Genomic DNA, 57671 nt, shown 5'->3' on the forward strand with positions numbered 1-57671 from the left:
CGAAGGACGTGTTAAGCTGCGATAAGCTTCGGGGAGGTGCACAAGACCCTTAATCCGAAGATTTCCGAATGGGGCAACCCACTAGATTGAAGATCTAGTATTCTATTTAAATAGAAGGCAAACCTGCTGAACTGAAACATCTAAGTAAGCAGAGGAAGAGAAAACAAAAGTGATTCCGTAAGTAGTGGCGAGCGAACGCGGATTAGCCCAAACCAGTGTTGTTGCGGCAAGACTGGGGTTGTAGGACTTCGATATCGATGATATAAATGAACGAGAACTGTCTGGGAAGGCGGGCCGTAGAAGGTGAGAGCCCTGTATTGGTAAGTTTATGTTATTGTAGGAGTATCCTGAGTAGGGGGGGACTGGAGAAATCCCCTTTGAATCTGCCGGCACCATCCGGTAAGGCTAAATACTACCAAGAGACCGATAGTGAACGAGTACTGTGAAGGAAAGGTGAAAAGTACCCTGAGTAAGGGGGTGAAAAGACCCTGAAACCATACGCTTACAAGCGGTCGGAGCCCTTTCGTGGGGTGACGGCGTGCCTTTTGCATAATGAGCCTACGAGTTACTTTCACTGGCGAGGTTAATCACATAGATGTGAGCAGCCGGAGCGAAAGCGAGTCTGAATAGGGCGCTTAGTCAGTGGGAGTAGACGCGAAACTTTGTGATCTACCCATGAGCAGGTTGAAGCTCCGGTAAAACGGAGTGGAGGACCGAACCAGTTTACGTTGAAAAGTATTTGGATGACTTGTGGGTAGGGGTGAAAGGCCAATCAAACTGAGAAATAGCTCGTACTCCCCGAAATGTTTTTAGGAACAGCCTCGGGGTCAAGTTTTAAGCAGGTAAAGCTACCGATAGGACTAGGGGGAGTCAAATCCTACCAAATCCTGACGAACTCTGAATGGCTTAAAATATACCCGGGAGTGAGGGTTGGGGTGCTAAGGTCCCAATCCGAGAGGGAAAGAACCCAGACCAACAGCTAAGGTCCCAAAATCTTTACTAAGTTGAACTAAGGAAGTCTGATTGCAGTGACAGCCAGGATGTTAGCTTGGAAGCAGCTATTCATTTAAAGAGTGCGTAACAGCTCACTGGTCGAGCGAGGCGGGCATCGATAATAAACGGGCATCAAGTAAAGTACCGAAGCTTTGGATTATATTTATATACTGGTAGGGGAGCATTCTGATTGCGGCGAAGGTTGAGCGACAAGCTTGGCTGGAGCGATCAGAAAAGCAAATGTAGGCATGAGTAACGATAATGAGGGCGAGAAACCCTCACGCCGAAAGACTAAGGTTTCCTCAGCTATGCTAATCAACTGAGGGTTAGTCGGGGGCTAAGGGTCTAGCGAGAGCGACAACCTAATGCACAACAGGTTAATATTCCTGTACTTACTTATTGGGCAAATAGATGACGGAGAGAATGGGTTACCAGATACTGACGGAATAGTGTCTTTGAGAGGCGGCAGCAATGCCAAAACGAGTGTAGCGAGTGATCTTCCAAGAAAAGTCTAGGCGTGTATAACTAATAAGTAACCCGTACCGTAAACCGACACAGGTGGTCGAGAAGAATATTCTAAGGCGCTCGAGTGAATCACGGCTAAGGAACTCGGCAAATTAACCCTGTAACTTCGGGATAAAGGGAGCCTCGAGTAATCGAGGCCGCAGAGAAATGGCCCAGGCGACTGTTTAACAAAAACACATGGCTTTGCAAAATCGAAAGATGACGTATAAGGCCTGACACCTGCCCGGTGCTGGAAGGTTAAGGGGGGATGTTAGCTGCAAGGCGAAGCATTGAACTGAAGCCCCAGTAAACGGCGGCCGTAACTATAACGGTCCTAAGGTAGCGAAATTCCTTGTCGGGTAAGTTCCGACCTGCACGAATGGTGTAACGATCTGGGCACTGTCTCAGCCGTGAGCTCGGTGAAATTGTAGTAACGGTGAAGATGCCGTTTACCCGCAACGGGACGGAAAGACCCCATGAACCTTTACTATAGCTTAGCATTGAGTTTTGGTACTGGATGTGTAGGATAGGTGGGAGGCTGTGAGCCGGTGTCGCTAGGCATCGGGGAGCCAACGTTGAAATACCACCCTTCTTGTACTGGAATTCTAATCCCTGAATGGGAGACATTGCTTGGTGGGTAGTTTGACTGGGGTGGTCGCCTCCAAAAGAGTAACGGAGGCTTTCAAAGGTTCCCTCAGCACGCTTGGTAACCGTGCGTAGAGTGCAATAGCAAAAGGGAGCTTGACTGTGAGACCGACAAGTCGATCAGGTACGAAAGTAGGATATAGTGATCCGGTGGTTTAGTATGGAACAGCCATCGCTCAAAGGATAAAAGGTACTCTGGGGATAACAGGCTGATCTCCCCCAAGAGCTCACATCGACGGGGAGGTTTGGCACCTCGATGTCGGCTCGTCACATCCTGGGGCTGGAGAAGGTCCCAAGGGTTCGGCTGTTCGCCGATTAAAGTGGCACGCGAGCTGGGTTCAGAACGTCGTGAGACAGTTCGGTCCCTATCTGTTGTGGGCGTAGGAATATTGACAGGTTCTGACTTTAGTACGAGAGGACCGAGTTGGACTGACCGCTGGTATATCAGTTGTTCTGCCAAGGGCATAGCTGAGTAGCCACGTCGGGACCAGATAAGCGCTGAAAGCATCTAAGTGCGAAACTGACCTGAAGATGAGTATTCCATGAAGGGTCCGTGTAGACGACACGGTCGATAGGCTACAGATGTAAAGGCAGTAATGTCAAAGTCGAGTAGTACTAATTACCCGAAAGCTTACTTTTATAAAAAAATGCAACGACTGTTTATTTTATCTCACAATATGGAAAAAGGCTAAGCCTTGCAAGATTTATGGAGCCGATAGGACGGGTGTTCACCTCTTCCCATCTCGAACAGAGAAGTTAAGCCCCGCACCGCTGATGATACTGGGATCAAACCCGGGAAAGTAAGTAAGCTCCAAGTTATTATTATCAAGCCCGCTAGGTTCTAGTGGGCTTTTTTTATGTCAGACAGGAATGAAGAATGAAGAATGTAGAATGAAGAATGTAGAATAATAGTGATTAGTGGTTTGTGATTAGTGTTTAGATGTCGTGCTGTTCGATATGTTCCGCAGGGGCAGGTCAAATAGCCAGTTTAAATAAGAATAATTCAATTAAAGTATTTACCACCAATTATCATGAATATTTCCCTTGTAAAGCAATCTGTTGTCTAGATTTAATAATTTCTTACCTTTTAATCAATTCAAATCAAGGCTATTTTTATTTATTTAATACATTTGTTGTATGAAGTTTCTTCGGCTTTTTCTTATTTTTCTTATTTGGCCTGCTTCAGTCAAAGCAAATCAATATGCCTATTTCCTGAATAATGTAGACCATAAGGTGTATCGAGTTGATTTGATTAGAAAGGAAATTGCTCGGCTGGATTCTACTTCTAATTGGGTTTTTTATCATAGCTTAAAGTCGGATTCTACTTATCAAGCAGATATTATGAAAACAGGCGAATTGGCTGTTATTCAAAAGAAGAATACCAATCGTTTACATATATTTCAAGAATGTACGAATCAAGTTTATGTTGTTGATTTAACTGATTTTCAAATAAAACGACAAGATGATACCTATTACCGTGGTGATAATTGTAAGGCTTATCGTTTTTTTAGAGGGGATGTAATTTATTCAATTGGTGGGTATGGTTTTTGGAGAACCAATAATCATTTGATTTTTTTTGATAAACAAACCAAAGAATGGGAAGCGGTTAATTCCAATGGCCAATCGCCTAAAGGAATGTACCATGGCTTTGTATCATATCTTCCTGAAAAAGATGAGATTATTTCTTTTTCCAATTACTCAACCGATGTAAGTAAGGAATATGGTAGTTTGAATTTGGATCAAAGCATTTACCAATTTTCCTTTTTTACTAAAACCTGGAAGAAATTGGGAGAAATCACTCATCCAAAATTCAAGCAAATTTTGGATGAATTTAGTTACGAAGATCGCCAACATTTATTCTATACCGGTAAATATTTTGTTTTTGAACCATCTACCAACAAAAATGGTATACACCAATATTATTTTGTTAACCCAAGAACCCTTGAAATTTTTGAATACAATGATCTTGAACTTAAATATGCTCGAATAGCTTTAGGTGCTTCTCAGCCCCAAAACCCAAGTATGTTTACGAATGGACCTTGGTTGTTAACCGTTCTACAAAACGCTAATCCAAAGTCTAATGATAGTTTTATTTTATTGAATTTTGATGATATAGCTAAAAATGCAACTTTCATTGGTTTATTGACCGACTTACCTTGGTATCAAACGGATTGGTTTTATGGCATTGTCCTAGTAATACTAGCATTGGTCCTTATTTATGTATTAAAAAGATTGGTCCCTAAACGGAGCAATAAGGAAATAAATTTATCTATCATGCAAGAAGTGAAGTTGGATATGGACCCCACTTCTTTACGTCTTCTTCAATCTATTTTGGATAATCAAAGTCAAGGGGGTTTAGCCATAGAAGAGGTTAACCGTATTTTAGAAATTGAAAACTTGGCTTTCGATACGCAAAGGTATCGTCGAAGTGCTATGATTAATCAAGTCAACCAAACGCTTACTTTGTTAACTGGCGAGAGGAACAGTATTATTCGGGAGAATTCAGAAGAGGATAGAAGACAAAAGCGGTATAAGATAAATCCAAATTGCTTCGAACTCCTGCGCAAGAAGGTATCTTTTTAAGGTTGATTGCACAAATTGCATATTCCTTGAATCAATAAATTGCTCTCTTTTTTGGTAAAATTTGCTGGTAGTTTTATACTAGGAATATGAACTAATTCTAAACAGGTAGTTTGACCACATTGGTCACATTTGAAATGTACATGATCATGTTGATGTGCATGTCCTCCTTGATGACAAAGCTCCTTACAGAGCGCATATTTGATACCTCCAATATCATCTAATACCTTATGGATTAGGCCTTGGCTCAAGAAAGTCTTTAGCGTACGATACACAGTTACGCGATCAAATTGGCTGCTCAATTCTTGTTCAATATCTCCCTGACTTAATGCATAATCATGTGATTGCAATAAGCCTAAGACCTCAATTCTACAAGGTGTAGGACGTAAATCAAAATCAGATAAACTAAGTGCTTTATGCTCCATTTAATTAGACATGATCAGACTGCAATTTGACCATTTTTTGATAAATTCCATCCTTCAAGTTCATCAATTCCTCATGATTTCCTGTCTCCACAATTTGTCCCTCCTGCATCACAATGATTTTATCAGCCGAGCGTATGGTAGACAAGCGATGGGCAATGATTAAACTTGTACGGTTTTTCATTAATTCTTCCAAAGCAGATTGTACCCATTTTTCTGATTCTGAATCTAAAGCACTAGTAGCCTCATCCAAAAGAAGAAATTTAGGATTTTTCAAAATGGCTCGAGCAATGGCTATGCGTTGCCTTTGTCCTCCAGATAACTTAACTCCTCTTTCTCCAACCAAGGTATCCCATTTTTCAGGAAAGGATTCAATGAATTGTTTCGCAAAGGCTAATTCTGCCGCTTTTTCAATTTCTTCTTTACTAGCACCCGGCTTACCATAAGCGATGTTTTCTCGAATACTTCCCCCAAATAATAAAACCTCTTGCGGAACCAGGGCGACTAATTTTCGCCAATCACTTACATTAAAGCCTTGAATATCTTGTCCATTCAATAGAATATTACCTGAATTTGGTTCGTAAAAGCGCATGAACAATTGAGCCAAAGTTGATTTTCCCGTACCTGAGCTACCCACAATGGCTACTTTTTCACCTGGTTGAATGGTGAAATTGATTCCCTTTAAAATTGGGACATTCGGTCTACCAGGATAGGTAAAATGCAAATCATTAACCTCAATCTTTCCAAAAGGAATTTCTTCGATAGATTCTTTTTCTATATTTATTTCCGAATGGTCGTCCAGAATTTCTAAGATCCTTTCTGATGCTCCAATGGTTTTTTGAAGCTGAGCATAAATATCCCCAAGGCCACCCACAGATCCGCCGATGAAGGCCGTATAAAAAATAAAAGTCAATAATTCCGCCAAGATTAAATCTCCAGATGAAACTAATTGGGCTCCATACCAAACAACTCCAACGATTCCTCCAAACAGGGCAAAAATGATAAAGCTAACAAATCCCCCACGGAAGGTTGCTGCTTTTAAAGCCTGATCTACTACCAAATTTAAGGATTGTGTGTAACGATTAACTTCCCATTTTTCATTTGTGAAAGATTTGACAGCTTGAATGGATTGGAAAGTTTCCTCTACAATGATGTTAGTGGAAGCTAATTCGTCTTGAGATTTTTTTGAAACTTTACGTATATACCTTCCAAATACTAAGGCCGCAATGACTAAAACAGGAAATGTGGCCAACATGAATAAGGTTAGTTTCCAAGAGATGTAGGTAATCAAGGCGATACCCCCGACCAAGGTGAATATTTGCCTAAAAAACTCAGCTAAGGTTATTGATAGTACGTCTTGAAGCTGTGTGATATCAGAGGTAATTCGACTCATCATTTCCCCCACGCGGCGCTTTTCAAATTGAAAAATTGGGAGTGTGATGATTTTCGTGTAAAGATGTTGCCTTACATCCCTCATGGCCTTTTCAGAAACTTGAGCAAAGGTATAAATTCTGAAAAAGGATAAAACCGCCTGAATGACTAGGATGGAAAAGAAGAAAATGGTGACTTGATTGATAGAAAATTGTGATTTCCCTTCCATCACTTTAGTCATCTCACCAATTAATAGTGGGAAACTTAAGGTAGTTAAGTTAGAAAAAAACAAAAAGAACATTCCTGTTATGAATGTCCATTTATAGGGTAAAATAAATTTATAAATGCGAAGTGCTTTGCGAATTCCTTCTTTATTGACTTTTCTGGCATCTTTAGGATCTGCTCCTGCTCCAAATTTCTCGTGTCTCTTTGCCATATGTTTATTCTTTCGCTTTGCCTCTATATCCTGAGGCTTGGAATAATTGATTGGCATCAGGTTTTGCCATTACTGTTGCCAAACTTTCTTGTGGATGATTTGTTTGATAAGCATCAATGATTTTCCAACCAAGCCAACGACCAATGGAACCTGGACATGCCGGACCAATTTCTACGGTTTTAGGTCTTTCCCCCAAATACTTGGCTTTGGTAAATTCATCTTGCTTGTACAACAAGGATTGATCGATAAAATGTTCCCAAATTTCTTGTTGGAACATGTCAGATTCTGTTAATTCTTTCTGGGTATATCCAAACAATAAACTATCAGCCAAGGCTGGAGCCATTTTTTTAGCAAAAGCATAACTTTTACCATACCAGATCATATCACTTAACATGGTGGCATTTTCAGCCATGTGCTTATTGAAATAGGCAGAATACAATAATAATATTTGCCCCACAAGTGCCCTGGGTTCCAGTCGCCTTAACTGATAATCATATACATTTTGAGGTAAGTACAAGCCTTTTTTACCCATGAAATAATCCAAGCCAATGATAATTAAGCTATCACTCACGACTAAATGCTCTGACTTGAAATTTCCAATAGCGCCAAATCCTGTAAATACGGTTCTGATTTTAGGGATTTTTGCTTGAGGAAATTCATTTTTTATTTCCTGAAAGGCAGACTGTAATTCCTTTTCCAGAACCTGAGCTCCAAAAAATGCCTCTTGTTGACTTTGATCATAAAACTTGCGCAAGGCAGGATTTTGGAAGAGGGAATAGAAGTTTTTAGCTATTTCCAAAGAACGATTTGTTCCAACGGAAAAGTAAGCTTGTAACACTTCAGGGTGTTTTTGAAGGATGCTGTCTATTTCTTGAGCATTCTCGCTATTCGCTATGGCTCGATCTAGTCGTTGAATATCCAAGCGGATAACTGTAGTCTTGGGCTTACTTTCTTTTCTTTCCTCCGTTTTGGTACAGGATCCAAAAAAAAGGGGAAGAAGTAATATGCCGAAAAGTCCTACATAGCAGCTGGTGATTTTCATTTAGCTTAAACGGGCTATTAATTCTTTCAATGATTTGATTTTATTTTCAGCGTCAGAAAGCTTCTGTCTTTCTCGTTCTACCAAATCAGCTTTTGCATGTTGAACGAATTTTTCATTGGCTAATTTTGCCTCTACTGATTTTTTGAAGCCTTCTAAGTAAATCAACTCTTTTTCTGATTCTTCTTTTAATACCGCAGGGTCTTCATCGTTGGCTAGAGGAACAAAAAACTGATCAGATTTGACCACAAATGTTTGTGCCTCTGCCATAGATTCCTGAATGAATGAAACCGATTCCAAATTAGCCAACTTAATCAAGATAGGATTAATGGCATCATAGGCGCTCGCTTGGTCTGATTTGATGCATAAACTAAGTGCCATTTTAGGCGAAATTTGCTTAGTATTTCTAATCTCTCGGATTTTAGTGACAATCTCAAACATGGCATCAAATTGAGCAATGATTGACGTTTGAACTGTTTTTGCTTGCGGAAATTCAGCTTTACAAATACTGGCTCCTTTTTTTCTATCCTCCATATTTTGCCATATTTCTTCTGTAATAAACGGCATATAAGGATGTAATAAACGCATCAATTGATCAAACAAGCCCAAGGCAGTATTTAATGTTTCTGAAGCGATAGGGCTTTGATAAGGAGGCTTAATTATCTCCAAATATTTAGCGCAATAATCATCCCACACTAAATTGTAAATGCTTAATAAAGCATCTGAAATACGGAATTTTTGAAAATGATCCTGTACATCCAAGATCGTTTGAGATAATTTGGACTCAAACCATTCGCTTGCTAAAACATGTTCAGGTAATGATTGACCTTCTTTTACTTCCAAGCCTTTTAATAAGCGGAAGGCATTCCAAATTTTATTAGAGAAATTTCTGCCTTGCTCACATAATTTATCATCAAACAATAAATCGTTTCCAGCAGGGGCAGAGAATAGTAAACCCGAGCGAACTCCATCTGCTCCAAATTTCTCAATCAATTCCAAAGGATCCGGAGAATTGCCCAAAGACTTAGACATTTTTCTGCCTTGTTTATCTCGAACAATACCCGTCAAATAAACATTTCTAAAAGGCAATTCGCCCCTCCATTCATATCCTGCCATGATCATTCGTGCAACCCAGAAGAATAAAATATCGGGTCCAGTTACTAAATCGTTGGTCGGGTAGTAATAGTTAATTTCTTCATTATCCGGATTTTCAATGCCGTCAAAAACAGAAATTGGCCATAGCCAAGAAGAGAACCAAGTATCCAATACATCGGGGTCTTGTGTTAAATCATCTTCCACCAAGGCAAATAATTGGTATTTATCTCGGGCAATGCGCAAAGCTTCTTTTTTATCCTTTGCCACAATCAAGGTGCCATCTTGAAGGTAAAAAGCAGGGATTTGTTGGCCCCACCATAATTGTCGAGATATACACCAATCATGTACATTTTCCATCCAAGAACGGTAGGTATTTTTGAATTTGGCTGGATGCAATTGGATATTGTCATTCATGACATTTTCCAAAGCAGGCTTGGCCATCTCCTCCATTTTTAAAAACCATTGTAAAGAAAGCTTCGGTTCGATCACCGCACCTGTACGTTCTGAAGTACCAATGGTAGATTTATATTCCTCAGTTTGAATCAAATACCCTTCCTCTGTTAATTGTTTTACTATACGTTTTCTGGCTTCAAAACGATCGTCGCCCACAAATAACACAGCTTTTTCATTCAAGGCACCATTGTCATCAATGATATCAATCACGGGTAATTTATGCTTAATCCCCAATTCATAATCATTCAAATCATGAGCAGGTGTAACTTTTAAGCAACCCGTTCCAAAGTCAGTACTAACATATTCATCAGGAATAATACTGATTTCACGATTAATTAAAGGAATGAAAACCTTTTTACCATGTAGGGATAAATAACGTTCATCGCTCGGATTTACACAGATAGCGGCATCTGCCATGATGGTTTCTGGACGGGTCGTAGCAATGGTCACGTGCCCAGAACCATCTACCAAGGGATATTGGATATGGTATAATTTAGCTTGAACATCCTTGTAAATAACTTCTTCGTCAGAAAGAGCTGTTTTTCCTTGCGGGTCCCAATTGACCATTCTAACGCCCCGGTAAATCAAACCTTTGTTATATAATCGAACAAAGGTATCAATTACCGCTTCATATAATTTAGGTTCCATGGTGAACCGAGTACGGTCCCAATCACAGGAAGCACCTAATTTTTTTAACTGATCTAAGATAATTCCACCATATTTATCCTTCCATTCAAAGGCATATTTTAGGAATTCTTCGCGACTAATATCCTTTTTCTCAATTCCTTTTTCTTTGAGCATGGCCACCACTTTGGCCTCTGTCGCAATGGAAGCATGGTCAGTACCTGGAACCCAGCAAGCCTCTTTCCCTTCCATCCTAGCCTTACGAATCAAAACATCTTGAATGGTATTATTCAACATATGGCCCATGTGCAAAACTCCCGTTACGTTGGGAGGGGGGATGACAATGGTATATGCCTCTTTATTTGGGTCAGGTTTGGAAGCGAATAATTTATTCTCTAACCAAAAGGCATACCATTTTTGCTCTATTTCTTGCGGGGCGTAATTTTTGTCAATCATAAAGGAAAGTTCTTGCCGTATTCTAGCTACGGTTTCATTATAGCCTACAAAGATAATTGATTTAGCTCAAAGAGGAAGGTGGAATTTTAAAACAATTCGATGTAATTTCGGTTGAAAATGAAAACAGAAATCATGGAAATATTACTTTGGCTAGGGACTTTTTTATTGATGGAGGGAATGGCCTGGTTTACCCATAAATACATCATGCACGGAATCATGTGGAATTGGCACCAATCGCACCATGTCCACCATAAAAATGTATTGGAAAAAAACGATTTGTTTTCGGTGGTATTTGGGACCTTATCCACCTTGACCATCATCATTGGTGCTGAAATAGAAGCTTTCAGGCCCTTATTGTGGATAGGTTTAGGAATTGCGACTTATGGTTTATGCTATTTTGTATTTCATGATATCATCGTACATCGACGAATCAAAGTCAAATTTAAGACCAAAAATACCTACCTAAAACGCTTGATTAAAGCCCATTATGTGCACCATGAGGTGCATGAAAAAGAGGGCGCAGAAGCTTTTGGTTTTTTGTACGCCCCCAAAAAATATGAGTAGGTTTATTTAACGAAACCTACTCCGACCGTTGAGTTAGAAAATTCATCTATTAAAATAAATGCTCCATTGGATGGATTTTGGGCATAAACATCGGCCATAATTGGCTGCGCGGTACGCAATTGTATGCCGCCAATTTCATTTAGTTTTAATGAATCTACATTTTGGCTAGACGTTTGTGCTACCACGTCCAATCTTTCTGTAATTTGTGAAATTTTGGCTTTGGTAAGATTTACCCCATGCTGTAAAAGGTAGGTTTTACCAGGACTCAAGGCTTGGTGGTCTAACCAACAAATATGGGCTGCAAAATCTTTCAACTGTGGAGCTTGGGCATCAGAAGCTAAAACCAAAGAATTTCCACGGGAAATATCGACGTCAGTAGTCAAGGTAATAACCACAGAATCTCCAGCGACCGCATGGTCTAATGGCTCTCCAAATTTTTCAATGGAAGCGATGGTACTTTCTTGACCGGTAGGTAATGCTCTAATGACATCACCTACTCGGAAAGTACCAGAGCTTATTTTGCCAGCATATCCGCGGTAATCATGATATTCTTCTGTTTTTGGGCGAATCACCCATTGAACAGGAAAACGAGCAGGAGCATGTGCCAGACTTTCGGCAAATTCAAATGCCTCTAATTCTCCTAACAAAGTATTTCCTTGATACCATGGCATTTTATCGGCTGCTTGAGTGATATTTTGACCAAATAAAGAGGATATTGGTAAAAAGCTTACGGCTTGTCCCTCAAAGGTAGTTTGAGCCACTAGGGAGGTGAGACTAGCTTTAATGGCCTCAAATTTGGCTTGGTCATATTGAACCAAATCCATTTTATTGACACAAATAATCACCTTTGGAATTCGTAATAAAGCAGCAATGGATAAGTGACGAGCCGTTTGTTCTACAAGACCTTGGCGAGCATCTACCAATATTAGTGATACTTTGGCATTAGAAGCCCCAGTAACCATGTTGCGTGTGTATTCTACGTGGCCAGGTGTATCCGCAATGATGTATTTACGAGTTGGCGTAGAGAAATAGATGTGGGCTACATCAATGGTAATACCTTGTTCTCTTTCCGCAATTAATCCATCTGTTAATAAAGAAAGGTCCAAAAAATCCAAACCTTTTCTTTTAGAAGCACTTTCTAAGGCTTCAATTTTATCTTTAGTAATTGAATTGGTTTCATACAATAAACGACCAATCAATGTGCTTTTTCCGTCATCTACAGAGCCTGCAGTAGCTATGCGTAAAATATCCATATTCCTTTCTCTCTCCTGTTAAAAATATCCCTGTTGCTTTCTTTTTTCCATGGCGGCTTCGGAGCGTTTATCGTCGATACGAGCACCGCGTTCTGAGATTTCGGCAGACAAAATCTCTTCGATGATGACATCTATTTCAACCGCATCTGATTCAACAGCCGCGGTGCAAGTCATATCTCCTACCGTTCTAAAACGAACAGTAGCTTCAAAAGGAATTTCATCGGCTTCTTTATTCAAGTATTCCGAGTCGGCCCAAAGCATACCATCCCGTTCAATGACCTGTCTTTGATGCGAGAAGTAAATACTTGGGATTTCCATTTTTTCTTCCTTAATGTAATTCCAAACATCCAATTCTGTCCAGTTGGAGATAGGAAAAACACGAACATTTTCACCTACGGCAATGCGTCCGTTAAGCATATCAAATAATTCGGGTCTTTGTCTTTTGGCATCCCACTGTCCGAAATCATCCCGAACGGAGAAAATGCGTTCTTTTGCCCTAGCTTTTTCTTCGTCTCTTCTCGCTCCTCCAATACAAGCATCAAATTTAAATTCTTCGATGGTATCCAATAAAGTGACCGTTTGAAGTACATTGCGAGAGGCATATTTACCTGTTTCTTCCTTAGCTTTTCCTTGATTAATGGAATCTTGTACATAACGGACTATGAGTTCAGCCCCCGTTTCTTTAGCTAGCCAATCTCTAAATTCTATGGTTTCGGGAAAGTTATGTCCCGTATCAATGTGTACTAAAGGGAAGGGTATTTTTCCTGGGAAAAAGGCCTTTTGGGCTAATCTAACTAGCGTGATAGAATCTTTACCTCCAGAAAATAGCAAAGCAGGGCGCTCAAATTGAGCAGCTACCTCTCTCATGATATAAATAGACTCATCCTCCAATTTTCTTGGAAACTGCCCTATTTTGTCTTTAATGGTTGAATTTGTCATAAAATGCGTCTTGTATTAGGCGTGTAAACCACATTCTTTTTGGGAGTTTTCCCACCACCACCTGCCGGCTCTAGGATGTTCACCTTCCGCTATGGCCCGCGTACAAGGCGCACAACCAATGGAGATAAATCCTTTTTTGTGTAAGGGATTTTGTGGTATTTTATGGTCTACTAAATATTGATTTAATTCATCGAATGTCCAATCAATCAATGGGTTAATTTTGAATAATTGTCTTTGCTCATCCCATTCCACAATCGGCATATTGGCCCTATTTTCAGATTGTTCTGCGCGTAAACCTGTTATCCAAACCTTCGCACCCTGCAAAGCTCGGGATAATGGTTCCAATTTACGAATAAAGCAGCATTCTTTTCTATTCTCTACTGAGCTGTAAAAGGAATTAAAGCCTTTTTCCTTAACTAGTTTTTCAACAGAGTGAGTATTTGGGAAAAATGTATCAATCGTAATTTGATATTTTCTCGTCGTCAAATCCATTAATTCATATGACTCCTGAAATTGCCTTCCCGTGTCTAAAGTGAATATTTGAATAGGAAGTGACTGACTAGCAATGGCATATAATATGGCTTGATCTTCTTGTCCAAAAGATGTAGAAAATACCATTTTCTCCTCAGCGAATAATTGAGACAATACCCGCAACCGTTCTTCTAGAGGTAGATTTAATAAGGTTTTTTCAATGCTTGAAATATCCATACTCTTAAAATTTTCACAAAAATACATAATGTCTATTGAATTACTATACTTGAATTTAAAAAGATTTATAAGACTTCATATTTGGGAAATAAATCTTTTGTAAATTCATAACGATAAACGACAAAGGATGCATCAAGGCTCAGAGATTTGGTGGAATGAGGGAATGGAGGAAGAAAAATCTCCTTTTTTGGACTTGAAAGCTATAAAAAATTTGGCTAAGCAGGGAGAAGGTCAGCGATTGGAATTTAAAATGAAGGTGAAATTTCCCGAGAAAATTGTCAAGGAAATGGTGGCCTTTGCTAATACAGACGGCGGGATTTTATTGGTAGGAGTAAGTGATGAAGGTCAGGTTCAAGGTGTCAAATTTGTTGACGAAGAGCAATTTCTGCTGGATCGTGCCATTGAAAAATATTGTTTTCCAGTCTTTACATATACCAATTACCGAGTAGAAATAGATGCCCATAGAGCTGTTTTGGTATACCATATTTTCCCTAGTATTGATAAACCGCACATGGTCCAATTATCAGACGAGCCTCAGCCAAAATGTTATGTTCGAATCAAGGACCGGACTGTTCAGGCAAGTAAAGAAATGAAACAAATTTTACGAAGGGAGCATGAGGAGGGAATTCAGTTTAGTTTTGGAGCATCTGAAAAATGGTTAATGGAGTATTTGCATGAAAATCAACAGATTACATTAGCTTTGTTTGCTGAGAAGCAATCTTTGCCTTTATGGCTTGCTTCTAGGAAATTGGTACTTTTAGTTCTGGCAAGAGTATTACGCATTTTGCCTGGAGAAGTATATGATATTTATACCTTACGATGAAAACTAACTATCGGATACTTATTGTTTTAAGTTTGCTTTTTTCTGCTTGTAGTAAACAGGCAGTGGAACCTGAGTTATCCCCCAATCCTTCGGGTTCCATCATCTCTTCTTTTGACTTAATTCAAGATCGTATTTTTACGCCAAGCTGTGCTACTGCGGGGTGCCATTTGGCGGCAACGGATGCTTCTTTTGCCCAGCATGGCTTAGTTTTGGCTAAATCCGCGGCCTATTCACAACTTGTAGGAGTGACAGCAAAAAACCCTAATGCCGTACTCAATAAGATTTTGAGAGTTACAAAATTTCAATCCACACAAAGTTTATTATACCATAAATTAAATTGGGATGCAGCACATCATTCCAGCATTGATTACGGTGTGCCTATGCCATTGGGCGGCAAGCCTTTGTCGGTTGGGCAGTTGAAATTTATTCAAAATTGGATAGAAGCAGGAGCTCCTGAAAAAGGGGAAGTGGCTGATGCCAAACTATTGGATGATACGACTCCTAGTTATGCTGTTAGTTCAGAATTTAGTCCTTTGAGTGAACCATCGGTAGAAGGCAAAGAAGGAATTCAATTGAAGGTTGAGAAGTTCTCCATAGCACCTAATTTTGAGCGGGAGCTTTTTGTTCGAAAACCATTAAATAATGCGGCGCCTGTTTATATTTCTCGAATCAAATTAAAATCCAGACCTAATAGTCACCACATGGTTTTATATGATTTCCAAAATAAACAAGTTTTACCCAATTTAAACGAGGTGAGAGATTTGCGAAACAGTGACAATAGCATTAATGTGTTTACCTTTTTGCAAATGCAAAATCATATTTTTTTAGGTGGAGGGACAGATCCGAATTCGGATTATTCCTTTCCTGAAGGAACAGCCTTGATGCTACCAGCCAATAGCTCCATTGATTTGAATCCACATTATTTTAACAAAACGAATGAAGTCATTTTTGGGGAAAATTATGTGAATTTGTACACGGTTAAGCCTGAACAGGTGAAAAAAGTGGTACAAATGATTGATTTCAATAATACCAACTTAACCATCGCCCCCAACCAAAAAACGGTTATTTCAAAAGATTTTACATTTGACAAGGCCGTGGCCATTGTCTCGCTGACCTCGCATACCCACCAGTGGGGAAAATTATTTCAGATTAAAATCAAAGGTGGAGCCCGAAATGGGGAGGTTATTTATGAAAGTACCGACTGGGCCCATCCTACAGTTATTAATTTCCCCAAGGTGATAGAGTTAAAGGCAGGAGAAGGATTAACTTCGGTGGTTACTTATGAAAATAATACCAACCGCACCATTCGATTTGGTTTAACCTCAGAAGATGAGATGAACATTATTTTTGGATATTACTACGCACTTTAAGACAGAGCCCTAGATACAATTTCACTCACATGCTTAAATTAAAATTTTATGGATCAGAAAATTATTAACCTGTTTGATGAGTACACCCACAAACCATTAAAACGGGAAGTGTTCTTAGCGAAATTGAGCAAATTAGCGGGGGGCACAGCTGCTGCTTTAGCTATTTTGCCGATGTTAGAAGGCAATTATGCCATGGCCAATCAAGTGTCGGTTCAAGATGCAGATTTATTGATGGAGGATATTTCTTATCCTGCTAAAAATTGCACCATGAAAGGTTATTTAGTCCAACCAAAACTTTCCAAGGGAAAACTGGGCGCCGTGTTAGTCATTCATGAAAATAGAGGATTAACTCCCCACATCAAGGATGTAACCCGTCGCATTGCCAAGGCAGGCTACATTGCTTTAGGTATAGATGCCTTATCTCCCTTTGGTGGAACGCCAGCCAATGAGGATGAAGGACGAGCCTTATTTGCCAAATTGGATGCAGTTCAAAATCTAGAAAACATAAAAAGTGGTTTAGATTATTTGAGAGGGTTGAAAAACAGTAATAAGAAAACAGGGGTAGTAGGATTTTGTTGGGGTGGAGGCATGGTGAACTCCATGGCCGTTATGGATCCTGAATTAAATGCGGCCGTGGCCTATTATGGTCGACAGGCTGAAGCAGCCGATGTTCCCAAGATAAAAGCTAAGTTAATGCTGCAATATGCTGGTTTAGATGAGCGAATTAATGCCGGCATTCCTGCTTTTGAGGAGGCATTAAAGGCCAATAAAAAGGATTATCAAATCTTTGTTTATGAGGGAGCTCAACATGCATTTAATAATGATTCTTCCCCAGCTCGGTATAATGCTGAAGTGGCCAAATTAGCTTGGTCAAGAACCATGGGTCTTTTTGACCAAACATTGAAATAATCATACAGAAGGGAAGCAGTGTGCTTCCCTTTTTTTATCCATAGTATTGGAAGAGGATTAGACACGAAAAATTAACTGAGTAATCTGATAAGCAATTTTTTTTTGTTCTGAATATGTGGCAATTAGGAGCTATAAATCAATTTTTTACATCAATTATAAGAAAATAAAAAATAGCTGTTTTTTATATGAAAATTGAAGGTATATTTGCTGCCGTTTCTTGAAATATTTCAAGAAACCAACCGATAATAGTACAATTTTTTGCAATTATTGCATTCTTACGATAAACACATTCGATTGGTAATACATTTACGCTCCCACACATTATAATGGAACAAAAACACAAAAATACTGTTACGGCAGCTGGTCTGCTGGTAGCTATGGGTATCATCTACGGAGATATTGGGACATCTCCTTTGTATGTTATGCAGGCCATCATAGGAAATGACCCTATCAATGAGCTGATGATATTGGGAGGATTGTCCTGTATTTTTTGGACATTGACCCTCCAAACTACCCTCAAGTATGTAATTTTAATCTTGCGTGCAGACAACAAAGGAGAAGGGGGTATTTTTGCCCTATTTGCTTTAGTTCGCCGTCATGCTAAATGGTTAACCTTACCAGCCATCATTGGTGGAGCCACTTTATTGGCCGATGGAATTATTACGCCCCCAATTTCGGTTTCTTCGGCTGTGGAAGGTTTAAAAATGTTGAAAACAAAAGAAGGACTACCCTATGTGACGGATACAGTTCCCATCGTAATCGTTATATTAACTGCTTTATTTATTTTCCAAATTTTAGGAACCAAGGTAGTAGGTAAGTTATTTGGCCCTATTATGTTGCTTTGGTTTAGTATGTTGGCCTTTACAGGTTTAATGTGGATTGAGAATGACTGGAGTATTTTGAGAGCCGTATCACCGCATTATGCATGGGAACTTTTGACAACTCATCAAGCCGGGACAGCTGGTTTTTGGACTTTAGGAGCCGTATTTTTATGTACTACAGGGGCGGAAGCACTGTATTCAGATTTAGGTCATTGCGGTCGTGAAAATATCCGAATCAGTTGGATTTTTGTTAAAATTGCTCTGTTATTGCAATATTTCGGACAAGGGGCTTGGTTATTGCATCATCAAGGAATGTTATTGGATGGCAGAAAACCTATTTTCGAATTACTGCCTAGAGAATTCTTATTCACAGGTATTTGTATCGCTACGGCTGCGGCTGTCATTGCTAGCCAGGCTTTGATTTCTGGTTCTTTTACTTTGATTTCGGAAGCTATTCGCTTGAATTTCTGGCCAAAAGTTCGCTTGATTTATCCTTCAGATCAAAAGGGACAATTATATGTGCCCTCCATCAATATCTTTTTATGGATGGGTTGTGTAGGTGTGGTACTTTGGTTCAAAGAATCATCTAACATGGAAGCAGCCTATGGTTTAGCGATTACCTTAACCATGTTAATGACGACCTCACTGATGGCTTATTACCTTCACATTAAGAAAGTCGACATGTGGTGGATACTCCTATTTTTAGTCGTTTATATTTCCTTAGAAGGAGCATTTCTAGTAGCCAACTTGCAGAAATTCTCGCATGGAGGTTATGTTTCCTTGTTTATAGCTGGTGTGATTTTATTGGTTATGTATGTGTGGTTCAGAGCTACACGTATTAAGAAAGACTTGACGGAATATGAAAAATTATCTGATTACGTAGAACCTTTGAAGGAACTTAGTCGAGATGAAACCATACCAAAATATGCCACACATTTGGTCTTTATGTCGAATGCAGGGCGAGTTTCTGACATTGAATCTAAGATTATCTATTCCATTTTTCAACGCAGACCCAAACGAGCTGATATTTACTGGTTTGTACACGTAGATACACTAGATGAACCTTATACTATGGATTATAAGGTAACGGTGATAGAACCAGATGATATCATTAAAGTGAATTTTAAATTGGGTTTTCGGGTGGAACAAAGAATCAATTTATACTTTAGAAAAGTAGTTGAGGAAATGGTGGCCCGTGGAGAGGTGGATATTACCTCTCGTTATAAATCCTTAAATGAGCAAAATGTGATTGGTGATTTCCGTTTTGTTGTATTGGAGAAATTCTTGTCCTTTGATAATGAATTACCTCTGATGGACAGATTGGTTATGAAGTTTTATTTCTTCTTAAAACAGTTCATGAATTCGGAAGATAAATGGTTTGGTTTAGATAGTGATGCGGTGAAATTAGAAAAAGTACCATTAATCATCAAACCTATTTCAAAGTGTAATTTGAGACGTATAGACTAATATGAGTACAATATTTAGCAAAATTATTTCAGGAGAAATTCCATGTCACAAAATAGCTGAGAATGAGCATTTTTTAGCATTTTTGGATGTAATGCCTTTGGTAGAAGGGCATGTCTTGGTGGTGCCTAAGCAAGAAATTGACTATATTTTTGATCTGTCACCAGATATGTTGGGTGACCTGATGAAATTTGCTCAAAGTGTCGCCCCAGCCATCAGAAAGGCTATTCCATGTAAGCGCATAGGTATTGCAGTTATTGGTTTGGAAGTGCCTCACGCGCACGTACATTTAGTACCTATGAACACAGCCAACGATTTGAATTTCACGCAAGCTAAGCTACAAGTTAGTCAGGATTCCTTGGCAAAAACGGCCGAACAGATTCGTTCGTTTTTGTAATTACTTGAGAAAGCCCTTCAATTTGTTCATCTCTAATTGAGGATTCGCTTTTTCGTATACAATGGCATATACTGCTTCAATGATCGGTAGGTGGATGTTATGTTGTCTTGATATATGGTAAATACTTCTCACAGCATAATATCCTTCTGCAATCATATTCATCTCAATCTGAGCAGATTTAACAGAATACCCTCTTCCAATCATATTTCCAAAGGTTCTATTTCTGGAAAACTGCGAATAGGCGGTCACCAATAAGTCGCCCAAATATCCAGAGCTATTTAAATCACGGTTTGTTTCAGGATATACCGCATCCAAGAAAAGTTTAATTTCTTGCATGGCATTACTAACCAAGACAGCTTGGAAGTTATCACCAAAACCTAATCCTCGCGTAATACCGCAGGCCATGGCTATGATATTTTTGATAACGGCGCAATACTCCACTCCGTATAAATCTTCAATAGCATGAGATTGTAAAAAACGACTATTTAGGAGGTTAGAAAAAGTCTGAGCTAAAGCCAAATTGGGAGATGCAATTGTCAGGTAAGATTGTTTTTCTAAAGCTACTTCTTCCGCATGACATGGTCCAGCGATCACACAGGTTTGCCCCAAAGGCAGGTTGAATTCGCGTTCTATCCAGTCAGTAACCAACATGTTTTCATCAGGTATCATACCTTTGATAGCTGAGACTACTTTTTTGCCTTCAAAATGCTTTTTATTTAGGTCCTTTAGCGTACTTGGAATAAAAGCTGCGGGAACTGCCAAAATGATGTATTCTACTCCATTCAAAGCATCAGACATTTTGTGGTATGTCTTTACTTTCCGCGGATTTATGGCTACATCGGTTAAATAACTAGGATTATGGTTGTATTTTCTGATAAAGTCTACGTCCGATTTTCTTCGAATCCACCACTTGATTTTAACCTGATTTTCGGATAAGATTTTGACTAGAGCTGTTGCCCAACTTCCCCCTCCCAATACCGTGATGTGGGTAGGGATTTTTTTCTTTAGTTCCTCGATTTGACTCATAGCACAAAATTAATTTAAAAAGATGGAATGAGTTTAGTTTAAAAGGAATATGTCAGTACTCCTCCAAAATTATAACCTAGGCTAGGATAATTCAGGTAGCGTTGGAAATTTCTGTTCAATAAATTATTCAAATTAACTCCTAGAGCTACTTTATCATTGAACTTGAAATTGATATGACAATTTAAATCAAAAATCTCGTCCATGGCTATGGCCTTTGAATCCTTTGGACTCCAAGCATATAATCCATTAATGTATTCGATGGTAGGAATAAGAGAAAGTTTGTTACCTAATAGGATGGTCCCATTCCAATTTATCTTCCAGGCAGGCCTATGAAATGCTTTCTCCAAATCTCCTAAGGATTCGTAGCTATCATAATTAAATCGGACCGCACTTTTGATGGATCGACTTATTTGTAGGTCAAAATTTCCTGAGAAGGTAGTGACCTGAACCTTTTTTAAGCCACCAACATAACTTAATACGAATTGGGTAGGATCTGATGCAGCATTAGTAATGATGGGTAAATCTGTATATTCTGAATAAGCAATCTTAAATTCAAAATCAATATCTCCTGCTTTATCTTTATCGGTACGGTTGGTACCTTTAATTCCAGCATAAAGGTTACCGACTTGAGATGAGTTTTTCAATAAAATAGTAGGAGAAACCCATGGATTTTGTTTCACAAAATTGGCATAAGTATTGAATTGCACATCTCCACCTAATCCCGCAAAAAAATGGATATAGTCTAGGCTAGAAAAGTCGATTAAAAATTGAGGGAAAAAGCTTGTCTTAGCTGGTTCAGGGCCGTCACTTGTTTCTTGTAAGAAATGGGCTCCTGCTGAAACAGTTACAAAGTAATTAGAATAGGTATAAAAAGGTCTAAGCCTAGAGAAACTCCTCGTCAGGGTCAGAGAAGGGGTTTTGTATTCTGAGAGTATCATTTCCCCACTTAAGTTGATGAATGAGTTGGACTTTAATTTTATCTTAGAATAGAAGGAGCCATTGCTAGTTAATTCGCTGACTTCACTCAGATTACTTATCCTTGAGACATCTAGGCTAGCATTAAAATCAAAGGTTGATCGGGGGATATTGGTGCCAAATTTTCCGAAAAAGTTATAGGTATCGTATACTAATCGCTGATCACGGAAACTTGGGATTTTTTGTCCGGGTTCAAATCCGTAGTAATTAGTCCCCAGTTGGGAATAAGCGGCATGGGTCTCCAATTCTAGTTTGCTATCTGCTCGAGAGCGACTCCAGACTTTGACATTGTTCAATTTTTTTCTTGAAAAGATATCAGCCACAGGCCCTTCCGCATAGGCATCATGGGATAAATAAAAGCCTAATCTTTGATCTGCTTTATTCAGATTTAAATTCAAATAGGTATATCCAAAATTTCCGGCACCTACCCTAATTATGTTGTTATTCAGAGAATCCAATCCATAAATCTCCCCGTCCCTCGGATTGATTTTAGACCATTTCAAAGGATGTTCCTCTTGGCTACTCCAGTTTAAGGGCACATCCACTGGCTTTTGGCTGCTTTTCTTATCCTGAAAAGTGGGTAATTTAATTTTCTCTTGGGAAAGTTTTAATTCTCCTAAATTGACTTCTCGATTAATACGAATGGTATCTGCCGTTTGGGGAACAAATGACAAGGCCATTTCGGTCTTTACCATAAAGCCAATGATAAGAAGAATATATCGGAAGTATGAATTTCTCGTGCTGGTTTTCATCTATTTTAATCGACTCTTGGCTAAATTTCTTACATCATTTTCTTTGGTCATATTTTTAGCTAATGCCATATAATATCCCATGGCTTTATCTTTTTGATCTATGGCCATTAAATTGTCAGCATATAATAATAGCCCTCTGAAATAGGTTTTTTTGGTCCGAATGTTTGTCGGAACCACTTTTCTAATCAAGGTTTTGTCTAATAGTTCATCCAATTCAGCGTGTTTCTTTTCTTGGTATAAGAGCTGAGCATATTTCAATTCAGCTTCAGCACCTATTACAATCTGTTGAACAATCGGGCTTAAATGGTTATTAACACTGATTCTTTGTAACCATTTTTTAACTAATTCAGGCTGTTGGGCTTCTTCTGAAATTTGTACATATTGTTGATAGAATTCATTTTTCTCATCCACTTCATACAAGTCATCCCAGGTGGACGTTAATTGATACAAGGAATCCAACTGCTTCGATTGTAAATAGATTTGAACTAAATTTTCATTGGCTAATTTCTGATAACGGCTAACTTTAGTATACGACTTGATAAACTGAAAAGAATGAATCGCCACATCTATTTGCTTATTTGTCAGGGCTAATTCCCCCGTTCTTTTCGCTGCATTAATAACCTCCGTTGTTTTAAATTTATCTTTTTTGCTGATAATTTGTTGATAAAATTCAATAGCCTTTGGATAATCATGTAAGCTATCTGAGCTAGCAGCTAGATTTTTTAAAAGGGTATTACTATTCTTCGAATTAGGATAGATTTTTTGAAATTCTAAAAGGGTAGTTCGGGCTATATCCCAGCGTTTACTTTGGTAAATCTCCATGCAATCTTCCCAAAACTTCTCCTCGCTTCCATATTCTTGGTAATGCTTTTTCACCCATTCTACCTCAAGATTTAATCTTTTGTAAATGTTTTTAAGCTTATTTACTACACTCACACGGATGGTGTCTCCGTGGCTACTACCCAATTGCTCCTCCTTATCCTGAATGGCTAATCGTCCAAAGTTCATGAGTTCTTCACCCTGGGATAGGATGGATAGCTTATCATATGTCTGCGACCTAAAATCCAGAGCTCTTTTATAGTTTAGGGCAGTAGGTGGATTTTTTCCTAAAATATCTGAGAAGCCCTTTATGGCTTGAATTAAATTTTCACGGCCTCCTTTTTGATATAAACTAATCCATTGATTCAAGGTAGCCGTTTCCTTATGGATGGAATTGGGGAACTCCTTCAAAAATTTCCCATATAAATCACTTACATCTTCGTATCTACGAAGCTTTTCTAGGATTTTGATTTTATCCCACAAATAATTTTCTTTTTCTGAAGTGCTCCCTTTGTTATAGGCGATTTCCAACAAGCCGATGGTTTGAGCAAGAATATTATTTTCTTGGTATTCAGATGCCTCTTTGGTCGAATTGTATTTCCATACTTCAATCACCTTTTTTCGGGTAGATGCATCTGCTAATGGGGAGTTAAACAATTCCTCTGCCAAAGCTAACTGTGTCGGTCTTTGTTGATTTAAATCAATCAAGGTATTTAACAAGGCTGATTTTAGTTGAAATTTTAGCGCTAAGCTATCCAAAGCCAATTCCCTTCCTGGATTTTTCGGTACAGGGATTTGATGAATGGAGGAATAAATATTAATAAGTTGGTTTAAATAGTATTGGTACACTTTTTCTTCCTCTTTATTTAGGGGAGACTTTTTCTTTTGAAGGTAAGCTTTGCCTAAAATACTATAGGTTTCACCTTGTAAAACCTTGGCTAAAAAGACCAATTGAGGGTTGAATGGAAATGCTTTTACTTCTTCGATTAAACCCAGGATTTGATCGACATGAGCGAGATTGTCTTGGCGATCAAAAAGTTCTATGGCTAGGGCATAGGCTCTCTCTTGATAGGCTTTTTTAAATTCTTCGGTAGCAAAAATATTAAAGGTGAAAAATTCCTTGACTTGGTAAATGCCAGTGCCTTCTTTGCTACATTCGCTGATGGCATGAACAATCATGGTATTTAGCGGTACCAGGTGCTTGCTTTGAGGATATTGACGAACAAATTCCTTTATTTTACCTAACAAGGCATCAAAAGACCCTTGGTTTTCCAAGCTTACCAATAAGTTGAAAGAGGCATCTTCTGACAAAGATTTATTCCAATTAACTTGAATGGCTTTTTCTAAGGAAGAAACTGCAGCAGTATAGTTTTTGAGATGAAATTGAGACATCCCTATTTGATAGTGAATTAATTGACTTAAAGAATCAGTCAAGTTTTCATTTCCAATAATTTTGTTGAGTAAATTTTCACTGGCTTGATACTGCCCAGATTTGAAGAATGAAAAGGCCTGTTTCAGCGGAATATCCTCGGTGTTACTTTGCAACACCGTTTTTTTGTTTTCATTAATCACTAAATATTTGGCATAAATTTCAGCCGACTTGCTAAATTTTCCTTGGTTAAAATAGATGTCCCCCAACAACCTAGCGATATCAGATTTCTCTACCTCTCTACGGTCATTTAATACAATTGGCTCCGCGTAAGCAATTAAATCAGCGTATTTTTCAGGTCCCATTTGGTAATAGGCCTGGGTAATCATGGTGGGAATTTGTCTTTTAATTCTGACCCAAACCGAATCAGAAAGGGGAATTTGAGCTAATTGAAAAGGAGCTTCGTCCGCCTTTTTTAGATCAAAAATGGCCGAAGAAAATTGTTTTTGATTTAACTTCAATAATCCCGAATAATAGGAGGCTGCGTAGGCCACAGATTCATTGTCATCATTACTCAATAATTCAAACAAGCTCAGCGCTTTGGTATTTAAGCCCACCTGTAAATAACAAATCGCTAATTGAAATCGTATTTCAGGATCTAAGATGGATACTCGTTGTTCTATGTATTGAATTGCATCTTGGTATTGACCTGCTTTATAGAGAAAGCTCCCAATTTCCTTAACCAAAATAGATGTTTTTAAACTTGAAGGATGGTTGGCAATAAAACGTTCCACTGCCACCTTGGCTCGCGTGGTGTTGATGTAAAAATCACATAATACGATAAAGAATTCTGCATCAACAATTTCATTGGAATTACGATCGAAATCTTTGGCATTTTTTTCCAAGAACAAAGAAAATTCCATTCTAGCCGCCGCGTAATTGGCGGCATTGTAATAATCTTTGGCTACTCTAAATTGCTCTGCTGGGCTTTTATTGATGTTGGAGTCTTGTGAAAAACCCGGTAGCGTCATCAGAAGACCTATTCCCAAAATGAAGAAGAATAGGTAAATAGATGTGTAAAAATGGGCTGATTTATTTGCCGTCATCATGTCAATTTTCAATAGGGAATCTTACTTTAATTCAAAATGTACTCTTTTTTTGAAGTCACTGCCGCACCGATTCCCACTTTTTTGGAGTTTTGTAATACAAAACGATGGTTCTTAAAATAATTTGTGAGAATTCCCTCCACATTACTTTCGCAATCACTGTTGGTCTGAATTTCTTTCACCGTTCCATCCGCTTTAATTTTGATTCTAAAGTCAACAGAGCAAGCGGTGGAGCCTACCGGAATCAGGCTTTGCAGACTTTTTCCGCTGGGCCACTCCCAAACCCCATTATTGAATGGGTAAGCTATGGCCGGAGGTTCTGCTTCTATCTCTGCTCCGTCTGCTTGCCCCTCCGTAACATCTCCTATGGCATCCACTCTTCCTGGATTACCTTTGATTTTATCTTGCTCTGGTGGCCTAACTACTGGCTCAGGGTCATCATCAGGTCTAATTTCTGGGGGTAAAAACTTAGTTGTGGTAACTTTTGGAATTTCTTTGGGCGGAGGTGGAGCTAACTCATCCTGTTTTTTTACTGGAGGGGGAGGAGCTAATCGCATTACTTCTGCCATCACCTCTTTGCCTACATCTGTTTTCTGGGACTGAGCATCCTCCCAGATATGGTAACAAAACATCAATACGATGACCAGGGTAAAAAGGAGGGATCCTTTTAGAGCTGATTTATTTAAAGTAGAAGGATAAATAGCCCTTAATTGAAATGCGCCGTATTCTTGATTTCTATTCTGAAATACGATTTCATCTAAAGTAGTATGTTCTTCTATATGGATTGACATAATTAATCTGGCTAACAAATTGTGCAAGGAGCTTATTTTTTCATTTTATGAAATAAAACGATTCATCCTTGACATATTTCCTTTGACACTTTTGTGGTATCATGTTCAGGAGAAATGATGAATTTCTCAGTTCTATGATAGGAACATTTACCCATTTGCCCCTCAGAGAAAAAGCACTCCATGGTAGTATTCCTGAATTAAATTTTCGTAGGCAGGAATATGCTAGGTAATGGTTAAATTGGTTTTTGTTAAGTTCAAAGTAAAATTACTTCAAAATACGGCTTTTTGCCCTTATTTGCAAGATGAATAGACCAATGGACCTAAATTTAGCACAGCCTAGGGTATTATGTCGGGTAAGTTCTTGGAATAAAAACATTCAAATTAGAGCCTAAATGAAATGATTGTAGGAATAATTTCAGAACTTTGAAATGGAATTATCAATTTATGCTAGTGAAATTTTTTGCCATCGTATTATTCATTTGTAGTGCTGCTTTTATTTCCTTAGGTCAAAGGGCTACGATAAAAGCCCCTCAGGAAAAATTGGGAGGTTATGTGATTTTTGAAAAAGATAACCATGGTTTGATTGCCACGACCAAGGATATCGGACAATTTGATTATCCTAATGCGCTCATCGCCTGTGAAAATCTCAACTTAAATGGTTTTGATGATTGGCGATTGCCCACGCAGGAGGAATTTGAATTAATTCATCAAAAGTTGAATCTTAAAAAAATGAAGTCCAATAATGTGTTCAAATCTGCATGGTACTGGACTTCCACAGAAATAGATAAAGAACATGCCGTGACTCATAATTTGAACACGGGTATGCAAACCAACTATTTTAAACGTCTAAGTATGCGAGTTTTAGCGGTCAGGACTTTTTAATTATACTCCAAACTGTCGTAAGTGATGGTCTAAATGCTTGTAAAGCATATTGTTCCACTCGGTTTCATTGAGTATTCCTAAACTAAGAGAAGGTCGTTGACACAGTTCTTTCGCACCCATTCTTTCAATCTCTAGGATGTAGGTCTTTAAACGGTTTTTTTCTATTTCGAAATCATGCTCATTCACCTTGAGGAATGATGGAGCTGTGCGGGCATTTTTTAGGTAAGGAGCCTCATTGGTTAAGAGGTTCTTTAGAAATAATTTCAAGAATAATTTAAGGTACCAAGGAACTTGCTCTGTGTTTTCCCCTTTGATTTGTTCATATGGAACGCATAAATGAGCCAACATTTGAGCCACGTTCATTTTTCCCCATAGGGCCTTGGAGTCAGGCTTTAATGCATCAATTCTGGCAAGTAATTGTTGGCTAGTTTCTGATTTATAAATAGATGGCAAGGGCATAATGCTTCTTTTAAGGTACTAATGTTAGCTCTTTGCCCGCAAATTTCCAATGCTTAACGTGGTAAAGTTCACTTTTGATGTCTTTTGTTTTGGAGAATATAACTTGCTCTAAATCAATGTCATCAGCCTCAATTGCCCGGTAGGCTTGATCGCATTCGATTTGTACATCCTGCAATTTGATTTGCCTGATGGGCATTTCGGGTAATCCGCGAATCAGAAGGCCTGTCTGAGCACCTTTTACACGTATGCGTTCTGCCCAAATGGATTTAAACTGAGGAGTTCCTTCATTGACTGGCATACTAGCAATGACGGGTTTTTCTTCCCCATTGCCAAAAGTGCTTAGTGGATCTTTACCTTGATAATACATGTCAAAGAGAATAGCTTCTCCAGCAATATTTTTCATCAGAATATCTCGAATGTACACATTTTCCACAATGCCACCCCTTCCTCTAGCTGTTTTGAAACGAAGTCCCACATCTGTACCTAAAAATTGACAGTTGGAAACATATAAATCATGAACTCCTCCAGACATTTCACTGCCTACCACCACGCCTCCGTGCCCGTGAAATACTTGGCACTGGTCAATCCAAATATGTGCACTAGGCCTAGCCCTTTTTCTCCCTTCTTCGTCTTTACCCGATTTGAGGCAAATACCATCATCACCTACATCAAAACTGCTATTTTTAACCAAGACATATTCACATGATTCAATATCTATCCCATCTCCATTTTGAGCAAACCATGGATTTTTAACTTTTATTTCGTTGACTGTTAGGTGCTTACAAAGTAATGGATGGATATTCCAAGCAGGGGAGTTTTGAAAGCTGACACCTTGCAATAAGATTTGTTCACATTCAATCAGGCTAATCATATTGGGTCTCAAAAACTCTTTGATTTCCTCTGACTTTTCGATGGTCCAACCCGCAGCTACCACACCTGCACGGTCCATTTTGGCGGCCTTTAAAGCTCGGGAAGTTGGGTACCAAGTATCTTTTGTGTCGTTTAAGACACCTCCTGATTTGACTAATTCAGCCCATTCACCAGCTGTTAATTTACCCTTTTTGACAGGTCGCCAGGCTTCACCAGCCCCATCGATTATTCCATGCCCAGTGATGGCAATATTCGTAGCATGAAAGGCTGAAATGGGAGATTGCGCACGAATGGCTTCTACTCCTTCCCAAGATGTTTTCACCAGTGGATAGTCTTTACTTTGGCGGCTAAATTGTAATAAGGCACCAGAAGCTAAGTGTAAATTGACATTTGATTTTAAAATAATCGGGCCACTAAGCCAAAATCCAGCTGGTAGATGAACCACTCCACCACCCTGCTCATGACAAACATCTATGGCTTGTTGAATAGCAGTGGTATTAAGTTGACTTGGAGAAGAAATAGCCCCATAGCGAACGATGGAAAAAGTATCTAATTTAAATGCTGTGCCCGCTACTAAGGGTATTTCATATTGGTATTTTTGGCTGAAGGCTGATTTTTTGAGAAAGCTTCTGAGCGCTTCATTGGAATCAAATATGGCTGAAGCTACTGCTTGTGCCATCCAAGAGGCTCCGTAAACTGAAAAGTGAGTGTCATCTGAGACTCCTTTCATGAATTTTTTGAAGATTCCGGCAGGATAATGCAGGTATATTTTTTTAGATAAGTCGGGGCCTAATTTTTCAATTTGTGCCCTACTGATTTTTTCTAAGTCGATCAGGAGGACTTTTTCTTGTTTAGCTACTTCTCTGACTACTTGCGGGTATTCGCCGTGCTGATCCACAAAGGCCCCTGTGGAATCAAATTTACGCCTTTGGATGGATGTTAATAAAACGGGAATCCCTCCTTTGGATCGAGTTTCTTTGACATACCGAGTGATATTTTCCCGGTAATCAGTTTGCGCCGCAGCATATCTACTGGTATCGGATATTTTGGCATCATTATGCCCAAATTGAATGAAAACATAATCACCTTTTTTGATTTGTTGAAAGACTTTAGCCCACCTTCCTTCTTTTCGGAAACTTTTGGTGCTCCGACCATTATAGGCATGGTTTTGTACTTCTACGGCCTCGTTAAATAAGTGAGCGAAAGGCATTCCCCAGCCAGTTTCTGGATAATCGGCAGGGACTTTATCTGCCATGGTAGAATCACCAATGAGAAAAACACGCAGAGGTTCAGCGGTTTGGAAACTAAATAAGGCAATACTAAGCAAAAGAAATGCTAGGCGAGTTTTCATGTATTCGGATTTCATTGACTTTAAAAGGGGAATGTCAATAAAATTTACCCGTTACCTAGCGATTTATCGCCACACTACTTAAAATAGATTGGATAATTTGAAGGGTGCTTATGCCATCTGCTTCTGCCACATAATTGAGGATGATGCGGTGATTCAATACATCTGGCGCCATTTCTTTGATGTCTTCTGGTAAAACATAGTCGCGTCCTTCTAGGTAAGCCATTACTTTTGCGGCTAGATTGAGGTGTATGCTGGCTCTGGGTGATGCGCCAAACTGAATGTAATTCGCCTCTTGAACTAATCCATATTCGGCAGGATTACGTGTGGCAAAGATTAATTCAATGATGTATTTTTCTAAGGTTTCACTGATGGTGATTTGGTTGATTTCCTTCCTGATTTTCTGAATATCTTCCAAATTCATGATGGTCTTTACCTCATATTCAAAGTCCATGTTGGACATTTTCCGCATTACCTCTAATTCTTGTTCTTTATCTAAATAATTCAAGAATACCTTAAGCATAAAGCGGTCCACTTGCGCTTCTGGAAGAGGAAAAGTTCCTTCTTGTTCAACAGGGTTTTGAGTGGCTAAAACTAAAAAGGGCTTATCTAATGGATAGGTAGTATCGCCAATCGTTACTTGTTTTTCAGCCATGGCTTCTAACAAGGCTGATTGCACTTTGGCAGGAGCACGGTTTATTTCGTCGGCTAAAATGATTTGAGCAAAAATGGGTCCTTTTTTTACTTCAAACTCATTTTTTAAGGGATTATAAATCATGGTTCCTACCAAATCAGCTGGTAATAGATCTGGCGTAAACTGGATGCGATGAAAATGGAGATCAAGGATTTTTGCTAGGGTGTTGATGGTTAATGTTTTGGCTAATCCAGGTACCCCTTCTAACAGCACGTGTCCACCGGTAAATAGACCCACTAAAAGTCGATTTATCAACCTTTCTTGCCCTACTACCACCTTACTCATCTCATGTAACAGGGCATTTATTTTTTCTCTAGAATCCATCGTATCAATCGTTTTTTATCCCTTTGGGGTTTACCATTTTTTAAAAATAACATAAACCGCCAGAAGTATTAGGCCAAAACCTAAGAAATGATTCCAGGCTAGTTTTTCAGACTTCACCACGAAAATAAGAAAAAGGGTGAAGACTATGAGGGAAATGGCCTCTTGAATAGTCTTTAATTCAAAAAAAGAGAATGGCCCTCCATTTTCCTTAAATCCTAGTCGATTGGCAGGTACTTGTATGGCATATTCAAAAAAAGCGAGTCCCCAGCTGAATAGTATGATGGTACAAATTCCTGCATGTTTCAGCCAGGAACTTTCTTTCCATTGCAAATGCCCATACCACGCCAAGGTCATAAAGACGTTGGATAGAACGAGCAATGCCACGGTAATGCCAGCTCTCATTTAATTTAATTTTTTATATCGGATTCGTTTAGGAATGATGTCATTGCCCAAACGTTTCTTTCTAGCTTCTTCGTACTCGGAATAATTGCCCTCAAACCAAGTAACTTGGGAATCACCTTCAAAGGCTAAAATATGCGTTGCAATTCGGTCAAGGAACCATCTATCGTGGGAAATGACAACTGCGCATCCTGCAAAATTTTCTAAACCTTCCTCGAGTGCTCGAAGCGTATTTACATCCAAATCGTTGGTAGGTTCATCCAGCAATAAAACGTTGGCTCCTTCTTTTAACATCATAGAAAGGTGCACTCTGTTTCGCTCTCCCCCCGAAAGGTTGCCAATTTTTTTCTCTTGATCAGCCCCATTGAAGTTGAATTTACTCACATAGGCGCGGGCATTGCTTTGCTTTCCACCTAACATGACCCAATCGTTTCCATCAGAGATCGTTTCAAATACTGATTTTTCTGCTTTTAATTGATGGTGCTCTTGGTCCACATAGGCCAGTTGAACAGTTTCCCCCACTTCAAAACTACCAGAGTCGGGTTGTACCTGACCAGTGATTAATTTAAACAGGGTGGTTTTACCCGCACCATTGGGGCCAATTATGCCGACAATTCCTGCAGGAGGCAAGGAAAAACTTAGATTTTCAAAAAGTAACTTATCACCATACGATTTGGAAACACCTTGTACCTCAATCACTTTATTTCCTAAACGTGGACCTGCGGGAATGTAGATCTCTAATTTGTCTTCTTTTTGTTTATTTTCTTCCGAAAGGAGCTTTTCATAGGCCCCAATACGTGCTTTTGATTTAGCTTGACGAGCCTTTGGGGCCATTCTTACCCATTCCAACTCACGCTGTAAAGTCTTCTGTCGACGAGACTCAGTTTTTTCTTCTTGAGCCAAACGGTTTTGCTTTTGCTCCAACCATGAGGAATAATTTCCTTTCCAAGGAATCCCTTCACCACGGTCAAGTTCTAGAATCCATCCTGCCACATTGTCTAAGAAATAACGGTCGTGGGTAACGGCAATCACCGTTCCTTTGTATTGGCGTAAATGTTCTTCTAACCACCAAACGGATTCAGCATCTAAGTGGTTGGTAGGCTCGTCCAACAATAGAACATCGGGTTCTTGTAATAATAATCGGCAAAGAGCAACACGTCTTTTTTCTCCTCCAGATAAAGTACTAATGAGCGAATCAGACGGAGGACAACGCAAAGCATCCATTGCTTTTTCTAAACGATTGTCCAGTTCCCAGGCATTGAAATGATCTAATTTTTCTTGTACTTCACCTTGTCGGGAAAGTAATTTGTCAAAATCAGCATCCGGATCACCAAAAGCTTCATTGATTTCATCAAATTCTCTCAAAAGGTTTTTGATTTCAGCTACCCCTTCTTCCACCACATCCAACACAGTTTTATTGGGATCAAGTTGGGGTTCTTGCTCCAGCAAACCCACGGTATAACCCGGAGAAAAAACAACTTCGCCCGTGTATGATTTATCGATTCCTGCAATGATGCGTAGCAAAGTTGATTTTCCGGAACCATTAAGACCCAGGACTCCAATTTTGGCTCCGTAAAAGAATGACAGGTAAATATTTTTTAAAATAGTTTTCTGTGGAGGGATGGTCTTAGAGACCCTTTCCATCGAAAATATGATTGTTTCGTTGCTCATGCGGCGTTTGGAATTTTAATAAGATGCAAATATCGTAAAAAGCCGGAAACTGTTTCCGGATTATTTTTTGTTTTAGTGATTTTTAAAAAGATTATTAATCCAAAATGTTTAGAGATTTATTAAAATTTAAATAATTTAGGGCTTTGTAAAAAAGATTATTTAAACCACACCTAATTTTTGAGCCAGGGCATTTGCTTGAAGCTCTCTTATATCAAAAAAGATGGAAGCAACCACCTCCAATGAATTTGGATTTTGTCGAGATGGCAAAGTCTATATCAAAGCATTTCTTAACTTTCCCGAGCGTGAGATTGGTTTTGTTCGTAATACGGAACAAGAAGCATTGCAGTATTTTGTCAACCGTTTTGAATTAGCCAAGAAAAAAGTCGCGGATTTATCCAACGAAGTCAAGGAAGTCCAAAACAAAGGTTCATTTTTGACAAAAGTAGTTCAAATGAAGGCTTATTTGTCTGAGTTTGATGGCCTAGGTGATTTTAAACCATTATTTGATGAGTTGGATAGAATTGAAGAGTTTTTACGCTCATTGATTCAACAAAATCAGGTTAAGAATTTAGAGATTAAACGCGCTCTAATAGAAGACGCAAAAAATGCTGCTCACGGGGAAGATGTTTTAGTGGCTACGGAGCAATTGGTAGAAATAAAATCCAAATGGGTTAAAACCGGGCCGGTAGATCGCCAATATCAAGACGAATTAACGAATTCTTTTCAAGCAATTTTAGAGGCATTTTTCTTACGAAGAAGGGTGTATTTTGAAGAGAAGAATCGAATCATAGATGAGAAAATAGCCAAATTACAAGGATTTATTGATGGGGTGCATCAATTGAGAAAAGCACCCGATATTGATGATTCTGTGGGTAAGGTAAAAGAATTACAAAAGGAGTGGAAAACCGTTTTAGGTTTACCTCCGAAAAAACAATCGATGCTTTGGAAGAATTTCAAAAAGGCAAACGATATGTTTTTTGAAAAATACAATCGAATTAAAGGTATTGAGGTTAAACCTCGTATTGACCCTCGGGTTCAAGAGCTAATGGCGATGACCCAGGAGCTAGAATCCAAATTGGGAGATCAGGTAAATATGCCTGCTACGGCAGATAAAGCGAAAGCTTATTTAGTGAAGTGGAAAGAAATTACAGCACAAATGAAATCCTTGGATCGTAGTTTGGCAGAACGTTTCAGAACCATTTGCGATAAGATTTTTGAGATGAACTATTTATTGAGGGTTATTTCTTACCGTCATCCTGCTTTAAACGATAAACCAAGAATTGAGCAATTGAAAATCATGATTAATCAAATGGATTACATGACAAAGAAAGAGCGCAGTGAATTGGAAAGCTTTATCGCCCAAGCTGAACAGGATCGCCAAATGGAAGAAAAACCGATACAAAGTAAGATTAATACGCAAAAGCGTAAAATCAGTATGAAGGAAATTCTTTTGACCGGTTTTAAAACAGAATTGGATCAATTACTCAACGCTTAATCCCATTTGATGGGCTAAACCTGAAAAATCTAGCCCATCAAATGTACCTGAGGACATCATTAACAGGTTACATTGGTTCCAAGTTTGCTGTGCTAGGTAAGCTTTCAAGGCGGCCGGATCTCTTAGAATAATCAAATTCGGGTGTTGAAAATAGGGTTGTACCTGATCATCTTCCATTCGCTCCATTTTTTTTATCTCCCGTGCATGCTCGCTTAAATAGATGACAGCAGCATCTGCTGCATCTAATGTCTTGGCATAATGAGGCAGAAAGGCAGGATTTAAACTGCTGAAAGTATGTAATTCAAGACAAGCAATCAGCTTTCTTTGGGGATATTGGCTTTTAAGTGCTTCTGTGGTAGCTTTTACCTTAGAAGGGGAATGAGCAAAATCTTTGTAAAATAAAGTGGAGTCGGACTTGCCAACCAGCTCCAGGCGTTTAGCAGCGCCTTTGAATGATTGAATTGCTAAATAAAAATCGCTGGTAGAAATACCTACTTGTTCACAAAGTAAACGAGCGCCATTCAGGTTTTTTAAACTGTGCTCACCAAAAATTTGAATTTCATATTCTTTCCCATCTAAACCTTTTAAAATGGTTAGTCCATTTTTAATATAAGATGGATGTGCTTCATAGCCTGTTTTTTCCGTGTGGTCTGGGCAAGAGTCCGTTAATTGTTCTAAGGTTCTATCTGTTTGATCGTAGAATAGACTGCCTGCTTTGGGCATGGATTTAATTAATTCTTCGAAAGAAGCTGTGTAGGATTCAAAAGTGGGATACACATTGATATGATCCCAAGCGATCCCAGAAATTAACGCAATATGAGCTTGGTACAATAAAAATTTAGCTCTTCTGTCGATGGGGGAGGCCAAATATTCATCTCCTTCAATGACAATTATCGGTGCGTCGGATAATGAGGCCATTAAGTCAAATCCCTCAATTTTGGCTCCAACTAGGTAATCAAATTTTTTATGGAGTGTCTTAAGAACATGTAATACCATGGAAGTAATGCTGGTTTTTCCATGACTTCCAGCTATGACAATGCGCTGTTTATTTTTACTATGTTCATACAAGAATGAAGGGTAAGATTCTATACGAATTCCTAATTCTTGAGCTTTGAGTAATTCGGGATTATCAGCACGGGCGTGCATGCCTACAATGACACAATCTAAATCGCTTTGTATTTTTTCTGGAAACCAACCAAAACTTTCAGGCAAAATGCCGTGTTTCTCTAGCAAGCTTTTCGATGGTTCGTAGATTTCATCATCTGAACCTGAAATTTTATAACCTTGAACCTGAAGTGCTAAGGCTAGATTATGCATCGCCGCACCACCTATAGCGATAAAATGAATTTTTGGCATGTAACATTGTATAGAATAGTTTGCAAAGTACATACTTTTATTGCAGTTTTGCACGTTTTTCCACAATTCGAGAGTACTCGTTTTTTAATTTGGTAAGTATCCATGAAAAATTACATCGATCTAATTGATCAAACCATTGAATTTCCTACTCGGGAATTCAATATCAATGAGAACAATGAGTTATTGTTTAATAATGTCCCTTTGATGGAGATCATTAAACAATATGGTACACCATTAAAATTATCCTATTTACCCAAGATTGGGGAGCATATCGATAATGCCAAATTATTGTTTAGAAATGCCATCAAGAAATACAATTACAAGGGAAATTACACCTATTGTTATTGTACTAAATCCTCCCATTTTTCCTTTGTATTGGATGAGGTCATTAAACAGCATGTTCATTTAGAAACGAGCAGTGCTTTTGATATACCCATAATTCGGGATATGTATGAGCGTGGGAAAATTTCTAAATCGACTTATATTTTATGCAATGGATATAAGCAGCCTTTGTATACTCAATACATTTCAGAGTTTATCAATGAAGGATTCAATTGTATTCCAATATTAGATAATTTAAAGGAAATTGATTTTTATGAGAAATCCGTTACGGCAGACAAAGTTAATTTGGCCATACGTATTGCTACTGATGAGGAACCGGATTTTGCCTTTTATACTTCTCGTTTAGGGGTACGTTATTCTGATGTGAATTCACTTTATTTAGATAAAATCAAGCCGAATCCACGTTTTAATTTGAAGATGTTACATTTCTTCATCAATACAGGTATTAAAGATAGTGCCTATTATTGGTCGGAGTTGAGTCGCTTTATTTACAAGTATTGTGAGATTAAAAAGATTTGCCCAGAATTGGATTCCATTGATTTAGGAGGAGGCCTGCCGATTCAAACTTCATTGCAATTTAATTACGATTACCAAGCCATGGTTGATGAGATAGTAGAATCTATCTCATGGATTTGTAATAAAAACAATGTGCCTGTTCCTAATATTTTTACGGAATTTGGTTCGTATTCAGTAGGAGAGAGTGGGGCCGTTTTGTATGAGATTATAGATCAAAAATTGCAAAATGATAAAGAGCTTTGGTATATGATTGACGGTTCTTTCATCACTCAGTTACCTGATTCATGGGGAATGAACCAAAAGTACATCATGTTACCGGTTAATAATTGGGGCTCTCCCTACCAAAAAGTGAATTTAGGAGGCTTGACATGTGATTCCATGGATTTTTATAATACGGAAGCGCATAGTTCTGATTTATATTTACCTATTTTTGAGGAAGCGACTGAGCGACAGTACGTTGGCTTTTTTCACACAGGAGCTTACCAAGAGTCCTTAGGAGGTTATGGAGGTATTCAACATTGTTTGATTCCTGCGCCTAAGCATGTGATTATTGATCGTTTAGAAGATGGAACGGTGACAACCCGTTTGTTTTCTGAGGAGCAAAATAGTAGTTCCATGTTGAATATTTTGGGTTATAACCAACCAAACACGCTTACCTCAGAGGAAGAATTAAATACGAAAATAGAGCTTGAGATAAAAGCAAAAACTAAATTAGCATCTGTTTAAAACTAATTATATGAAAAAAGTATTGGCCATCGTGTTGCTTGCCACTTTTGTATGTGCAGCTTGTTCACAAAATACCAATTGTCCAGCTTACGGTACTACCCGTGCTGATGCCCCGAAAGTGAAAAGAGGTTAATCCTCCCAGTTGAAACTTTTAGATACAGCTTTCTTCCATTGTTTTTTCATATGGGATCGTAGGCTGTCATCCATTTGGGAATTCCAGCGATGTTGGATGGCCCAATTTTTCTTCAGATCCTCCAAGTTTTCCCAATATCCAACGGCAAGACCGGCCGCATAGGCTGCACCTAAGGCTGTAGTTTCAATAATTTTAGGGCAAATGACTTCTTGTCCCAGGATATCAGATTGGAATTGCATCAATAATTCATTAACTACCATGCCGCCGTCTACCCGTAAGGAAGTAATCGGAATACCAGCATCTTTTTCCATGGCTTCTAATACTTCCCATGTTTGAAAAGCGGTGGCTTCTAAGGCCGCTCGAGCAATATGGCTTTTATTGACATAGCTGGTTAGGCCAACCAAAACGCCACGGGCATCTTGTTTCCAATATGGAGCATAAAGTCCAGAAAAAGCTGGCACAAAATAGCAGCCTCCATTGTCTTCCACCTCCCTAGCAAGATTTTCAATATCAGGGCTATTTTGTATTAGGCCTAAATTATCTCGTAACCATTGAACCAGTGAGCCAGCAATGGCAACGGAGCCTTCCAGTGCATAATGCACTGGTTCGTTACCCAATTGATAAGCTACCGTAGTTAATAAACCAAATTGTGAAGGAATGGCTTGTTGACCTGTGTTCATCAAAAGAAAACATCCTGTCCCATAGGTGTTTTTTCCTTGACCAGGATTAAAACAAGTTTGGCCAACCAAGGCAGCTTGTTGGTCACCTAAAATGCCAGCTAAAGGTACTCCATCTAAAACTCCTTTGGCGTTTCCATATACTTGGGAACTAGCTTTAATTTCAGGAAGCATAGCTTTGGGAATATGTAAAACTTCCAATATTTCATCATCCCATGCGCAAGTGGATAAGTCCATTAATTGGGTTCTACTAGCATTGGTCACATCGGTAATGTGAATTCCCCCTTCTACTCCACCCGTTAATTGCCAAGATATATAGGAATCCATGGTGCCAAACAGGGCATCTCCTTTTAGCGCATCCTCCCTTAAGCCAGGTACATGATTCAGTAACCAACGTAATTTTAGACCGCTGAAATAGGTGGCTAAGGGCAATCCTGTTTTAGCCCGGAAGCGATCCATTCCACCTTCTTGGGCAAGCTCTGCTAATTCAGATCCGACGCGGGTATCTTGCCAAACCAAGGCGTTATGGTAGGGTTTTCCTGTTTTTTTATTCCAAACGACCGTAGTCTCTCGTTGATTTGTAATTCCAACAGCGGCAATATCTCGGGCAGATAAACCGGCTTTACCCAGTGCTAGCCCAATGACCTCTTGTACATTTTGCCAAATTTCTTCGGCATTATGTTCTACCCAGCCTGCTTGCGGATAAATTTGCTCATGTTCCTTCTGGCCCATGGAGATGATTTCTCCACCTTTGTTGAAAATAATAAATCTAGAACTTGTTGTTCCTTGGTCAATGGATCCGATATACATGGGAAAAATTAGTTTAATGTCAGTAAATATGCGCCAATCAAAGCGCCCGCCGAAGGTCCTAATACAGGAATCCAAGCATATTCCCAATCGCTTTTTCCTTTATTGGGAATGGGTAAAATGAAATGCATGATACGAGGACCTAAATCTCTTGCAGGGTTGACAGCATAACCTGTGGTACCTCCTAAAGCTAAACCAACTGCCCAAACAAGTATGCCGACTAAAAAGGGTCCAAGTCCATGTTCAATCGTAGAAAATGTTCCCAAAGCCACAATGATTAATGCGGAGGCAAAAGCCTCAGAGATAAAGTTGAATGGCCATGTTTTGATGGCTGGATCTGTACAAAAAGTAGCTTTAATGGCTCCAGCCTCCTCTGTTACCTGGTAATGAGGGTGGTAATGAAGCCAGACCAATAGTTGCCCTAACATGGCTCCCAAGATTTGCCCACCTACGTAGGTAGTAAAGAGTGCCCAATCTCCCGTTTTGACACATCCGGCAATCGTAACTATGGGATTTAAATGAGCCCCCGGGCTACCAAAATAAGTTGAAACGAATATGCCAATAGTAACAGCAAATGCCCAAGCAGCCGCTATGGCTAGTAAGCCTGTTTGATGTCCTTTGGTGCCTTTTAATAAAACGTTAGCCACTACACCATTTCCCAAATAAATCAAGGTGGCAGTTCCGGCTAATTCTCCAATAAAAATAGAACTCATTGTTTAAGGTTTAAATACCTTCAAAAATATGAAATTTATCTATAATAAATAGGCTTTTTTCGTGAAGCTAGATTTTATTTCTCGAATTTAATTTTGACCCAAATGCTCATTTATTGCGGGCATAAAATTATCTTTGATTAACAATATAAATTTTCAAGTTTTATGCGTGAAGACTATTTGAAGGGAGATTCTGAGTCATTACCTCAGCAGGAAAAGGAAATTGATAAGGCATTACGGCCTTTGAGTTTCTTTGATTTCACGGGTCAAGGGAAGATCGTTGAGAACTTAAAAATATTTGTTGGCGCTGCCAAAGCAAGAGAGGAGGCGCTGGATCACGTATTATTGCATGGTCCTCCAGGTTTGGGTAAGACCACGCTCTCTCATATCATTGCGAATGAATTAGGCTCAACTTTGAAAATTTCTTCAGGACCTGTTTTAGACAAGCCATCTGATTTAGCGGGCTTGCTTACGAATTTACAGCCCTATGATGTTTTATTTATTGATGAGATTCATCGCCTGAACCCCATTGTGGAGGAGTATTTGTATTCCGCCATGGAGGATTATAAAATTGATATTATGTTGGATTCAGGCCCTAATGCACGCAGTATTCAGATTGGTTTGAATCCTTTTACCTTGATTGGGGCTACCACCCGAGCTGGTTTGCTTACTTCGCCTTTGCGCGCAAGGTTTGGAATAAATGCGAGATTGGAATATTATGATGCTCAATTATTGACCACCATTGTAAAACGCTCGGCAACCATTTTAAATATGCCCATTGATGAAAGCGGGGCATTTGAAATAGCTAGAAGAAGTAGGGGAACTCCGCGTATTGCCAATAATTTACTTAGACGTACGCGTGATTTTGCTCAAATCAAAGGGACAGGGAGCATTGATGTGGAGATTGCAAAATTCGCCTTAGAGGCTTTGGATGTGGATATGAATGGTTTAGATGAAATGGATAATCGCATTTTGCTAACGATCATTGAAAAATTTAAGGGAGGCCCTGTGGGTTTAACGACGATTGCTACGGCTTGTGGAGAAGAGGCTGAGACCATTGAAGAGGTATATGAGCCATTTTTAATTCAGGAAGGATTTTTGAAAAGAACGTCCCGAGGAAGGGAGGCTACCGAGAAAGCCTACCGCCACGTGGGGATTGCACCTAGATCCGAGACAGGATCTCTATTTTAAATTACATGATGTCAACAACAAACTTAATTGCAGTAATGACACTAATTTCAGTGTCTACTTTTGCCCAAATGAAATACCCCAAAACAAAAAAAATCGATCACATCGATAATTACCATGGAACCCAAGTTGCGGATCCATATCGCTGGCTTGAAGACGATAATAGTGAAGAAACAAAAGCTTGGGTGAAGGCTCAAAATGAGGTAAGTTTTGGTTATTTAAACCAAATTCCGTTAAGGGAGGAATTCAAAAATCGTATTGAGGCGCTTAGTAATTATGAAAAAATTTCAGCTCCATTTCGCAAGGGAGATTGGTTTTATTTTTATAAAAATTCAGGTTTACAGAATCAATCCGTTCTTTATCGTCAAAAAGGCCTTCAAGGAAAACCTGAGCAAGTTATTGACCCAAACAGCTTATCCAAAGACGGAACTACTCGTTTGACCGTATTTTCCTTGAATAAATCAGGAAAATATGCTTGCGTAGGTTTAAGCTTGAGTGGTAGTGACTGGCAAACCTTTTATGTACGTGATATGGAGACGGGCAAAAATCTGCCTGATGAATTGAGTTGGGTGAAAGTGAGTGGAGTAGCTTGGAAGGGAGATGGGTTTTATTATTCGCGGTATCCAGAACCTGGTAAAGGAAAGGAATTAAGTACAAAAAACGAGAACCACCAGGTATGGTTTCATAAGGTGGGGACGTCTCAATCTCAGGATCAATTGATATATGAAGATGCGAAAAATCCACAACGCTTCCACACGGTGAGTACCTCGGATGATGAGCGTTTTGCATTTTTAACGATTTCGGATCGAGGCAAAGGTTTGGATGGAAATGCGCTTTGGGTTTTAGATGCTTCAAAAAGGGAGACGAAATTTAAGCCAGTAGTGGCCGAGCCTGGAAAATACGATTTCAGTGTGGTGGATAATGATGGTGATATCTTGATTTTGGAAACCAATGAGGGAGCACCTAATAAGAAACTTGTGCGTGTTGATCCGACTAATCCAGCCAAGGGAAATTGGAGGACCATTGTGGCAGAAAAGCCAGAGCCGTTACAAGATGTGAATACTGTTGGTAAACGCTTGTTTTTGAATTATTCTAAAGATGTTAGCTCTCGTGTGTTGATTTATGATTACCAAGGGGCACCACGCGGTTCAGTTACCTTACCTGGTCTTGGAAATGCGGGAGGATTTGGTGGCGAAAAGGAGGATAAATTTACTTTTTATACCTATTCTTCTTTTAATTTTCCTCCAACGATTTACCGATATGATATCGCGGAAAATAAGTCTACCCTGTTCCGTAAACCAAGTCTATCTTTTGATCCGTCGGATTATTCCGTCGTTCAAAAATTCTATCCATCAAAAGATGGCACTCAAGTTCCGATGTTTATTGTGAGTAAAAAAGGAATTGAATTAACTGGTAAAAATCCAACCATTTTGTATGGTTATGGCGGATTTAATATTAGTTCCAGCCCTGCTTTCTCAGCGAGTTTAATCCCTTGGTTAGAAAAGGGAGGAATTTATGTGGTTGCTAATTTACGTGGTGGTAGTGAGTATGGGGAAACGTGGCACGAAGCAGGAATGAAATTGAAGAAACAAAATGTGTTTGATGATTTTATAGCTGGCGCGGAATTTTTAATTCGTGAGAAATACACTTCTCCTGCTTATTTGGCAGCATCTGGCCGTTCCAATGGGGGTTTATTAGTTGGTGCAGTTATTAACCAAAGACCAGATTTATTTGCAGCTGCTCTTCCGGGAGTAGGTGTTATGGATATGCTGCGCTTCCAGAAGTTCACCATTGGTTGGAACTGGGTAGCTGATTATGGTAGTAGTGATAATCCGGAAGAATTCAAGGCGCTTTATGCCTATTCTCCATTACATAATATCAAAGAGATGAATTATCCAGCAACCATGGTCTTTACTTCAGATCACGATGATCGGGTAGTGCCAGCTCATTCATTTAAGTATGCTGCAACTTTGCAAGAGAAAAATACCTCATCAAAACCGATGATTATTCGAATCGATACCAATAGTGGACATGGTTCATCAAATACGGCAAAATTGATCGAACTTACGGCGGATTCGTATGCCTTTGTGCTATACAATATGGGAAAATAACATGAACGCTGTCAAGGTTTTAAACCTTGACAGCGTTGGTAAAATTCAGACTTTTTAACTGTAATTTTAAACTGTTCCTTGATATTCTACTAATTAAATCAGTTTGTTGATTATCAGGAAAAATTATCAATATTTTAGTGAATTCAAGGAGGAATTAATGGCTAGATTTGCCTAACGCTGTCAAGGTTTAAAACCTTGACAGCGTTGAGAATTTGGATTATTTCTACTAGGCGAATTGAATATTAATCTATTTTTACTCGGATGACAGCTCCGTCATTTCCTTGAGTGACTTGAACGAAATAGACACCAGGATTAGCTTTTTTCAAATCAACTTGACCTAAATACCGGCCTTGGAAATCTTTTACAGTTTCTGATCCAACTTCTTTGCCATTTACGTCTCTTACATTAATGTTGACAGTACCTTTTTCTGGAGCTTGAAAGCGAATATTTATTTTCCCGTTAAATGGATGATTCGGGTTAGCGAATAGCCCCTTAATGGTACTAGATTCCTTTCCCCAAGCGATATTACCTCCACCCATTGGAAAACCCTCTTCTTGAAGCCTTCTTAAGCCTCGTAACTCAGGACCATTTTCATCAAAATCAAATTTGAAATTCTTTTCACCAGGTAATTTTTCAACATGTATTTCCATGTTGTCTGGCCCATGTCTAAAAATACGTACCTGCTTATCTTCTAGCTCATCCTTGAATTTCCTCATGCGTTTTTCAACTCGTGCCATAGCCCTTCTATCCAATGGTGTAATAGGTCCCATTCCATCCAAGTGCATTCTGTTTCCCCCTCCTTTTCGAATATTCATGGTGATGATTTTTGTTTTGCCATCTGATTTCCCCATTTCTTTGTTTAATGAGTCGTTCAAGTGCTTCATGCCAGCTTCAGCCAAGTCTGGATTAGAGAATGTCCTCTCTATGACTTTCTGTTTTCCATTTTCTTCTACAACAACCTTAATTGTAGACTCCGATTTTGGCGCGTCTTGTGCCAAGGCAAAGGTTCCCATCGTTCCTAAAAGGGCCGATAAAATGAATGTTTTCATACCAGTTTAATTTTTGTGATGGCACAAACTTAGATAAAGCATTCAAAACTTGACTGTTAAAGAATGTTAAGTGGCTGTTCAATAGGAAATTGGTACAATAAATCGTTTAATTTTGTTATTCAATGGTTTGAAAAGATATGTCCCAAAAGAAAATACGACTCATTATTGGCTTAATGACTTTGGCATTGATTGGCTTAATTTCCTTTCAGTCTTATTGGCTTGGTTTTATGTTGGAAACCAAAACAGAACAATTAGCGGCCGACATTCGTGATGGAATGGAAAAAGTGGTTCGTAAGTTGGAAAAACAAGAACTCTACGTTTTATCACAAAAACAAAGAGAATATGAAAATCAGCAAAAGGAGATAGCTGCACTTGAGAAGAAGCTAGCTTCTAAAGCCATTCCTCTACCACCACGTCCTCCGCAAGCTAAAGATCCTATGTTGGCGCAACATGATGCCATGGAATTGATTACAGAGGAAATCTCGCATGAATTTAAATTTAATCCAGGAGAACTTCAGGCTTTCAAAAAGTTCCAACAAAATGAAATGCCTAATGATATCCTGTATGTTAGAAAATCCTTTATGCTACCTAATGGGCAAATTGCTGAGGTGACAGAAGAATACCAAATTAATGCCGATTTAAAAGGGATCAATCGTCGCTTGCGAGAAGAGAAGCAACTCAATGACATGATGGGAGCAGTGAAACCTCGGGTTTTACAAGAGCTCAACAGAATTAAAGAATTAAATCGTTCGAAAGCTCGAGAAGCTAAACGTATAGCTGATTTGAATCGAATGCGACCTAAGTTTTTGGCACAATTACATAAAGAAGATCAACAAAAAACGCAGAAGATAAATGCACTTACCATTGACGCTGAAAAATTGAAAGAAGAGAAAGCGGAACTTCAAAAAGTGTTAAAAAAGACGGAGATGGCCAAGGAAGTATTTGCTGATTTCCTTTTCAAAGAAAGGCCTATAACCCAGCGTGTCTCGACCAAACATATCGACAGCTTAATTAAGCAAGAATTAGCAGAAAAGGGGATTTCTATGCCCTATGTGTTTGGGATTGGGCCTAAAGATTCCAGTAAATCGAAACAATGGGTCTATACCTCTGCTGGTTTAATGAAAACCCCAAGGGCTCAAACTGCCTCATTTATAACTCCTTTATTCCCCAATGACCTTAGACCGAGTGGTCAATATTTGCAAATTTATTTCCCTAATCAGGAGGCTTTAGTTTGGAAAGCGATGGGCTTTAGTTTTTTAGGCTCAGCTTTACTTTTACTCATCATGTTGGGCTGTTTTTACATAGCTGTTACTACCATTTTGAAACAAAAGAAATTAGCCGAAGTGAAAAATGATTTCATCAATAACATGACGCATGAATTCAAAACGCCCATTTCTACGATTTCCTTAGCGGCTCAATTAATTCAAGAGGAATCTACGGGTTTAAAAAGTGAATCTATTAGTCGTTATGTAGGTATTATCAAGGAAGAAAATATTCGTTTAGGTAGACAAGTAGAAAGAGTCTTACAAACGGCCCAAATGGAAAAAGAGACGATTGTTTTGAAGAAAAAGGAAATCAATTTACATACCTTAATTCAACAAGTGGCCGAGATAAATGGTCCATTGATTCAGTCTCAAGGAGGAAATTTGAATTTATTATTAGACGCCTCTCAGGCTCAGATAGAAGTAGATGAGGTTCATATTTCAAATGTGCTCTTTAATCTTTTAGACAATGCGATTAAATACAGCAAAGAGAAACCAGAGATCACGATAAGTACCAACTCTAGTCCAAGTTTCCTAAGCATCCGTATTTCTGACCAAGGTATTGGTATGGCTAAAGAGGTATTAGGTTCTGTATTTGAACCATTTTATCGGGTTCCTACAGGAAATATTCACAATGTTAAAGGCTTTGGCCTAGGATTGAGTTATGTGAAAAAAATTGTGGAAGCTCACGGCGGTACCGTTCAGGTTTCTAGTTTACCTCAAATTGGAAGTACTTTTGAAATAAGCTTACCATTTCATCCAACAACTTAATTTCATTTAATATGGAAAATAGTCGACCATCCATTTTATTAGCTGAAGATGATCCTAATCTAGGATTGTTATTGTCAGAATTCTTAAAAAAGAAGGGTTATGAAGTTCAATGGGCTCAAAATGGAGATGAAGCATTGGATAAGTTTGTCAAAGAGGCATTTGATATTTGTTTACTAGATGTCATGATGCCTAAAAAAGATGGGTTTTCTTTAGCTAAGGATATTAGGGCTACTCACTTGGATGTCCCTATAATTTTTCTTACTGCCAAATCCATGGAAGAAGATACCCTTCAAGGTTTTAAAGTGGGGGCAGATGATTATTTGACTAAACCATTTTCCATGGATGTATTGGTTGCTCGAATTGAAGCGGTTTTAAGAAGAACGCACTCTGGGAAGTCGGTGCCAAGTTTAGCCGAGGAGGTCAATCTTGGCGATTTTGTTTATTTTCCTCAAAAAATGAAAATAGTTTTGGGTCAAACTGAACAAAAGTTCACTCCCAAAGAAAATGACCTGATGAAATTGCTGTGTGAAAATTTGGGAAGGCCAGTCAGTAGAAGTTATGCCTTGAAATTGATTTGGGGAGATGATACTTATTTTAACGCTCGAAGCATGGATGTTTACATGACCAAACTTCGTAAAATGTTGAAAGAAGACCCTCGCGTACAGCTGATTAATCTGCACGGCGAAGGTTTTCGATTAAGTGTGGAAGGTCTTAGTTAATGTATTCAAAACCACAATAAGGAACTAAAACGGCAGGAATCTTTATGCCATTGGGACCTTGGTTATTTTCCAAAATAGCTGCTACTATGCGAGGGAGTGCCAAAGCAGAGCCATTTAAAGTATGGCATAAGATAGACTTACCATCTACTTTGGTACGTAATTTTAAGCGGTTTGCTTGAAAAGTTTCAAAATTAGAGACAGAACTAACCTCTAACCAACGTCCTTGAGCCGCAGACCATACTTCCATATCATAAGTCAAAGCCGAAGCAAAACCCATATCGCCACCACAAAGACATAATACTCGATATGGTAATTCCATTTTTTGTAATAAGCCTTGAACATGCTGAGACATTTCCTCCAAGGCCTGATAAGAAGTCTCCGGTTTATGAATTTGTACAATCTCAATTTTATCAAATTGATGTAAACGATTTAAACCACGCACATGGGCACCCCATGATCCAGCCTCACGGCGGAAACAAGGTGTATGACCGACATTTTTGATGGGTAGTTCTTTCTCATTCACAATCACATCGCGATACAAATTGGTAATAGGAACTTCTGCAGTTGGGATTAAATAAAGGCCCTCTTCTTTGGTCACATACATTTGACCCTCTTTATCGGGTAATTGACCTGTACCAAAACCGGAATCCTCATTTATCAAAATAGGAGGTTGAATTTCGTAATAGCCGGCTTTGATTGCCTCATCTAAAAAGAAATTAATCAAAGCTCGTTGTAAGCGCGCCCCTTTACCTTTATATACAGGAAAACCTGCTCCTGTGATTTTGTTTCCTAATTCAAAATCAATGATGTCATATTGCTTAATCAAATCCCAATGCGGCTGAGCTGCTTCCCCTAAAGAAGGGATGTTGCCCCAGCTGAAAACCACTTCATTATCCTCTGCTGTTTTTCCTTGCGGCACAGAATGATGGGGAAGGTTTGGTAAGGTGACAAGTAATTCATATACTTCTTGCTCGGCACTTTTGGCAGCCTCACCTAATTCTTTGATACTAGCCTTTAGCGCAGCCGTCTCTGCTTTTTTGGATTCAGCCAAATCAGCTTGTCCATTTTTCATTAAAGCGCCAATTTCCTTGGCGGCGGCATTGGATTTTTCTAAAGCTTGCTCTGCCTGTTGTAATAATGTTTTACGTTTGTCATCTAAGGAAATCAATTGCTCAACAACCTTTTCAGCTTCAAAAAAACGTTTTTTCTGTAAACCTTGAATGGTTACTTCAGTATTAGCACGGATAAAAGCTAGCGTTAGCATAGGATTGATTTTAGAAGAATAAACCTTCGTTTAAGGCATTTAAAGACTCATTTTTATGTTTGGCATCTACCAAAAGGGAGATATTGTGCTCAGAAGCTCCATAAGAAATCATCCTAATTGGAATGTTTTTCATGGCATTTAATACTTTGATTGCAATACCTTCTTTGTCTGCCCAGAAATTTCCTACAATACAAATAATCACTTGGTCTTTATCGGGATCTTCCAATTCGGCAAATTCCCTCAACTCACTCATGATGGAATCTAAATGGGTAGTTTGGTCTATGGTTACCGATACAGAAACCTCCGAAGTGGTAATCATATCCACAGGAGTTTTATATTTTTCAAACACTTCAAATACGCGTTTCAAGAAACCATAGGCATTCAACATCCGGGTTGAGTGAATGTAAATAGCGGTAATATTATCCTTGGCAGCAATGGCCTTAATTTCAACATCCGTAGATTTTTCAGAAATCAATGTACCATAGGCGCTTGGCTCCATCGTATTTTTTAAACGAACCGGTACTCCTTTTAATTTGGCAGGTGTAATGGTGCTTGGATGTAGAATTTTGGCCCCGAAATAGGCTAATTCTGCTGCTTCGGCAAAGGATAATTCTCTGATTGGGAAGGTGTTCTTCACGATACGCGGATCATTGTTATGCATTCCATCAATATCCGTCCAAATTTGAACCTCCTCCGCAGCAATGGCTCCTCCAATCAATGAAGCTGTATAATCCGACCCACCACGTTTCAAGTTATCCACTTCTCCTTGGGGATTACGGCAGATAAAACCTTGCGTAATATAAATTTGCTTATTAGGTTCTTTGGCCAAAATAGCTCCTAAATTCTCTTCAATTTTCTTTAAGATTGGCTCATTATCGGCATCAATCACCATAAAATCCAAAGCAGGAAGTAATAGGGAGTTCACCCCCTCTTCTTGTAAGTATGCCTCAAATATTTGTGTGGACAATAATTCACCTAAGGCGACCATTTCCTTTTCCTGCTTGGTGCCATAGGGTTTGGTTGCAATTAATTGATCAATAAAAGCAAACTCTTTTTCGACAATGACTTTCCCTTTGGCTAAGCCTTGCTCTGTTTGATATAATTCTGATAAAAAAACATCATAATGATCACGCAATGCTTTTGCCTTGCTTTGAGCTTCCGTAATTTGACCAGCTAATAAAGATTCTGATATAGATAATAAGGAATTAGTACTTCCTGAAAGTGCAGATAATACCACGATTTTGGCTTTTCCATCTTCCGTGATAAGTTGACGGATCGACTTCATTCTTTCTGGTTTTCCAACGGAGGTACCTCCAAATTTCCAAACTTGCATATGGTGTTGTATTATGGGTTTATATAGCTAGCATTTTAATGGCAGTTATGGCCGCTTCATCGCCTTTGTTTCCATGTTTTCCTCCTGCTCGATCCATCGCTTGTTCCTGGCTATTGGGTGTTAAAACCCCAAAAATCACAGGTTTATCATATTTTAAACTTACATCCGTAATTCCTTTGGCTACGGCATCGCAGATAAAATCAAAATGACGAGTCTCACCTTGAATGACACAACCTAAACAAATGACAGCATCAATTTCTGGTTTTTGAGCCAATTTTTGAGCCCCTAAACTTAATTCGAAACTGCCAGGTACTTGAACTCGATGGATGAATTCCTCTTGAGCCCCATGGGCTAATAAGGTGTCTACGCAGCCCTGGTACAATGCTTCCGTTACTTCCGTATTCCATTCCGACACGACCACGGCGAATTGCTTTTGTTGAATGTCAGGTAGACTTTCTGTAGAAAAATCACTTAAATTTTTATGTTGGGAAGACATCTTGAATGGGTTAAAACAATAAGGGATAAAAGCTGCTGCTCTTATCCCTTCCTGATATAAAAATTTATCTAATTATTCAGAGATAGAGCTTTCTAATTGAGCTTTATATTTCTTAGCAGGTACAGCTTCTGCCGACTCAGGGAATTTTTCCGTGATATCTGTATAAGCAGCTAAAGCCTCTTTTCCTTGTTTATTAGCTTCATAGGCCGTAGCTAATTTTAACAGATAAGTAGGAGTAAAGAATTTATTAGGCTTATAATCAGCTGCTTTTTTATAATAATCAATGGCTTCTGCATACGATTTCTTTTCTACATAAGCATCCCCGATTAAGGAATAGGCTCTGGCTTGTACCAATAAATCTCCACTGCTAAAGTTTTTCAACTTTTCAATGGATTGGTCAAATTTACCTTGTTTCAATAAGGCAATTCCTTGGTATAAATCCGCTAAATTTTGAGTATTTCCTCCAAATTCGTCAGAAATCTTGGCTAAATCTTTCGTGACTTTGGATAAAGAATCAGCTTCAAAGGCATAAACCGCTTTGAATAATTTCTTCTCACCTTCCTCATCTTGTGTCTGGGTGTACCACTTGTAACCTAAAGTTCCTACCACTAGGGCCACGATAATGGCACCTAATCCTAATACTGAGGTTTTATTTTTTTCAAAAAATCCAGTGACCTTGCTCAACTCTTGTTGTAATGCCTCTGGGCTTTCAATAATTTCAATCGTTTCTTTAGTTTCTTTCTTTGCCATATTACGTCCTTATTTCAGGAGTCTAATTGTATTGCCCTTTCATTCAAATGGGTATAGGCCCATGAAAGGTTTGCAAAATTATAAAATCTCTTTCATTTATATCAATATTAATGGAATCTTTTCGGTTTTATTTTCCTGAATCTTTAGTAAATTCGTCGGATTGCGGATTTTTCAAGCATAAATTTAGTACATGGCATTTTCCAGAATAGATCAATTTCAAAAAATTAAAGCCAATGAGTCTGAATATGATATTTGTATCATAGGGGGTGGAGCAACGGGTGCAGGGGTGGCCTTGGATGCCGTATTGCGGGGCTATAAAGTATTATTGATTGAAAAGGGTGATTTTGCTGGTCAAACTTCTTCCAAATCAACCAAATTGGTTCATGGGGGAGTCCGCTATTTAGAACAAGCTGTCCGCAATTTAGATTGGCAACAATTTAAAATGGTTTATAAGGCATTACATGAAAGAAAAGTGATGCTACAAAACGCCCCTCATTTGGCACATCCTCTTGCCTTATTGACTCCATGCTATTCTTGGTGGGATCGCATTTACTATGGAATTGGCATGTGGTTATATGATCGTATTTCTGGTGTGACCAATTTGAAAAATAGCCAGGGTCTTGGTAAGCAACAAATGGAGCAACTGGTGCCTAATCTTCAGGTGAAAGGGATGTCTGGAGGTATACTTTATTATGATGGCCAGCTCAATGACGCTCGTTATGCTTTGGCCATAGTTCAATCGGCTGAAAAAGAGGGTGCAGCTATATTAAATTATTGTGAACTAAGCCATTTTGGTTTAAGTCCTAAAAGTCTAAAAATTAAAAAGGTACATTTTAAAGATTTAATTTCGGGAGAGGAGCATGAGGTTTCTTGTAAAGTGGTAGTGAATGCCACGGGACCTTTTACCGATCATATTCGTCATTTGGCTAACCTTAAACTGAAACCAAGAATGAAGGTTTCTCGGGGAGCCCACATAGTTTTACCTAAAGCTTTTTGGTCGGGAGATACTGCATTATTGATTCCTAAAACAGATGATGGTCGGGTGGTATTCATTATTCCATGGAGGGATTATGTACTAGTTGGTACAACGGACGAACCCGATGACTTGCAAGAAGATCCTGCTATTCAGGCGCAAGAAGAGGAATATTTGCTCGATTATTTTAATCGTTTTGCCCTTAATAAGGCGACTAAGCAAGACATAAGTTCGGGCTTTGTTGGACAAAGACCTTTATTGCAAGTTGGTTTATCCGATGCCATGCAATCGGACACCAAATCATTGGTGCGAGATCATGAAGTAGAAGTGGATCAAAGAAGTAAATTGGTAAGTATTATGGGTGGTAAATGGACTACCTACCGAGTGATGGCCCAAGATACCATGGACGTTGTAGAGGAAGAAGTACTTCACCGCTCCAAGAAAGTCTGTAAGACCAAAGATTACGTATTATTCGGAGGTGAAAAAATGGATGAAGGGACTTGGCAACAACGAATCAATTCTTTGAAAATCAATGAAATGACTGCTACTCACCTTCGAGAGGTTTATGGATTTCATGCCATCAAGGTGCTGGAGTATTGTGAAAAAGAAAAAGAAGGATTGGAATTAATTCATAAAGATTTGCCCTATTTGCAAGGTGAGCTGAATTATTTGAAGAACTACGAAATGGCGGAATGTTGGGAGGATATTTTATATCGCCGTTGGGGGATTAGTTTGAGAGATCAAGCCAAGGGGCAATTGATAAAGGACATAAAAAAAGAGGCTTTCGCCTCCTTTCATTAATATTCGTCCTCATTGAAGAAGAAGTCATCTTTGGTAGGGTAGTCCGGCCAAATCTCTTCGATGCTCTCAAAAGGTTGTCCATCGTCTTCTAATTCTTGCAAGTTCTCTACTACTTCTAGGGGAGATCCTGTACGAATTGCGTAGTCAATTAATTCATCTTTTGAAGCAGGCCATGGTGCATCTTCTAAATAGGAGGCAAGTTCTAGTGTCCAGTACATATGTTTAATTTTAATTCTTAAAGATTCAAATTTTCCCTTATTCTCTTTTAGATTCTTAAGAATCAAAGATTTATCGGACTGCAAAAGTAAAATAAAAAAATATTTATGAAAGATTTATTTTTTAAATTTTGAATAAATAAAAATAAACTGGTTTTAATGCTTATAGAGCCCTATTTTTTATGTCAAAATCCCGTGCACTCTCAGTTGAAGTTTGTAGTTACTCCTTATTTTCTTGTTTGGCAGCCGATCGAGCAGGTGCCGATAGAGTTGAATTATGTGCCTCTCCTTGGGAAGGAGGAACGAGCCCATCTGCGGGTCTTGTTTCAGAGGCCTTATCGCAAACTGCTTTGGGAATTCATGTGATGGTGCGAGCTCGAGGAGGGGATTTCTGCTATGATTCCTATGAAAAAAAAACCATGTTAGCGGAGATTGAACAATACCTGACTTTAGGGGTACATGGCATGGTTATTGGTGCATTAACTCCTAAAGGGGATCTTGATATTGACTTTTTAAAAGAAATAAAATACATCGTAGGAGAATCTGCAGAACTAACTTGTCACCGAGCCATAGATGTATCCAGAGAGCCATTGGAAGTTATGGAGGCTTTAATTGCTTTGGGTTTTGACCGTATTTTGACCTCAGGCCAAAAAAACAAAGCCATGGAAGGAATTGAGGCCATCGTTACCATGGTGGAAGCGGCTCAAGGACGCATTCAAATTATGGCAGGAAGCGGAGTGAATCCACAAAATTGCCTACAATTGGTAGATGCTGGGGTAGATGCCATCCACCTAAGTGCCCGTACAACCCGAGAATCCGATATGATTTATCGAAGACCGGGTATTTCCATGGGTGGTGTGGCCGAAATTTCAGAATTTGAGGTAGCCTACTCCAGCGAAGAAATCATTCGAGAAGCCGTTCAAAAAATCAGAAATTGTTAATCCTCATATAAAGGAGAGTTTCAATCCACTCATCTTGTGGAATACGGCTTAAATCATACAGTGGAATTTGATTTCTCTGGTAGGTAGGGATGGCGAAATCACTTTCATCTGGTCCACCCTTTTTATAATGGTCAACCATCTTTTGGAATCGGACTTCTTCGCTTTCGGTGGGAGCCGAACTAGTAGTTCCAAACTCATCAAATTCTACAGTTGCCCCGGAGGTCAAAGAAGCAGGTTTATTGGCAGTTCCATAATGTCTGGTATCACTGAACAAGAAATCATCCAAGGCATTTTGCTCATGTTCAAATCCTGCTGCAATTACCGTTAAATATAGATCTTCACCTAAATCATCATCGGTTGAAAAACCAAATTTCACCATGTCGGCTTGATCATTGATGCGAGCATTGAGGTATTCAATGATGATATTTTGTTCACTCATGACTAAAGCATGCTCAGAACTTGTTGATACCGTAACCAAAATACGTTTAGCCCCTTTAATTTCTTGTGAATTTAATAAGGGAGATTCCAAAGCTTCAGCGATGGCCTGGAATGCACGATCTTCACCTTTTCCTAAAGCGGAGCTCATCATAGCTTGTCCCGCATTTTTCAATACTTTTTTCACATCCATGAAGTCCGTATTAATATCGCCGGGTTTTGCAATGACATCAACCACACTCTTAACGGCTTTGGCTAATACGTCATCTGCTTTTGCAAAGGCATCCTTCACAGCTAGTTTCTCATATATTTGAGCCAGCTTGTCGTTCATAACTACCAGAACGGTATCGCAATAGGTTTTTAATTCTTGAATTCCTGTTAGTGCATATTGAATTTTCTCTCGGCCTTCCCAAGCATAAGGTGCAGTTACGACAGCAACCGTCAATAAACCTCGCTTTCTTGCAATTTCAGCTACTACTGGGGCTGCACCAGTTCCTGTACCTCCTCCCATACCTGCAGTAATGAAAAGCATTTCTGTACCATTGGTTAATACCGCATTGATCTTCTCAATACTATCTAGGGCAGCTAATTTTCCAACCTCAGGATCAGTTCCTGCTCCTAAGCCTTGTTCACCCAATTTGATTTTGGTCTTAACTGGGTTGGAAGCTAATGCTTGAGAATCTGTATTGCAAATAATCAAATCCGCTCCTTTGATCTTCATGTTGTCCATGTGGCGAACCGCATTGGAGCCACCGCCACCAATACCAATAACTTTGATGATGGATTTGAAAGATGATTCAGGAACAATTTCCATTTTATGGTCGAAAAAGGAAGGGTTCTGGTTATTCATAAGGTTACTTTGCTTTTAGGGAATAATCTAATAATTGAAATAAAAATGGCTTGCTTAATCTTTACCCCAGCGCCACTCATTACCCAATTCTAAATCTCTTCTTAGGTTTTGTTTGATGAAGAAATCTCGCGTAGAGTAAAAGTCTAGCCTTTTGGCTGGTATAGTATTCGCATTTGCCAATCCGTACAACAACATCGCTGTATATTTTACGGTATTTTCTAATTCTTTTTTGTTGACCAAATCAAAGGAATCGCAATTTGCATGGTAACAATCCAATACTCGTTTTTCCAAACGTCCTATAGGCGCGCTGGCAGGGATACCTTCCATTAAAAAAGATTGATGGTCTGAATGTAGTCCAGCACTATTGCTAATCTCATTGCCAAATGCAGGGTCAATCGACTTGATTTTATTACCAATATCTTTCAACAAGCTAAGTAATTCATCCCTTCCACCTGCATTGAAACCAGAGACATTATTAGTCATGTCCAAATTGATCATGTAAACTATTTCATCGATTTCACCTGATTTTTTTGCACGTTCAATGTAGGCTTTTGAACCTAGCAAACCCTCTTCTTCCCCCATAAAGGCGACAAATTCAATGGTTCTTTTACTCTTTAGGCCCAAGGCTTTAAAGGTTCTAGCGATATCAATGACTGAAAAGGAACCAATTCCATTGTCAATAGCCCCCGTAGATAAATCCCAAGAATCTAAGTGGCCTCCAATAATGATTTTTTCCTTACGAAATTTTTTATTATCTCCTTTCAAAGTAGCTACTACATTCCGCGCTTTGATAGGTTTACTTACATTATGCATTTCAATTAAACTCAATAAACCAGGTTGCTCTTGCATCCATTTACGAATTTCCATACCGCTTTCCCAACTTACACAAACTGCCGGAATGGATATTAAATTTCCAGTAACGGAGGCGGTTCCTGTTAATAAAATTTGACCTTTAACGGTATTTACAAAAATGACCCCAATGGCCCCATATTGGATAGCCAAAGCTGTTTTTTCTGAACGATGAAGGTTTTTTTGTCCTGGCTTAGGGTCTACTAAACCAATATTCATGACTGCTACTTTGCCTTTGATTTGTTCTTTTTTTGCTTCAAAATCAAGGTCAAGTCCATTTCCCATATCCACCATAGCCCCTGTTATATTGGCTTCCACAGGAGTCATAGCCAATGAAACAACAGGGACCTCTCTGAAATCATCGGATTTGGGAGGGGCAATGGAAAGAGTTACTGTATCTCTAGCCCAGGCCTCCACTTGAAATCCTTGAAATTTGGTATCACGAAATCCGTATTTTTTAAAAAGATTAAAGGCGAATTCTTCAGCCTTTTTCCCTTTTTCACTTCCTGTAAGTCGATGCCCCACAGTTTTACATGCCGTGCCCAAAGAGGAATATGCCAAAGAGTTTTGATCTACTTCATCTTTGATTCGTTTAAAAACCGACTCTAAACTTTCCTCTCCACCCAATGATGGACTGAAACCAAATGAAGTAATTAAGAAAATAAAGACCAATATGGATAATATACTTCTCTTCATGGATTAGTTTAAATAGGATGAGAGTTTACGATTCAGAAATTTACTTTTTTTTGAGCAAAATAACAATTCAACTCCTTAGGTTTTTATGTATTTTGAGTGGATTTAAGGAAGTAAGCATTCCGTGCTTCCTGGCTTTTTTAACAGTTTACACCAAAACTCTTTTTCTTTCTCAGGAATGGCCTTACCTCCGTAAAAGTTTTTTACTCTAGTTACTGCCTGCTCGACTAATTTTTTATCCAAATCAATCAAAACCTCGAGGTAGATAAAACGTGCCGCAATTTGCTGCGGTTTTAATCCAATAGCTTGTAAACCACTCTTTAATTTTTGTAGTCTTTCGGGGCTAAAAGACCTTGCCCTACTACTGTATAAGCTTGTCATGATGGTATTTTCGGCCGTCTGCTTGACCTCCATACTGTCATATTTACTTTCATAGTTTTTAATGTGGGTAATGAAATGTTGGAACAAGGCATTTTCTTCATCCATCATGACCTTTTGGATCAATAGAAAGCTAGTTTGGCTTTCAAATTCCTCAGGTTTTATCATTTTAACCAAGTCATTCACTAATCCCACATTTTTCATGGTATCTAAACTCAAGCGAGTGAAATAGGCGGCGGAAATCATGTTTTCTTTATTTCTTTCGCCTGCTAAGTAGCGCTCCAACAATTGAGATTGGTTTTTTAAAGGATTTTTGGCAGCATCCAATAATTGAATAATACCATTCACCGAATTGGTGGCTTCTCCAACTGGTTCAATGTTCCATACTTTTCCTTGGGGAGAAAAGACAATAAAAGAAGGAGTAGATGGAATAAAGATTTTTCGAGAACGTAAAAAGGCATTATTTTCTCGTTTGCTTAA

General features: G+C 38.9%; 45 protein-coding genes and 2 rRNA genes (1 of these 47 running past the window's edge). 19 read left to right on the plus strand and 28 right to left on the minus strand.

Going from position 1 to position 57671, the window contains the following annotated elements; all coding sequences use genetic code 11:
• The 3 genes from ACST15_RS03365 to ACST15_RS03375 all read left to right on the plus strand — a co-directional run bounded on the left by ACST15_RS03365 (position 1) and on the right by ACST15_RS03375 (position 4725).
• Positions 1-2782, plus strand: a 23S ribosomal RNA gene (locus tag ACST15_RS03365).
• A 65-nt stretch (positions 2783-2847) separates the two neighbouring features.
• Positions 2848-2959, plus strand: a 5S ribosomal RNA gene (gene rrf, locus ACST15_RS03370).
• A 320-nt stretch (positions 2960-3279) separates the two neighbouring features.
• Positions 3280-4725 (plus strand): Kelch repeat-containing protein, encoded by a 1446-nt coding sequence (locus tag ACST15_RS03375; RefSeq protein ID WP_459453238.1) that lies wholly within the window; start codon positions 3280-3282, stop codon positions 4723-4725.
• Here ACST15_RS03375 and ACST15_RS03380 read toward each other — a convergent pair.
• The 4 genes from ACST15_RS03380 to ACST15_RS03395 are packed head-to-tail and all read right to left on the minus strand — an operon-like array spanning position 4722 to position 10618.
• The gene (locus ACST15_RS03380) at positions 4722-5147 is read right to left on the minus strand and encodes a Fur family transcriptional regulator (protein WP_459453239.1); all 426 of its coding nucleotides are present in this window, start codon (positions 5145-5147) and stop codon (positions 4722-4724) included. The two genes, ACST15_RS03375 and ACST15_RS03380, sit on opposite strands and share 4 nt — an antisense overlap.
• A gap of 4 nt (positions 5148-5151) precedes the next feature.
• Positions 5152-6951 (minus strand): ABC transporter ATP-binding protein, encoded by a 1800-nt coding sequence (locus ACST15_RS03385; RefSeq protein WP_459453240.1) that lies wholly within the window; start codon positions 6949-6951, stop codon positions 5152-5154.
• A gap of 4 nt (positions 6952-6955) precedes the next feature.
• The gene (locus tag ACST15_RS03390; RefSeq protein WP_459453241.1) at positions 6956-7993 is read right to left on the minus strand and encodes a gliding motility protein GldB-related protein; all 1038 of its coding nucleotides are present in this window, start codon (positions 7991-7993) and stop codon (positions 6956-6958) included.
• A complete protein-coding gene (locus ACST15_RS03395) occupies positions 7994-10618 on the minus strand; it encodes a valine--tRNA ligase (RefSeq protein WP_459453242.1) in 2625 nt (874 codons plus the stop codon).
• 117 nt (positions 10619-10735) lie between these two features.
• On the opposite strand from ACST15_RS03395, the gene ACST15_RS03400 reads away from it, so the two are divergent.
• On the plus strand, positions 10736-11182 hold the full coding sequence (locus tag ACST15_RS03400) for a sterol desaturase family protein (RefSeq protein ID WP_459453243.1): 447 nt from the start codon (positions 10736-10738) through the stop codon (positions 11180-11182).
• Between the two features lie 2 nt (positions 11183-11184).
• On the opposite strand, the gene ACST15_RS03405 is transcribed toward ACST15_RS03400, so the two are convergent.
• From ACST15_RS03405 to ACST15_RS03415, 3 genes are read right to left on the minus strand one after another with little or no spacing between them, the layout of a single operon-like run.
• Positions 11185-12435, minus strand: coding sequence for a sulfate adenylyltransferase subunit 1 (locus ACST15_RS03405; protein ID WP_459453244.1), 1251 nt, complete (start codon positions 12433-12435; stop codon positions 11185-11187).
• Between the two features lie 18 nt (positions 12436-12453).
• Complete coding sequence (gene cysD / locus ACST15_RS03410; RefSeq protein ID WP_459453245.1) at positions 12454-13374, minus strand: sulfate adenylyltransferase subunit CysD; 921 nt, start codon at positions 13372-13374, stop codon at positions 12454-12456.
• 15 nt (positions 13375-13389) lie between these two features.
• A complete protein-coding gene (locus ACST15_RS03415; RefSeq protein ID WP_459453246.1) occupies positions 13390-14082 on the minus strand; it encodes a phosphoadenylyl-sulfate reductase in 693 nt (230 codons plus the stop codon).
• A gap of 127 nt (positions 14083-14209) precedes the next feature.
• Here ACST15_RS03415 and ACST15_RS03420 point away from each other — a divergent pair, with 127 nt between their 5' ends.
• The 5 genes from ACST15_RS03420 (at position 14210) to ACST15_RS03440 (ending at position 19866) form a co-directional block, all read left to right on the plus strand.
• The gene (locus ACST15_RS03420) at positions 14210-14905 is read left to right on the plus strand and encodes an AlbA family DNA-binding domain-containing protein (protein ID WP_459453247.1); all 696 of its coding nucleotides are present in this window, start codon (positions 14210-14212) and stop codon (positions 14903-14905) included.
• Positions 14902-16275, plus strand: a complete 1374-nt coding sequence (locus tag ACST15_RS03425; protein WP_459453248.1) for a monooxygenase — start codon at positions 14902-14904, stop codon at positions 16273-16275. The genes ACST15_RS03420 and ACST15_RS03425 overlap by 4 nt, the downstream gene beginning before the upstream one ends.
• A gap of 48 nt (positions 16276-16323) precedes the next feature.
• Positions 16324-17184, plus strand: a complete 861-nt coding sequence (locus ACST15_RS03430) for a dienelactone hydrolase family protein (RefSeq protein ID WP_459453249.1) — start codon at positions 16324-16326, stop codon at positions 17182-17184.
• Between the two features lie 326 nt (positions 17185-17510).
• The gene (locus ACST15_RS03435; protein ID WP_459453250.1) at positions 17511-19472 is read left to right on the plus strand and encodes a KUP/HAK/KT family potassium transporter; all 1962 of its coding nucleotides are present in this window, start codon (positions 17511-17513) and stop codon (positions 19470-19472) included.
• 1 nt (position 19473) lies between these two features.
• The gene (locus ACST15_RS03440) at positions 19474-19866 is read left to right on the plus strand and encodes an HIT family protein (RefSeq protein ID WP_459453251.1); all 393 of its coding nucleotides are present in this window, start codon (positions 19474-19476) and stop codon (positions 19864-19866) included.
• Here ACST15_RS03440 and ACST15_RS03445 read toward each other — a convergent pair whose 3' ends face one another.
• Genes ACST15_RS03445 through ACST15_RS03460 form a run of 4 tightly spaced genes read right to left on the minus strand, consistent with a single transcriptional unit; the run spans position 19867 to position 26704 of the window.
• Positions 19867-20892, minus strand: coding sequence for an NAD(P)H-dependent glycerol-3-phosphate dehydrogenase (locus tag ACST15_RS03445; protein WP_459453252.1), 1026 nt, complete (start codon positions 20890-20892; stop codon positions 19867-19869).
• A 38-nt stretch (positions 20893-20930) separates the two neighbouring features.
• Positions 20931-22619: a TonB-dependent receptor gene (locus tag ACST15_RS03450; RefSeq protein WP_459453253.1), complete on the minus strand. Its 1689-nt coding sequence runs from the start codon at positions 22617-22619 to the stop codon at positions 20931-20933.
• Positions 22620-25916: a tetratricopeptide repeat protein gene (locus ACST15_RS03455; protein ID WP_459453254.1), complete on the minus strand. Its 3297-nt coding sequence runs from the start codon at positions 25914-25916 to the stop codon at positions 22620-22622. It lies immediately after the preceding gene.
• Positions 25917-25942: 26 nt separating this feature from the next.
• Entirely contained in the window at positions 25943-26704 is a 762-nt protein-coding gene (locus tag ACST15_RS03460; RefSeq protein WP_459453255.1) for a hypothetical protein, read from the minus strand.
• 444 nt (positions 26705-27148) lie between these two features.
• Between ACST15_RS03460 and ACST15_RS03465 the strand changes: the two genes are divergently transcribed.
• Complete coding sequence (locus ACST15_RS03465; protein ID WP_459453256.1) at positions 27149-27586, plus strand: Lcl C-terminal domain-containing protein; 438 nt, start codon at positions 27149-27151, stop codon at positions 27584-27586.
• Here the strand turns inward: ACST15_RS03465 and ACST15_RS03470 are convergent, their stop codons facing one another.
• Genes ACST15_RS03470 through ettA form a run of 5 tightly spaced genes read right to left on the minus strand, consistent with a single transcriptional unit; the run spans position 27587 to position 33351 of the window.
• Entirely contained in the window at positions 27587-28045 is a 459-nt protein-coding gene (locus ACST15_RS03470) for a DUF1569 domain-containing protein (RefSeq protein WP_459453257.1), read from the minus strand.
• A 10-nt stretch (positions 28046-28055) separates the two neighbouring features.
• Positions 28056-30266: a glycosyl hydrolase family 28 protein gene (locus tag ACST15_RS03475; protein ID WP_459453258.1), complete on the minus strand. Its 2211-nt coding sequence runs from the start codon at positions 30264-30266 to the stop codon at positions 28056-28058.
• A gap of 55 nt (positions 30267-30321) precedes the next feature.
• Entirely contained in the window at positions 30322-31281 is a 960-nt protein-coding gene (locus ACST15_RS03480) for an AAA family ATPase (RefSeq protein WP_459453259.1), read from the minus strand.
• Between the two features lie 30 nt (positions 31282-31311).
• Positions 31312-31683 (minus strand): DMT family protein, encoded by a 372-nt coding sequence (locus ACST15_RS03485; RefSeq protein WP_459453260.1) that lies wholly within the window; start codon positions 31681-31683, stop codon positions 31312-31314.
• Positions 31684-33351, minus strand: coding sequence for an energy-dependent translational throttle protein EttA (gene ettA, locus ACST15_RS03490; protein ID WP_459453261.1), 1668 nt, complete (start codon positions 33349-33351; stop codon positions 31684-31686).
• A gap of 220 nt (positions 33352-33571) precedes the next feature.
• On the opposite strand from ettA, the gene ACST15_RS03495 reads away from it, so the two are divergent.
• Entirely contained in the window at positions 33572-34846 is a 1275-nt protein-coding gene (locus tag ACST15_RS03495; protein WP_459453262.1) for a DUF349 domain-containing protein, read from the plus strand.
• On the opposite strand, the gene ACST15_RS03500 is transcribed toward ACST15_RS03495, so the two are convergent.
• Positions 34832-36202, minus strand: coding sequence for a UDP-N-acetylmuramate--L-alanine ligase (locus ACST15_RS03500; RefSeq protein WP_459453263.1), 1371 nt, complete (start codon positions 36200-36202; stop codon positions 34832-34834). The genes ACST15_RS03495 and ACST15_RS03500 overlap by 15 nt on opposite strands.
• 102 nt (positions 36203-36304) lie before the next feature.
• Here ACST15_RS03500 and ACST15_RS03505 point away from each other — a divergent pair, with 102 nt between their 5' ends.
• Positions 36305-37786: a type III PLP-dependent enzyme domain-containing protein gene (locus tag ACST15_RS03505; RefSeq protein ID WP_459453264.1), complete on the plus strand. Its 1482-nt coding sequence runs from the start codon at positions 36305-36307 to the stop codon at positions 37784-37786.
• Between the two features lie 10 nt (positions 37787-37796).
• Positions 37797-37919 (plus strand): hypothetical protein, encoded by a 123-nt coding sequence (locus ACST15_RS03510; RefSeq protein ID WP_262495125.1) that lies wholly within the window; start codon positions 37797-37799, stop codon positions 37917-37919.
• On the opposite strand, the gene glpK is transcribed toward ACST15_RS03510, so the two are convergent.
• On the minus strand, positions 37916-39406 hold the full coding sequence (gene glpK / locus ACST15_RS03515; protein ID WP_459453265.1) for a glycerol kinase GlpK: 1491 nt from the start codon (positions 39404-39406) through the stop codon (positions 37916-37918). The genes ACST15_RS03510 and glpK overlap by 4 nt on opposite strands.
• An 8-nt stretch (positions 39407-39414) precedes the next feature.
• Complete coding sequence (locus ACST15_RS03520) at positions 39415-40116, minus strand: MIP/aquaporin family protein (protein WP_459453266.1); 702 nt, start codon at positions 40114-40116, stop codon at positions 39415-39417.
• Positions 40117-40278: 162 nt separating this feature from the next.
• Between ACST15_RS03520 and ruvB the strand changes: the two genes are divergently transcribed.
• Both ruvB and ACST15_RS03530 read left to right on the plus strand, forming a co-directional pair.
• Positions 40279-41304, plus strand: a complete 1026-nt coding sequence (ruvB, locus tag ACST15_RS03525; RefSeq protein ID WP_459453267.1) for a Holliday junction branch migration DNA helicase RuvB — start codon at positions 40279-40281, stop codon at positions 41302-41304.
• Between the two features lie 8 nt (positions 41305-41312).
• Complete coding sequence (locus tag ACST15_RS03530) at positions 41313-43412, plus strand: prolyl oligopeptidase family serine peptidase (protein WP_459453643.1); 2100 nt, start codon at positions 41313-41315, stop codon at positions 43410-43412.
• Positions 43413-43654: 242 nt separating this feature from the next.
• On the opposite strand, the gene ACST15_RS03535 is transcribed toward ACST15_RS03530, so the two are convergent.
• Positions 43655-44461, minus strand: a complete 807-nt coding sequence (locus tag ACST15_RS03535; RefSeq protein WP_459453268.1) for a T9SS type A sorting domain-containing protein — start codon at positions 44459-44461, stop codon at positions 43655-43657.
• A 137-nt stretch (positions 44462-44598) separates the two neighbouring features.
• Between ACST15_RS03535 and ACST15_RS03540 the strand changes: the two genes are divergently transcribed.
• The gene (locus ACST15_RS03540) at positions 44599-46494 is read left to right on the plus strand and encodes a sensor histidine kinase (RefSeq protein WP_459453269.1); all 1896 of its coding nucleotides are present in this window, start codon (positions 44599-44601) and stop codon (positions 46492-46494) included.
• Positions 46495-46505: 11 nt separating this feature from the next.
• Entirely contained in the window at positions 46506-47213 is a 708-nt protein-coding gene (locus ACST15_RS03545) for a response regulator transcription factor (RefSeq protein WP_459453270.1), read from the plus strand.
• On the opposite strand, the gene serS is transcribed toward ACST15_RS03545, so the two are convergent.
• From serS to ACST15_RS03565, 4 genes are all read right to left on the minus strand, one after another.
• Positions 47206-48477 (minus strand): serine--tRNA ligase, encoded by a 1272-nt coding sequence (gene serS / locus ACST15_RS03550; RefSeq protein ID WP_459453271.1) that lies wholly within the window; start codon positions 48475-48477, stop codon positions 47206-47208. The two genes, ACST15_RS03545 and serS, sit on opposite strands and share 8 nt — an antisense overlap.
• A 10-nt stretch (positions 48478-48487) precedes the next feature.
• Positions 48488-49810 carry an aspartate kinase gene (locus tag ACST15_RS03555; RefSeq protein ID WP_459453272.1) on the minus strand — a complete coding sequence of 441 codons (1323 nt, stop codon included), beginning with the start codon at positions 49808-49810 and terminating at the stop codon, positions 48488-48490.
• Positions 49811-49829: 19 nt separating this feature from the next.
• Positions 49830-50306, minus strand: coding sequence for a 6,7-dimethyl-8-ribityllumazine synthase (gene ribH, locus ACST15_RS03560; RefSeq protein WP_459453273.1), 477 nt, complete (start codon positions 50304-50306; stop codon positions 49830-49832).
• A gap of 72 nt (positions 50307-50378) precedes the next feature.
• A complete protein-coding gene (locus tag ACST15_RS03565; RefSeq protein ID WP_459453274.1) occupies positions 50379-51056 on the minus strand; it encodes a tetratricopeptide repeat protein in 678 nt (225 codons plus the stop codon).
• Between the two features lie 190 nt (positions 51057-51246).
• On the opposite strand from ACST15_RS03565, the gene ACST15_RS03570 reads away from it, so the two are divergent.
• The gene (locus ACST15_RS03570; RefSeq protein ID WP_459453275.1) at positions 51247-52830 is read left to right on the plus strand and encodes a glycerol-3-phosphate dehydrogenase/oxidase; all 1584 of its coding nucleotides are present in this window, start codon (positions 51247-51249) and stop codon (positions 52828-52830) included.
• Here the strand turns inward: ACST15_RS03570 and ACST15_RS03575 are convergent.
• The gene (locus ACST15_RS03575; RefSeq protein WP_109324052.1) at positions 52827-53048 is read right to left on the minus strand and encodes a DUF2795 domain-containing protein; all 222 of its coding nucleotides are present in this window, start codon (positions 53046-53048) and stop codon (positions 52827-52829) included. The two genes, ACST15_RS03570 and ACST15_RS03575, sit on opposite strands and share 4 nt — an antisense overlap.
• Before the next feature lie 179 nt (positions 53049-53227).
• Between ACST15_RS03575 and ACST15_RS03580 the strand changes: the two genes are divergently transcribed.
• Positions 53228-53986, plus strand: a complete 759-nt coding sequence (locus ACST15_RS03580) for a copper homeostasis protein CutC (RefSeq protein WP_459453276.1) — start codon at positions 53228-53230, stop codon at positions 53984-53986.
• On the opposite strand, the gene ftsZ is transcribed toward ACST15_RS03580, so the two are convergent.
• The 3 genes from ftsZ to ACST15_RS03595 form a co-directional block, all read right to left on the minus strand.
• Positions 53973-55271: a cell division protein FtsZ gene (ftsZ, locus tag ACST15_RS03585; protein ID WP_459453277.1), complete on the minus strand. Its 1299-nt coding sequence runs from the start codon at positions 55269-55271 to the stop codon at positions 53973-53975. The genes ACST15_RS03580 and ftsZ overlap by 14 nt on opposite strands.
• Before the next feature lie 54 nt (positions 55272-55325).
• The gene (locus ACST15_RS03590) at positions 55326-56816 is read right to left on the minus strand and encodes a M20/M25/M40 family metallo-hydrolase (protein WP_459453278.1); all 1491 of its coding nucleotides are present in this window, start codon (positions 56814-56816) and stop codon (positions 55326-55328) included.
• A gap of 102 nt (positions 56817-56918) precedes the next feature.
• Positions 56919-57671 carry the 3' portion of a hypothetical protein gene (locus ACST15_RS03595; protein WP_459453279.1) on the minus strand. It continues 261 nt past the right edge of the window, so the window shows 753 of its 1014 coding nt (coding positions 262-1014); its start codon lies beyond the right edge, outside the window; the stop codon is at positions 56919-56921.

It is taken from the genome of Aquirufa sp. Wall-65K1 (assembly GCF_054558475.1).

What these genes read in the sequence shown, in the direction of transcription:
- ACST15_RS03375 (WP_459453238.1), top strand. Translation starts at nt 3,280, where the DNA reads ATGAAGTTTCTTCGGCTTTTTCTTATTTTTCTTATTTGGCCTGCTTCA.
- ACST15_RS03380 (WP_459453239.1), bottom strand. Translation starts at nt 5,147, where the DNA reads ATGGAGCATAAAGCACTTAGTTTATCTGATTTTGATTTACGTCCTACA.
- ACST15_RS03385 (WP_459453240.1), bottom strand. Translation starts at nt 6,951, where the DNA reads ATGGCAAAGAGACACGAGAAATTTGGAGCAGGAGCAGATCCTAAAGAT.
- ACST15_RS03390 (WP_459453241.1), bottom strand. Translation starts at nt 7,993, where the DNA reads ATGAAAATCACCAGCTGCTATGTAGGACTTTTCGGCATATTACTTCTT.
- ACST15_RS03395 (WP_459453242.1), bottom strand. Translation starts at nt 10,618, where the DNA reads ATGATTGACAAAAATTACGCCCCGCAAGAAATAGAGCAAAAATGGTAT.
- ACST15_RS03400 (WP_459453243.1), top strand. Translation starts at nt 10,736, where the DNA reads ATGAAAACAGAAATCATGGAAATATTACTTTGGCTAGGGACTTTTTTA.
- ACST15_RS03405 (WP_459453244.1), bottom strand. Translation starts at nt 12,435, where the DNA reads ATGGATATTTTACGCATAGCTACTGCAGGCTCTGTAGATGACGGAAAA.
- cysD (WP_459453245.1), bottom strand. Translation starts at nt 13,374, where the DNA reads ATGACAAATTCAACCATTAAAGACAAAATAGGGCAGTTTCCAAGAAAA.
- ACST15_RS03415 (WP_459453246.1), bottom strand. Translation starts at nt 14,082, where the DNA reads ATGGATATTTCAAGCATTGAAAAAACCTTATTAAATCTACCTCTAGAA.
- ACST15_RS03420 (WP_459453247.1), top strand. Translation starts at nt 14,210, where the DNA reads ATGCATCAAGGCTCAGAGATTTGGTGGAATGAGGGAATGGAGGAAGAA.
- ACST15_RS03425 (WP_459453248.1), top strand. Translation starts at nt 14,902, where the DNA reads ATGAAAACTAACTATCGGATACTTATTGTTTTAAGTTTGCTTTTTTCT.
- ACST15_RS03430 (WP_459453249.1), top strand. Translation starts at nt 16,324, where the DNA reads ATGGATCAGAAAATTATTAACCTGTTTGATGAGTACACCCACAAACCA.
- ACST15_RS03435 (WP_459453250.1), top strand. Translation starts at nt 17,511, where the DNA reads ATGGAACAAAAACACAAAAATACTGTTACGGCAGCTGGTCTGCTGGTA.
- ACST15_RS03440 (WP_459453251.1), top strand. Translation starts at nt 19,474, where the DNA reads ATGAGTACAATATTTAGCAAAATTATTTCAGGAGAAATTCCATGTCAC.
- ACST15_RS03445 (WP_459453252.1), bottom strand. Translation starts at nt 20,892, where the DNA reads ATGAGTCAAATCGAGGAACTAAAGAAAAAAATCCCTACCCACATCACG.
- ACST15_RS03450 (WP_459453253.1), bottom strand. Translation starts at nt 22,619, where the DNA reads ATGAAAACCAGCACGAGAAATTCATACTTCCGATATATTCTTCTTATC.
- ACST15_RS03455 (WP_459453254.1), bottom strand. Translation starts at nt 25,916, where the DNA reads ATGATGACGGCAAATAAATCAGCCCATTTTTACACATCTATTTACCTA.
- ACST15_RS03460 (WP_459453255.1), bottom strand. Translation starts at nt 26,704, where the DNA reads ATGTCAATCCATATAGAAGAACATACTACTTTAGATGAAATCGTATTT.
- ACST15_RS03465 (WP_459453256.1), top strand. Translation starts at nt 27,149, where the DNA reads ATGCTAGTGAAATTTTTTGCCATCGTATTATTCATTTGTAGTGCTGCT.
- ACST15_RS03470 (WP_459453257.1), bottom strand. Translation starts at nt 28,045, where the DNA reads ATGCCCTTGCCATCTATTTATAAATCAGAAACTAGCCAACAATTACTT.
- ACST15_RS03475 (WP_459453258.1), bottom strand. Translation starts at nt 30,266, where the DNA reads ATGAAAACTCGCCTAGCATTTCTTTTGCTTAGTATTGCCTTATTTAGT.
- ACST15_RS03480 (WP_459453259.1), bottom strand. Translation starts at nt 31,281, where the DNA reads ATGGATTCTAGAGAAAAAATAAATGCCCTGTTACATGAGATGAGTAAG.
- ACST15_RS03485 (WP_459453260.1), bottom strand. Translation starts at nt 31,683, where the DNA reads ATGAGAGCTGGCATTACCGTGGCATTGCTCGTTCTATCCAACGTCTTT.
- ettA (WP_459453261.1), bottom strand. Translation starts at nt 33,351, where the DNA reads ATGAGCAACGAAACAATCATATTTTCGATGGAAAGGGTCTCTAAGACC.
- ACST15_RS03495 (WP_459453262.1), top strand. Translation starts at nt 33,572, where the DNA reads ATGGAAGCAACCACCTCCAATGAATTTGGATTTTGTCGAGATGGCAAA.
- ACST15_RS03500 (WP_459453263.1), bottom strand. Translation starts at nt 36,202, where the DNA reads ATGCCAAAAATTCATTTTATCGCTATAGGTGGTGCGGCGATGCATAAT.
- ACST15_RS03505 (WP_459453264.1), top strand. Translation starts at nt 36,305, where the DNA reads ATGAAAAATTACATCGATCTAATTGATCAAACCATTGAATTTCCTACT.
- ACST15_RS03510 (WP_262495125.1), top strand. Translation starts at nt 37,797, where the DNA reads ATGAAAAAAGTATTGGCCATCGTGTTGCTTGCCACTTTTGTATGTGCA.
- glpK (WP_459453265.1), bottom strand. Translation starts at nt 39,406, where the DNA reads ATGTATATCGGATCCATTGACCAAGGAACAACAAGTTCTAGATTTATT.
- ACST15_RS03520 (WP_459453266.1), bottom strand. Translation starts at nt 40,116, where the DNA reads ATGAGTTCTATTTTTATTGGAGAATTAGCCGGAACTGCCACCTTGATT.
- ruvB (WP_459453267.1), top strand. Translation starts at nt 40,279, where the DNA reads ATGCGTGAAGACTATTTGAAGGGAGATTCTGAGTCATTACCTCAGCAG.
- ACST15_RS03530 (WP_459453643.1), top strand. Translation starts at nt 41,313, where the DNA reads ATGTCAACAACAAACTTAATTGCAGTAATGACACTAATTTCAGTGTCT.
- ACST15_RS03535 (WP_459453268.1), bottom strand. Translation starts at nt 44,461, where the DNA reads ATGAAAACATTCATTTTATCGGCCCTTTTAGGAACGATGGGAACCTTT.
- ACST15_RS03540 (WP_459453269.1), top strand. Translation starts at nt 44,599, where the DNA reads ATGTCCCAAAAGAAAATACGACTCATTATTGGCTTAATGACTTTGGCA.
- ACST15_RS03545 (WP_459453270.1), top strand. Translation starts at nt 46,506, where the DNA reads ATGGAAAATAGTCGACCATCCATTTTATTAGCTGAAGATGATCCTAAT.
- serS (WP_459453271.1), bottom strand. Translation starts at nt 48,477, where the DNA reads ATGCTAACGCTAGCTTTTATCCGTGCTAATACTGAAGTAACCATTCAA.
- ACST15_RS03555 (WP_459453272.1), bottom strand. Translation starts at nt 49,810, where the DNA reads ATGCAAGTTTGGAAATTTGGAGGTACCTCCGTTGGAAAACCAGAAAGA.
- ribH (WP_459453273.1), bottom strand. Translation starts at nt 50,306, where the DNA reads ATGTCTTCCCAACATAAAAATTTAAGTGATTTTTCTACAGAAAGTCTA.
- ACST15_RS03565 (WP_459453274.1), bottom strand. Translation starts at nt 51,056, where the DNA reads ATGGCAAAGAAAGAAACTAAAGAAACGATTGAAATTATTGAAAGCCCA.
- ACST15_RS03570 (WP_459453275.1), top strand. Translation starts at nt 51,247, where the DNA reads ATGGCATTTTCCAGAATAGATCAATTTCAAAAAATTAAAGCCAATGAG.
- ACST15_RS03575 (WP_109324052.1), bottom strand. Translation starts at nt 53,048, where the DNA reads ATGTACTGGACACTAGAACTTGCCTCCTATTTAGAAGATGCACCATGG.
- ACST15_RS03580 (WP_459453276.1), top strand. Translation starts at nt 53,228, where the DNA reads ATGTCAAAATCCCGTGCACTCTCAGTTGAAGTTTGTAGTTACTCCTTA.
- ftsZ (WP_459453277.1), bottom strand. Translation starts at nt 55,271, where the DNA reads ATGAATAACCAGAACCCTTCCTTTTTCGACCATAAAATGGAAATTGTT.
- ACST15_RS03590 (WP_459453278.1), bottom strand. Translation starts at nt 56,816, where the DNA reads ATGAAGAGAAGTATATTATCCATATTGGTCTTTATTTTCTTAATTACT.